Annotated in this window: 61 protein-coding genes and 1 tRNA gene (1 of these 62 running past the window's edge); 11 read left to right on the top strand and 51 right to left on the bottom strand. The window is 34.3% G+C overall.

Features of this window, described 5'->3' with window-relative positions:
• The first annotated feature begins 196 nt into the window (after positions 1-196).
• The 4 genes from ACWG42_RS07215 to purF all read left to right on the top strand — a co-directional run bounded on the left by ACWG42_RS07215 (position 197) and on the right by purF (position 4,997).
• Positions 197-1,135: a tyrosine recombinase gene (locus ACWG42_RS07215; RefSeq protein ID WP_455791198.1), complete on the top strand. Its 939-nt coding sequence runs from the start codon at positions 197-199 to the stop codon at positions 1,133-1,135.
• 4 nt (positions 1,136-1,139) lie between these two features.
• A complete protein-coding gene (locus ACWG42_RS07220) occupies positions 1,140-1,976 on the top strand; it encodes an Mrp/NBP35 family ATP-binding protein (protein WP_455791199.1) in 837 nt (278 codons plus the stop codon).
• Between the two features lie 113 nt (positions 1,977-2,089).
• A complete protein-coding gene (locus ACWG42_RS07225) occupies positions 2,090-3,373 on the top strand; it encodes an adenylosuccinate synthase (protein ID WP_455791201.1) in 1,284 nt (427 codons plus the stop codon).
• 160 nt (positions 3,374-3,533) lie between these two features.
• Positions 3,534-4,997 (top strand): amidophosphoribosyltransferase, encoded by a 1,464-nt coding sequence (purF, locus tag ACWG42_RS07230; protein WP_455791202.1) that lies wholly within the window; start codon positions 3,534-3,536, stop codon positions 4,995-4,997.
• Between the two features lie 37 nt (positions 4,998-5,034).
• On the opposite strand, the gene purB is transcribed toward purF, so the two are convergent.
• The 3 genes from purB to ACWG42_RS07245 all read right to left on the bottom strand — a co-directional run bounded on the left by purB (position 5,035) and on the right by ACWG42_RS07245 (position 7,992).
• Complete coding sequence (gene purB / locus ACWG42_RS07235) at positions 5,035-6,465, bottom strand: adenylosuccinate lyase (protein ID WP_455791203.1); 1,431 nt, start codon at positions 6,463-6,465, stop codon at positions 5,035-5,037.
• A 20-nt stretch (positions 6,466-6,485) separates the two neighbouring features.
• Positions 6,486-7,178 carry a phosphoribosylaminoimidazolesuccinocarboxamide synthase gene (gene purC, locus ACWG42_RS07240; RefSeq protein ID WP_455791318.1) on the bottom strand — a complete coding sequence of 231 codons (693 nt, stop codon included), beginning with the start codon at positions 7,176-7,178 and terminating at the stop codon, positions 6,486-6,488.
• A 130-nt stretch (positions 7,179-7,308) separates the two neighbouring features.
• Entirely contained in the window at positions 7,309-7,992 is a 684-nt protein-coding gene (locus ACWG42_RS07245) for a phosphoribosylaminoimidazolesuccinocarboxamide synthase (RefSeq protein WP_455791205.1), read from the bottom strand.
• Positions 7,993-8,242: 250 nt separating this feature from the next.
• On the opposite strand from ACWG42_RS07245, the gene ACWG42_RS07250 reads away from it, so the two are divergent.
• Positions 8,243-9,556, top strand: coding sequence for a MurT ligase domain-containing protein (locus ACWG42_RS07250; RefSeq protein ID WP_455791207.1), 1,314 nt, complete (start codon positions 8,243-8,245; stop codon positions 9,554-9,556).
• A gap of 15 nt (positions 9,557-9,571) precedes the next feature.
• Complete coding sequence (locus ACWG42_RS07255) at positions 9,572-10,312, top strand: type 1 glutamine amidotransferase (RefSeq protein ID WP_455791209.1); 741 nt, start codon at positions 9,572-9,574, stop codon at positions 10,310-10,312.
• A 255-nt stretch (positions 10,313-10,567) separates the two neighbouring features.
• Here ACWG42_RS07255 and ACWG42_RS07260 read toward each other — a convergent pair whose 3' ends face one another.
• From ACWG42_RS07260 to ACWG42_RS07350, 19 genes are all read right to left on the bottom strand, one after another.
• Positions 10,568-10,852, bottom strand: coding sequence for an HU family DNA-binding protein (locus ACWG42_RS07260; protein WP_455791211.1), 285 nt, complete (start codon positions 10,850-10,852; stop codon positions 10,568-10,570).
• Positions 10,853-10,951: 99 nt separating this feature from the next.
• Positions 10,952-12,430: a stage IV sporulation protein A gene (gene spoIVA, locus ACWG42_RS07265; protein ID WP_455791212.1), complete on the bottom strand. Its 1,479-nt coding sequence runs from the start codon at positions 12,428-12,430 to the stop codon at positions 10,952-10,954.
• A gap of 114 nt (positions 12,431-12,544) precedes the next feature.
• The gene (locus ACWG42_RS07270) at positions 12,545-12,742 is read right to left on the bottom strand and encodes a (2Fe-2S)-binding protein (RefSeq protein ID WP_455791214.1); all 198 of its coding nucleotides are present in this window, start codon (positions 12,740-12,742) and stop codon (positions 12,545-12,547) included.
• A 62-nt stretch (positions 12,743-12,804) separates the two neighbouring features.
• Complete coding sequence (locus tag ACWG42_RS07275; protein WP_455791216.1) at positions 12,805-14,397, bottom strand: peptide chain release factor 3; 1,593 nt, start codon at positions 14,395-14,397, stop codon at positions 12,805-12,807.
• 106 nt (positions 14,398-14,503) lie between these two features.
• Complete coding sequence (der, locus tag ACWG42_RS07280; protein ID WP_455791218.1) at positions 14,504-15,814, bottom strand: ribosome biogenesis GTPase Der; 1,311 nt, start codon at positions 15,812-15,814, stop codon at positions 14,504-14,506.
• A gap of 31 nt (positions 15,815-15,845) precedes the next feature.
• A complete protein-coding gene (cmk, locus tag ACWG42_RS07285) occupies positions 15,846-16,505 on the bottom strand; it encodes a (d)CMP kinase (protein ID WP_455791220.1) in 660 nt (219 codons plus the stop codon).
• A gap of 1 nt (position 16,506) precedes the next feature.
• Complete coding sequence (locus tag ACWG42_RS07290) at positions 16,507-17,367, bottom strand: hypothetical protein (RefSeq protein ID WP_455791222.1); 861 nt, start codon at positions 17,365-17,367, stop codon at positions 16,507-16,509.
• Positions 17,368-17,517: 150 nt separating this feature from the next.
• Positions 17,518-18,081 (bottom strand): elongation factor P, encoded by a 564-nt coding sequence (gene efp, locus ACWG42_RS07295; protein WP_455791223.1) that lies wholly within the window; start codon positions 18,079-18,081, stop codon positions 17,518-17,520.
• A 79-nt stretch (positions 18,082-18,160) separates the two neighbouring features.
• Positions 18,161-18,490: a hypothetical protein gene (locus tag ACWG42_RS07300; RefSeq protein WP_455791225.1), complete on the bottom strand. Its 330-nt coding sequence runs from the start codon at positions 18,488-18,490 to the stop codon at positions 18,161-18,163.
• 28 nt (positions 18,491-18,518) lie between these two features.
• Positions 18,519-18,974 (bottom strand): hypothetical protein, encoded by a 456-nt coding sequence (locus ACWG42_RS07305; RefSeq protein WP_455791226.1) that lies wholly within the window; start codon positions 18,972-18,974, stop codon positions 18,519-18,521.
• The gene (locus ACWG42_RS07310) at positions 18,940-19,350 is read right to left on the bottom strand and encodes a prepilin-type N-terminal cleavage/methylation domain-containing protein (RefSeq protein WP_455791227.1); all 411 of its coding nucleotides are present in this window, start codon (positions 19,348-19,350) and stop codon (positions 18,940-18,942) included. Before ACWG42_RS07310 ends, ACWG42_RS07305 begins: the two co-directional genes overlap by 35 nt.
• The gene (locus ACWG42_RS07315; RefSeq protein WP_455791229.1) at positions 19,319-19,486 is read right to left on the bottom strand and encodes a hypothetical protein; all 168 of its coding nucleotides are present in this window, start codon (positions 19,484-19,486) and stop codon (positions 19,319-19,321) included. The genes ACWG42_RS07310 and ACWG42_RS07315 overlap by 32 nt, the downstream gene beginning before the upstream one ends.
• A complete protein-coding gene (comGD, locus tag ACWG42_RS07320) occupies positions 19,476-19,859 on the bottom strand; it encodes a competence type IV pilus minor pilin ComGD (protein WP_455791231.1) in 384 nt (127 codons plus the stop codon). The genes ACWG42_RS07315 and comGD overlap by 11 nt, the downstream gene beginning before the upstream one ends.
• Entirely contained in the window at positions 19,849-20,151 is a 303-nt protein-coding gene (comGC, locus tag ACWG42_RS07325) for a competence type IV pilus major pilin ComGC (protein ID WP_455791233.1), read from the bottom strand. Before comGC ends, comGD begins: the two co-directional genes overlap by 11 nt.
• A 13-nt stretch (positions 20,152-20,164) precedes the next feature.
• Positions 20,165-21,145, bottom strand: coding sequence for a type II secretion system F family protein (locus ACWG42_RS07330; protein WP_455791235.1), 981 nt, complete (start codon positions 21,143-21,145; stop codon positions 20,165-20,167).
• A complete protein-coding gene (locus ACWG42_RS07335; RefSeq protein ID WP_455791237.1) occupies positions 21,114-22,103 on the bottom strand; it encodes an ATPase, T2SS/T4P/T4SS family in 990 nt (329 codons plus the stop codon). Before ACWG42_RS07335 ends, ACWG42_RS07330 begins: the two co-directional genes overlap by 32 nt.
• 116 nt (positions 22,104-22,219) lie before the next feature.
• On the bottom strand, positions 22,220-22,831 hold the full coding sequence (locus ACWG42_RS07340; RefSeq protein ID WP_455791239.1) for an MBL fold metallo-hydrolase: 612 nt from the start codon (positions 22,829-22,831) through the stop codon (positions 22,220-22,222).
• A gap of 37 nt (positions 22,832-22,868) precedes the next feature.
• Complete coding sequence (gene rpmG / locus ACWG42_RS07345) at positions 22,869-23,018, bottom strand: 50S ribosomal protein L33 (RefSeq protein ID WP_455791241.1); 150 nt, start codon at positions 23,016-23,018, stop codon at positions 22,869-22,871.
• A 53-nt stretch (positions 23,019-23,071) separates the two neighbouring features.
• Positions 23,072-25,144: a peptidoglycan D,D-transpeptidase FtsI family protein gene (locus tag ACWG42_RS07350; protein ID WP_455791243.1), complete on the bottom strand. Its 2,073-nt coding sequence runs from the start codon at positions 25,142-25,144 to the stop codon at positions 23,072-23,074.
• A 101-nt stretch (positions 25,145-25,245) separates the two neighbouring features.
• On the opposite strand from ACWG42_RS07350, the gene ispG reads away from it, so the two are divergent.
• Positions 25,246-26,310, top strand: coding sequence for a flavodoxin-dependent (E)-4-hydroxy-3-methylbut-2-enyl-diphosphate synthase (gene ispG / locus ACWG42_RS07355; RefSeq protein ID WP_455791244.1), 1,065 nt, complete (start codon positions 25,246-25,248; stop codon positions 26,308-26,310).
• 56 nt (positions 26,311-26,366) lie between these two features.
• On the opposite strand, the gene ACWG42_RS07360 is transcribed toward ispG, so the two are convergent.
• The 8 genes from ACWG42_RS07360 to ACWG42_RS07395 all read right to left on the bottom strand — a co-directional run bounded on the left by ACWG42_RS07360 (position 26,367) and on the right by ACWG42_RS07395 (position 34,364).
• The gene (locus tag ACWG42_RS07360; RefSeq protein ID WP_455791246.1) at positions 26,367-26,606 is read right to left on the bottom strand and encodes a hypothetical protein; all 240 of its coding nucleotides are present in this window, start codon (positions 26,604-26,606) and stop codon (positions 26,367-26,369) included.
• A 583-nt stretch (positions 26,607-27,189) separates the two neighbouring features.
• On the bottom strand, positions 27,190-27,654 hold the full coding sequence (locus ACWG42_RS07365) for a hypothetical protein (RefSeq protein ID WP_455791248.1): 465 nt from the start codon (positions 27,652-27,654) through the stop codon (positions 27,190-27,192).
• A gap of 2 nt (positions 27,655-27,656) precedes the next feature.
• Positions 27,657-28,523 carry an AraC family transcriptional regulator gene (locus ACWG42_RS07370; RefSeq protein ID WP_455791249.1) on the bottom strand — a complete coding sequence of 289 codons (867 nt, stop codon included), beginning with the start codon at positions 28,521-28,523 and terminating at the stop codon, positions 27,657-27,659.
• Positions 28,524-28,710: 187 nt separating this feature from the next.
• Entirely contained in the window at positions 28,711-29,589 is an 879-nt protein-coding gene (locus ACWG42_RS07375; RefSeq protein WP_455791251.1) for a deoxyribonuclease IV, read from the bottom strand.
• Positions 29,586-30,950, bottom strand: a complete 1,365-nt coding sequence (locus ACWG42_RS07380; RefSeq protein ID WP_455791253.1) for a DEAD/DEAH box helicase — start codon at positions 30,948-30,950, stop codon at positions 29,586-29,588. The genes ACWG42_RS07375 and ACWG42_RS07380 overlap by 4 nt, the downstream gene beginning before the upstream one ends.
• A gap of 82 nt (positions 30,951-31,032) precedes the next feature.
• Positions 31,033-32,181 (bottom strand): ABC transporter permease, encoded by a 1,149-nt coding sequence (locus tag ACWG42_RS07385; protein ID WP_455791254.1) that lies wholly within the window; start codon positions 32,179-32,181, stop codon positions 31,033-31,035.
• A gap of 17 nt (positions 32,182-32,198) precedes the next feature.
• A complete protein-coding gene (locus tag ACWG42_RS07390) occupies positions 32,199-33,083 on the bottom strand; it encodes an ABC transporter ATP-binding protein (protein WP_455791256.1) in 885 nt (294 codons plus the stop codon).
• Positions 33,084-33,095: 12 nt separating this feature from the next.
• Entirely contained in the window at positions 33,096-34,364 is a 1,269-nt protein-coding gene (locus ACWG42_RS07395) for a hypothetical protein (RefSeq protein WP_455791257.1), read from the bottom strand.
• Positions 34,365-34,645: 281 nt separating this feature from the next.
• Between ACWG42_RS07395 and ispH the strand changes: the two genes are divergently transcribed.
• From ispH to ACWG42_RS07410, 3 genes are read left to right on the top strand one after another with little or no spacing between them, the layout of a single operon-like run.
• The gene (gene ispH / locus ACWG42_RS07400; protein ID WP_455791259.1) at positions 34,646-35,557 is read left to right on the top strand and encodes a 4-hydroxy-3-methylbut-2-enyl diphosphate reductase; all 912 of its coding nucleotides are present in this window, start codon (positions 34,646-34,648) and stop codon (positions 35,555-35,557) included.
• A 13-nt stretch (positions 35,558-35,570) separates the two neighbouring features.
• Positions 35,571-35,915, top strand: coding sequence for a TIGR04076 family protein (locus ACWG42_RS07405; protein ID WP_455791261.1), 345 nt, complete (start codon positions 35,571-35,573; stop codon positions 35,913-35,915).
• 2 nt (positions 35,916-35,917) lie between these two features.
• Positions 35,918-36,478: a GNAT family N-acetyltransferase gene (locus ACWG42_RS07410; protein WP_455791262.1), complete on the top strand. Its 561-nt coding sequence runs from the start codon at positions 35,918-35,920 to the stop codon at positions 36,476-36,478.
• Positions 36,479-36,495: 17 nt separating this feature from the next.
• Here ACWG42_RS07410 and ACWG42_RS07415 read toward each other — a convergent pair whose 3' ends face one another.
• The 15 genes from ACWG42_RS07415 to ACWG42_RS07485 form a co-directional block, all read right to left on the bottom strand.
• Positions 36,496-37,158 (bottom strand): tRNA (adenine(22)-N(1))-methyltransferase, encoded by a 663-nt coding sequence (locus tag ACWG42_RS07415; protein WP_455791264.1) that lies wholly within the window; start codon positions 37,156-37,158, stop codon positions 36,496-36,498.
• Positions 37,158-38,354: an RNA polymerase sigma factor RpoD gene (gene rpoD / locus ACWG42_RS07420; RefSeq protein WP_455791265.1), complete on the bottom strand. Its 1,197-nt coding sequence runs from the start codon at positions 38,352-38,354 to the stop codon at positions 37,158-37,160. The genes ACWG42_RS07415 and rpoD overlap by 1 nt, the downstream gene beginning before the upstream one ends.
• Positions 38,355-38,358: 4 nt before the next feature.
• Entirely contained in the window at positions 38,359-40,128 is a 1,770-nt protein-coding gene (gene dnaG, locus ACWG42_RS07425) for a DNA primase (RefSeq protein WP_455791266.1), read from the bottom strand.
• A gap of 17 nt (positions 40,129-40,145) precedes the next feature.
• Positions 40,146-41,528 (bottom strand): glycine--tRNA ligase, encoded by a 1,383-nt coding sequence (locus tag ACWG42_RS07430; protein ID WP_455791267.1) that lies wholly within the window; start codon positions 41,526-41,528, stop codon positions 40,146-40,148.
• Positions 41,529-41,710: 182 nt separating this feature from the next.
• On the bottom strand, positions 41,711-45,397 hold the full coding sequence (locus ACWG42_RS07435; protein ID WP_455791269.1) for a collagen binding domain-containing protein: 3,687 nt from the start codon (positions 45,395-45,397) through the stop codon (positions 41,711-41,713).
• 102 nt (positions 45,398-45,499) lie between these two features.
• Positions 45,500-46,237, bottom strand: coding sequence for a DNA repair protein RecO (recO, locus tag ACWG42_RS07440; protein WP_455791270.1), 738 nt, complete (start codon positions 46,235-46,237; stop codon positions 45,500-45,502).
• Positions 46,237-47,130: a GTPase Era gene (gene era / locus ACWG42_RS07445; RefSeq protein ID WP_455791271.1), complete on the bottom strand. Its 894-nt coding sequence runs from the start codon at positions 47,128-47,130 to the stop codon at positions 46,237-46,239. The genes recO and era overlap by 1 nt, the downstream gene beginning before the upstream one ends.
• A complete protein-coding gene (gene cdd / locus ACWG42_RS07450; RefSeq protein ID WP_455791273.1) occupies positions 47,127-47,537 on the bottom strand; it encodes a cytidine deaminase in 411 nt (136 codons plus the stop codon). Before cdd ends, era begins: the two co-directional genes overlap by 4 nt.
• Positions 47,531-47,890, bottom strand: coding sequence for a diacylglycerol kinase family protein (locus ACWG42_RS07455; RefSeq protein ID WP_455791274.1), 360 nt, complete (start codon positions 47,888-47,890; stop codon positions 47,531-47,533). The genes cdd and ACWG42_RS07455 overlap by 7 nt, the downstream gene beginning before the upstream one ends.
• Positions 47,859-48,326 carry an rRNA maturation RNase YbeY gene (ybeY, locus tag ACWG42_RS07460; protein WP_455791275.1) on the bottom strand — a complete coding sequence of 156 codons (468 nt, stop codon included), beginning with the start codon at positions 48,324-48,326 and terminating at the stop codon, positions 47,859-47,861. The genes ACWG42_RS07455 and ybeY overlap by 32 nt, the downstream gene beginning before the upstream one ends.
• Before the next feature lie 104 nt (positions 48,327-48,430).
• Complete coding sequence (gene phoU / locus ACWG42_RS07465; protein ID WP_455791276.1) at positions 48,431-49,069, bottom strand: phosphate signaling complex protein PhoU; 639 nt, start codon at positions 49,067-49,069, stop codon at positions 48,431-48,433.
• Between the two features lie 12 nt (positions 49,070-49,081).
• Positions 49,082-49,843, bottom strand: a complete 762-nt coding sequence (gene pstB / locus ACWG42_RS07470; RefSeq protein WP_455791277.1) for a phosphate ABC transporter ATP-binding protein PstB — start codon at positions 49,841-49,843, stop codon at positions 49,082-49,084.
• Between the two features lie 11 nt (positions 49,844-49,854).
• Positions 49,855-51,102: a phosphate ABC transporter permease PstA gene (gene pstA / locus ACWG42_RS07475; protein ID WP_455791278.1), complete on the bottom strand. Its 1,248-nt coding sequence runs from the start codon at positions 51,100-51,102 to the stop codon at positions 49,855-49,857.
• Positions 51,099-52,040 carry a phosphate ABC transporter permease subunit PstC gene (gene pstC / locus ACWG42_RS07480; RefSeq protein ID WP_455791280.1) on the bottom strand — a complete coding sequence of 314 codons (942 nt, stop codon included), beginning with the start codon at positions 52,038-52,040 and terminating at the stop codon, positions 51,099-51,101. The genes pstA and pstC overlap by 4 nt, the downstream gene beginning before the upstream one ends.
• 71 nt (positions 52,041-52,111) lie before the next feature.
• Positions 52,112-53,041 (bottom strand): substrate-binding domain-containing protein, encoded by a 930-nt coding sequence (locus tag ACWG42_RS07485; protein ID WP_455791282.1) that lies wholly within the window; start codon positions 53,039-53,041, stop codon positions 52,112-52,114.
• A gap of 183 nt (positions 53,042-53,224) precedes the next feature.
• Between ACWG42_RS07485 and ACWG42_RS07490 the strand changes: the two genes are divergently transcribed.
• The gene (locus ACWG42_RS07490; RefSeq protein ID WP_455791283.1) at positions 53,225-53,512 is read left to right on the top strand and encodes a hypothetical protein; all 288 of its coding nucleotides are present in this window, start codon (positions 53,225-53,227) and stop codon (positions 53,510-53,512) included.
• A gap of 35 nt (positions 53,513-53,547) precedes the next feature.
• Here ACWG42_RS07490 and ACWG42_RS07495 read toward each other — a convergent pair.
• The 6 genes from ACWG42_RS07495 to ACWG42_RS07520 all read right to left on the bottom strand — a co-directional run.
• Positions 53,548-53,622: transfer RNA gene (locus tag ACWG42_RS07495), tRNA-Glu, on the bottom strand.
• 110 nt (positions 53,623-53,732) lie between these two features.
• Positions 53,733-54,950, bottom strand: coding sequence for a sensor histidine kinase (locus ACWG42_RS07500; RefSeq protein WP_455791284.1), 1,218 nt, complete (start codon positions 54,948-54,950; stop codon positions 53,733-53,735).
• The gene (locus ACWG42_RS07505; protein ID WP_455791286.1) at positions 54,940-55,620 is read right to left on the bottom strand and encodes a response regulator transcription factor; all 681 of its coding nucleotides are present in this window, start codon (positions 55,618-55,620) and stop codon (positions 54,940-54,942) included. The genes ACWG42_RS07500 and ACWG42_RS07505 overlap by 11 nt, the downstream gene beginning before the upstream one ends.
• Complete coding sequence (locus tag ACWG42_RS07510) at positions 55,613-56,584, bottom strand: PhoH family protein (RefSeq protein ID WP_455791287.1); 972 nt, start codon at positions 56,582-56,584, stop codon at positions 55,613-55,615. Before ACWG42_RS07510 ends, ACWG42_RS07505 begins: the two co-directional genes overlap by 8 nt.
• 14 nt (positions 56,585-56,598) lie before the next feature.
• Positions 56,599-57,525 carry a sporulation protein YqfD gene (locus ACWG42_RS07515; RefSeq protein WP_455791289.1) on the bottom strand — a complete coding sequence of 309 codons (927 nt, stop codon included), beginning with the start codon at positions 57,523-57,525 and terminating at the stop codon, positions 56,599-56,601.
• Positions 57,515-57,671, bottom strand: partial view of a YabP/YqfC family sporulation protein gene (locus ACWG42_RS07520; protein ID WP_455791290.1) — the 3' portion only. It continues 44 nt past the right edge of the window; the window shows 157 of its 201 coding nt (coding positions 45-201); the start codon falls outside the window, past its right edge — the gene reads right to left on this strand; its stop codon occupies positions 57,515-57,517. Before ACWG42_RS07520 ends, ACWG42_RS07515 begins: the two co-directional genes overlap by 11 nt.

The raw sequence follows: 57,671 nt of genomic DNA on the forward strand, positions 1-57,671 counted from the left end.
GTTTCCAGTTTTTCATAAGTAAACCTCCTTTAAAGTGTCACAAGGAAACACACCTATATCTTACACCTTTCATACTTATTGCAGTTAATTTATAAAAAACGGACTTCCAAATAAAAATTTAGGTATTAAAAAAGTTTTGGATATTCCTGTTTGCTAGTCGTTAGAATTTGTTCTATAATAAATAAGGTGATCAAACATGAAAATCGAAGAAGCGTTTGAAGATTATATGCACTACATTGTATCTGTTGACCAAAAATCAAATGCAACGATTCAATCATATCGTACAGATTTGAAAGAATATGTGCAATATCTTAAACAAGAAAATATTTCGGATATGAATGATATTGAATATCAACACATTCAAAATTTTTTGGATTTTCTTGGTAAGGATCAATATGATGGAACTAGTCTTATTCGAAGTAAGCGAAAAGGCAGTAGCATCAATCATATGATTACCTCCATACATATGTTTCATCGCTATATTACAATGGCATACCCCCAAATTATGGATCCAGCGATACATATACGAAGTAAAAAGACACCTAAACATTTACCTGTATATTTTAATATTGATGATATGGATCGCTTGTTGAATAGTTTTGGGAATTCCGATCAAGAATTGTTTGAAAAGGCAATTTTGGAGTTGTTGTATGGATGTGGGTTGCGTGTGAGTGAGTGTTGTGGGCTATTGTTGAATCAAACCCATTTGGAACAAGGTTTTTTAAGGGTTATTGGAAAAGGTGATAAGGAACGTATGGTTCCCATGCATGAGCGATGTGTGAAAGCACTTCGTGTGTATTTGGAAGTCGTACGTAAAGGGTGGGAAAGAAGACGTTCTCCCTATGTCTTTATCAATGCTTCAGGAAACCCCTTAACTCGTCAATATGTGCATACGCTGATCAAGAGTAAATTGAAAGAACAAAATTTAAATGAACAACTTTCAGCACATAGTTTCCGTCATAGCTTCGCATCACATCTATTAGATGGTGGTGCAGATTTACGTGTTGTACAAGAATTATTGGGTCATAGTGATATTGCTACTACCCAAATATATACACACATTCAAAATAAGAGATTACAAAGTGTGTACACTTCGTTTCATCCAAGAGCGAAGAAAGATAAAGAAGGAGAATAAGTGAATGAGTAATTGTGGTACATGTCCAAGCAAAGGAAGTTGCGGTAAAAAAGAAGATGCTTGTGGAATATCAAACAATCCGAAAAACAAAATCAAACATGTGATTGGTGTAATGAGTGGTAAAGGTGGCGTAGGGAAGTCAAGTATGACAACGCTACTAGCAAAAGAATTAAATAAACGTGGTTATAAAGTTGGTGTTATGGATGCGGATATCACTGGTCCAAGTATTCCAAGATTATTTGGTTTAGAAAGAGAAAGTGCATATGGAGCGAATGATGCAATTGAACCTGTTGTGGATAAAGATGGCATCAAAGTTATGTCTTTGAACTTTTTAATGGAAGATGAAAACCAACCTGTTATTTGGAGAGGACCCATTGTTGGAAATGCAGTAAAACAATTTTGGAGTGATGTAATCTGGGGTGAACTAGACTATTTGTTCATCGATATGCCTCCAGGAACTGGGGATGTTGCGTTGACTGTTATGCAAAGCATACCGTTAAATGGAGTCGTTATGATATCTACTCCTCAACCAATGGTATCTATGATTGTATCCAAAGCTATCAACATGTGTAAACAGGCCAATGTAAAAGTGTTAGGAATCATTGAAAATATGAGTTATGTGCTTTGCCCAGACTGTGGCAAACGTATTGAAATTTTCGCACATAAAAACGTCGATTCTTTTTTAACACAAAATGAAGTAGAATTATGGGCAGAACTACCAATGATGGATAGTGTGTCACAAATTTACCAAGATGATAACTTTGATGAAGCATATCGTGAACAGATACGTACATCTATATCACCAGCCGTAGATAAACTTTTGGAAATATATGAAAAATAGTGCAAAAACTGCACTATTTTATTTTACTTTTGTTTGAATTGTGCTATATTATTAAAGGCTTTTTTTAAAAGTGCATTACATAGGCTTATAAATAGTCCTAAGGAGGAATTTTTATGCCAGGATATGTAGTAGTAGGAACACAGTGGGGCGATGAAGGAAAAGGTAAGGTAGTAGATTACCTTGGATCTAAAATGGATATGGTAGTACGTTTTCAAGGTGGTAACAATGCTGGTCATACGGTCGTTGTTGGAGATGAAAAGATCGTATTACATTTATTGCCATCTGGAGTATTACAAAAGGCAACTTGTGTGATTGGACCAGGTGTTGTAGTGGATCCCTTTGTTTTCTTAGATGAAATTAAACAATTAGAGGATCGTGGATTATCAACAAATCATGTATTTATTTCGGATTGTGCACATATCATCATGCCTTATCATATTTTGATGGATGAACTGAGTGAAGCACAGTTGAAAGATTATAAAATAGGAACGACAAAGCGAGGAATAGGACCTTGTTATGCGGATAAGTATTCAAGAACAGGAATTCGTATAGGAGATTTACGAAACTTTGAAACCTTTAAGCGTAAATTAAAACTTGCTCTTGATATGAAAAATGAAGTATTTCAAAAAGTATATGAAAACAAAGGGTTTGTATATGAAGATTTAGTTGCACGTTTTGAGGCAATTAAAGAGGTGATACTGCCTAGAATTTTAAATGCTCAAATGGTCGTAAATCAAGCGCTAGATGATCAAAAGCAAGTATTGTTTGAAGGCGCACAAGCTGCGATGTTGGATATTAACTACGGGAATTATCCATATGTTACATCATCATCACCAACATCTGCAGGTGTTTGTACGGGTGCTGGAGTATCACCTCAAAAACTTGATGTAATTATTGGGATTGCGAAAGCATATTCTACAAGGGTTGGTGAAGGACCATTTGCGAGTGAGCTGTTCGATGAAATGGGTTCATGGTTAAGAGAACAGGGACATGAATTTGGAGCGACAACCGGAAGACCTAGACGATGTGGTTGGTTGGATGTGAATGTGGTTAGACATGCAGCTATGATCAATGGACTAACTGACCTTGTGGTTACAAAACTAGATATTTTAAGTGGTTTGGAAGAAATCAAAATGTGTGTAGCATACGATATTGATGGTAAACGCTTTGATTATATTCCAAGTTCGATTGAGGAACTTGCAAAAGCAAAACCAATTTATGAAACATTTGCTGGATGGAAAGAAGATATATCCAATGTAAAGACATATGAAGAACTTCCAGAAGCGTGTAAAGTATATTTGAAAAGAATTGAAGAATTAACAAAGACGAGAATATCTATGGTATCTGTAGGGGCAGAAAGAAACTGCAACATTTATATTCATTCCTTTATGAAATAAGAGAGCGATGCTCTCTTTTCTTATACTCATGGGGATGGAGATGGCGTAAATGTTGTTAACCCTTACAAGTAAAAATATGTAGTAAGATATTGAATGCATACTCTAGTTGTGGTATTGTAATTACGTACTTTTTATAAAAGAAAGATAGAGGTTAGACAACATGATAGAAGATGATTATCGTATCCAACAAGATGAGCTTCATGAAGAGTGTGGGGTGTTTGGAGTATATCACAATGAAGATGCGGCTTCTTTAACATATTATGGATTACATGCATTACAACACCGTGGACAAGAAGGATGTGGTATTGCTAGTAGTGATGCTAGTGCTATTTATACGCATCGTGGACATGGCTTGGTACAAGAAGTGTTTACTACACAAAGCATAGAAAAGCTTATGGGAGAACTTGCGATTGGACATGTAAGATATGCGACTGCAGGAGGAAATGAGTTGGAGAACGTGCAACCACTTCATGCAAATTTAAATCATGGTGAATTTTCTGTATGTCATAATGGACAGATTGTAAATGCGAAAGATTTAAGGATTGAATTAGAAAATAAAGGAAGTATCTTTCAAGGGACGAGTGATAGTGAAATTATTTTACATTTAATACAAAGAGAAAAGGGAACTTTCCTTGAACGTATCAAACGTGCTTTTTCTAAATTAGAAGGAGCATTCGCAGCTTTGGTATTAACGGATGACAGCATCTTTGCAATTCGTGATCATAACGGATTAAGACCATTGTCTTATGCTTCTTTACAAGATGGATATTGTATTAGTTCTGAAAGTTGTGCATTCCTTACAACATCAGCTGAATTTATTGCGGATGTAGAACCAGGAGAAGTGGTTTGTTTCACACCACAAGGAATTGTGAAAGATCATTATCGTGAAATGAAACAATGCGCAATGTGTGCAATGGAATATATTTATTTCTCACGTCCAGATAGTGATATTGATGGAATCAATGTACATGATGCACGTAAAAGAAGTGGTATTTTAATGGCAAAGAAAGATCAAGATACGCTACATGCAGATATTGTTGTAGGGGTACCTGATTCTTCCACTTCAGCAGCGATTGGATATGCACAAGAGAGTGGTCTTCCATATGAAATTGGTTTGATTAAGAATCGTTATGTAGGAAGAACCTTCATTCAGCCAACACAAACACAACGCGAACGTGGTGTACGTATGAAATTATCTGCGATATCCGCCATTGTGGCTGGCAAGGACGTTGTTTTGATAGATGATAGTATTGTTAGAGGGACAACAAGCAAACGTATCGTACAGCTCTTAAAAGAGGCGGGTGCACACAAAGTGCATGTTCGTATTGGGAGTCCTGCATTTCAATACCCATGTTTCTATGGAGTAGACACTTCTACATACGAAGAACTGATATCCGCAAGAATGAGTGAAGAAGAATTGTGTGCTTATTTGCAAGCGGATTCCTTAAAATTCTTAGAAGTTGAAGATTTAAGTGTAGCATTCCAAACGAAGAATTTATGTACTTCTTGTTTTCATGGTGTTTATCCTACTAGCTTATATGAATACCAACAAGTAATCGATCATAAACCTGCTCGTAAAGAGTTGGTTGAATCCTATCATTTAAACTTTGAGGAAGAAAAATAATTTCTTCCTTAAAAAAAACCACATCTTTCGATGTAGTTTACACTTGTATATCTGCATGCATTCCTAATGCATGCTTTTCTTTTTCTAGAATTGGATCTACATAATCTTTAAAGAATTCTTCTGTCTGTTGAGAAGAACGTCCCACAAAGTTTTTAGGGTCCATAATACTTTCTAGTTGTTCCTTATTCATATGGAAGATAGGATCTTTAGCGATACGATCAAGTAAATCGTTTTCTTCACCAAGTTCTTTTACTGTTTTGCCAGCCTCCATGGAATGAATACGAATTTGTTCATGAAGTTCTTGGCGATCTCCACCAGCCTTTACAGCGTCCATTAAAATGGTCTCTGTGGCCATGAATGGAAGTTCTTTCATCAAATGTGAATGAATTACCTTTGGATATACAACCAAACCGTCCATAATATTTAGATATAAGTCAAGAATTCCATCAACTGCCAAGAATCCTTCAGGGATACTGATTCTTTTATTCGCAGAATCGTCCAATGTTCTTTCAAACCATTGTGTAGATGCGGTAATAGCTGGATTTAAGGCATCCACGATTACATAGTTAGCAAGGGAAGCCATACGTTCACTACGCATAGGGTTGCGTTTATATGCCATCGCACTTGAACCGATTTGTCCTTTTTCAAAAGGTTCTTCTACTTCTTTTAAATGCTGAAGTAAGCGAATATCATTAGAGAATTTGTGTGCGCTTTGTGCAATAGAAGAAAGCACATTTAAGATTCTTGCGTCAATTTTACGAGAATATGTTTGTGTTGAAACAGGATAACATTCTTTGTAACCCATTTTATTTGCGATCAACTGATCTAACTTCTTTACTTTTTCAGTATCATTGTCAAAGAGTTCCATAAAACTTGCTTGTGTACCAGTGGTACCTTTACATCCTAATAACTTCTTGTTTTCTAATAAGAAGCATAGCTCTTCATAATCCAACAACAAATCCTGTGCCCATATAGCAGCACGTTTTCCAAGGGTAGTAGGTTGTGCTGGTTGAAAATGAGTGAATGCAAGTACTGGTAAATCTTTGTATTCTAATGCAAAATGCTTTAAAGCAGCCATAACATTCACAATCTTATGTTTTACGAATTCTAGTGCTTCGTGCATGATGATAAGGTCAGTGTTATCTCCAACGTAACATGAAGTTGCGCCTAAATGGATGATTCCTTTTGCGTTTGGACACTGTACGCCATACGCATATACATGGGACATAACATCGTGACGGACTACTTTTTCACGTTCTTTTGCTACTTCATAATTGACATCGTCTTGATGAGCCATCAATTCCTTTATTTGTTCCTCTGAAATAGATAAGCCTAATTCTTTTTCACTTTGTGCTAACGCAATCCAAAGCTTTCTCCACGTGCGAAATTTTTTCTCCTGTGAAAATAACTGCTGCATCTGTTTTCCAGCGTAGCGTAGCCCTAGAGGACTTTCATATGTATCGTACATGTAGTTACATCCTTTCTCTTCTATTGTATGTGTAGACGACGATATACCTCTTGATACGCATCCTCTACATTTCCTAAATCTCTACGAAAGCGATCTTTGTCCAAATGTTCTTGTGTATGAACATCCCAATATCGACAAGTATCTGGTGATATCTCATCAGCCAATACGATTTGATCTTTATATCGACCAAATTCTAATTTAAAATCGATCAAATCAATATCTACTTCTAAAAATATGTGTTTTAACTCTTCGTTGATTTGAAAAGCCATCTTTGTAATGGTATCAATATCTTCTTGTGTTGCGATTCCTAAAGCCAATGCCATATAATCGTTGATCATAGGATCTCCAAGAGCATCATCCTTATAACTGAATTCAAGAATAGGGGAGAGTAATTCTTTTCCTTCTTCTAACCCCATACGTTTTGCGAAACTACCTGCCGCCTTATTTCGAATAATTACTTCCAAAGGAATAATATCTACTTTTTTTACTATGGTGCGACGTTCATTTAGTTCTTCTATAAAATGCGTTGGAATACCTTTACTTTCTAATATTTGAAATAGGTGATTGCTCATTTTGTTGTTGATTGCACCTTTTCCTGTAATGGTACCTTTTTTTAATCCATTGAAAGCAGTAGCATCATCTTTGTAATCTACAATTACTGAAAATTCATCATCTGTTGCATATACTTTTTTTGCTTTACCTTCATATAGCATTTCTTTTTGTTCCACGTGATATCCTCCATTTCCACACAACATTATAGTGCAGTGTATATTCCATGTCAACAATTTAAATTCAAAGAAAAACTGCAGAAAAAGTAGTTCTTTTCTGCAGTTAACATTCTCTTTATTTACCTAAAATGATATTTGTTAAATCAACTGGTTCAACAATTTTACCATCTTTGTATACACGCATATTTCCGGAAGCGATTTCATCAATCAATACAACATCATTGTTGTGGTATCCGAACTCGAATTTAATATCATAAAGATCTAGACCCATAGTTTTTAAATCATCCGCAACAACCTTTGTGATTTTTAAAGTTTGTTCTTTTAAGCTTTCATATTGTTCATCAGACATGATGTTAAGAGCCACTAAAGCATCTTTTGTGATCAATGGATCTCCTTTATCATCATCTTTTAATGTACACTCAACTAATCCACCAGTAAGTGGAGTACCATCTTCTATATAAGCACCATAACGACGAATAAAACTTCCTGTTGCCACTAAACGACAAATAACTTCCAATCCTTGACCGAATACTTTTGCGTTTAAAACTTCCATAGTAGCATTTTCAACATCAGCTCCCACATAGTGAGTTTTAACACCTGCATCGTTTAAAATTTCAAAAAAGTGAATAGAAGTTTCAAGGTTTGCTTTACCAATACCATCGATTGTTAAGCCAACTGTGTTTTCACCTGGATCGAACACTCCATCTTTTCCAGTACAGTCATCCTTGAACTTTAACATGACGTTTCCGTTGTCTAATGCATAAACATCTTTTGTTTTTCCTTCGTAGATCTTTTTCATGATATACCTCCATATCGAATAACGTAAATATTATATCATTATTTTTTTGTATTTCTAGTTACTTTTTATACTTTCTTCAATTTTTTAGAAAAACAATTGCATTTTTTCAATAAATAAAGTAAAACAATACATGGATATTAAAACCTTATCCATAATATTAATAAAAAGTAATAAAATATCAAACTTTTTTATAGATTTTCATGTATAATAAAAAAGGAAGTTTTAGGAACACGACAAAGGGAGGAACTATATGAAGATAATTGCCATTACAATGACGAAAATCTCATCATTTCTATTAAAACTGATAAAACGAGGAGGTTCTCTTCCTGGACAGATAGCTTTAAAAGTATGCCCGACAATATTGGATCAATTGCAAACCAATTGTCCTCTAATCCTAGTGACAGGTACCAATGGTAAGACATCAACTGCGAATATGATTACGGAAACATTCCTACATGCGAATAAGCATGTGATTAGTAATCGAAAAGGGGATAACTTACGTCCTGGTATTGTGACGACTCTATTAACAAATGCAACATTAGGTGGAAAAGTAAAAGCGGAAGCCATTGTGTTGGAAGTAGATGAATTGAATATTCCTTATATTATAAAGAGTTTGAAAGTAGATGCTCTTGTAGTCACAAACTTCTTCCGTGATCAATTGGATCGTGCAAGAGAAATGGAACAACTTATTCAACGTATGGAACAATCTTTAGATACTTTTGAAGGAACACTTGTACTAAATGCGAATGATCCAAACGTTGTACGTTTAAAAGATTCTGCACCACTTGCTAAGGAACTGTATTATGGAATTGAACGTTGTGAAAGCAGCGTACTAGAAAGTAGGGAAGCAAGCGAAGGTAAATTCTGCCCTCGTTGTGGAAGTCGTTTACAATATTCTTTTTATCAATACTCTCACATTGGTGAATTTCAATGTACAAAATGTGATTTTAAAACACCAAACATGGAAGTAAAAGGGGAAGTAAAAAGCATTCCTCAACGCCAATTTATATACGAACAACAAACGTATCGTGCACCACAAGGTGGCTTGTATACAATGTATAATTGTATGGCTGTATTATGTGCTTGTAAACTGTTTTCAATCGATCCACAATATGCAAAAAAAGCCTTTGAAAACATTAAAGTTCCTGCAGGAAGAAACGAGATACTTGAGATAAATGGTCATACATGTACCTTAAACTTAATCAAAAATCCCACAGGCGCCAATGAAGTTATGAAGGTTATTGAAGAAGATGAAAGTGAAAAAACAATCTTACTTGTGTTGAATGATAACGACCAAGATGGTACTGATATCTCTTGGATTTATGATACATTTTTTGAAAAATTATTGAATCAACGTACCAAACATATCATTGTTTCTGGCACTCGTTGTTACGATATGGCATTACGTTTGAAATACAGTGGATATGAAGAAACTATCGAATTACATGAGTCCTTACAAGATGCGGTCACAAGTTTATTGAACGCAAATGGAACGATGTATGCGATTGCTACTTATACAGCTTTACAGCCAGTCAGAAACTTGATTGTTGCGAATGTGAAATAAGAAAGAGGTCTTTCTATGAATATAAAAGTATGTTGGATGTATCATGACATCATGGATTTATATGGTGATAAAGGAAATATGATGGTACTACGTAGACGTTGCGAAATGCGTGGGATCGATATCACAATTGACACCTTATCCATTGGTGATGAATGTGACTTATCACAATATGATTTATTATTTTTAGGCGGAGGCGCTGATAAGGAACAAATGATTCTCATTGATGATTTACTAAAACGTAAAGACAATATTAAGCAAGCTATGGATCAAGGTAGTTTTGCATTGTTGATTTGTGGTGGCTATCAATTGTTTGGTCAATACTATATCAATGCGGATAATGAAAAAATTGAAGGTTTGAAATTCTTTGATTATTATACAGATACAGGATGCAATGGTACACGATGTATCGGCAATATAGCCATTCGTTGCAAATTAGACGGCCATGATATTACTGCAGTTGGCTTTGAAAACCATGGTGGACAGACAATGAACGTAACAACTCCATTAGGAGAAGTGTTGAGTGGTTGTGGGAATAGTTTCGATGCAAAAAGGGAAGGGTTCTATAATGGTCAAGTTCTAGCAACCTATATGCATGGGCCATTACTTCCTAAAAATCCTGAAATTGCAGATTTTGTAATTTATAAGAGCTTAAAGAAAAGAAATCCAGAATTCAACTTTGAAGATTTGACACCACTAGATGATGAATTAGAAAACAAAGCTAAGATTCATATGCTTAAAAGAATGGATATTCAATGATAGATGAGAGAGTGTGAGCCTTAGCGCAATACATACTCTCTTTTTATATTGCTAAATATGGATTTCTTTAAATTACATAATACACATTATGCGAAGTAATTGATATTATGAAGTATACAATGATGAAGGCAAACCAACACTGATAAGCAACGATATTACCTTTTAAGGATAACATAATGTTTATATCAATAAAAAAGATCATAACTGTATAGTTACAATCTTTTTTTGCATTATAATCTCTCTAAATCGACAGTCTTATTTAACTGCGTCTTTCAAGGCTTTAGCAGCTTTGAATTTTGGAGCTTTTGAAGCAGCGATTTGAAGTGGTTCTTTCGTAGCAGGATTGATTCCCATACGAGCTGGACGCTCGCTAATTTCGAATTTACCAAATCCAGAAATATCAGCTTTTCCGCCTTTAGCTAAGATAGCAGCGATTTCTTCGAAGACAGTATCTACAGCAACTGTAGCGTCTTTCTTAGTAATATCCAATTTTTCTGAAACACTTTCAACTAATGCTTTTTTGTTTAAAATTTCACTCATGTTATTTACCTCCAACATACATATATAATACCATTATTAGGCGTATATTTCAATATAAATAAGGTAAAAAACAACAATTTAACAAAAAGTTAAGCGCTTTTATAATACGATTGCAATTACATTTCCTTTTCCTTTATTCACAAGCTTTGTAAGGATATCTTGAAGTTTCATACGCGCTGCTTCAGGAATCATAGAAAGTTTTGCATTTAATCCATCACGAATCAAATCTGAAAGCTTTCTTCCGAAAATTTCACTGTCCCAAATCCCCTGTTCATTGCTTTCTTCATCACGTAACAAATAACGAATTAGTTCTTCACTTTGTTCTTTTGAACCAATAATAGGTTCAAAACAGCTTTCTACATCTACTTTGATCATATGAATGCTTGGCGCGATTGCTTTTAAACGTACACCATAACGATTCCCCTGCTTGATGATTTCTGGTTTACTTAATTCTATATCTTGAAGAGATGCACTTGCAAACCCATAGCCGGTTTGTTTCACCATTTTAAGTGCACTAGATACTGCGTCATATTCCTTTTTAGCTTTGCTATAATCTTGCATTAGGGAAATAAGTTGAGCTTTATCATGGATATCACTACCAATAATTTCTTTAAGAATTTCATTATACAATCCTTGACGTACAGTGATATCAACGTTTACAATTCCCTCTCCAGTATCAATAGAGGCAAGATTACTACTCTCGATATATTCATTTTCATCAAGAACACCGTTGATATTTTCCACTTCACGTAAACGTTCTACACTTGCCATACTGTTTTGGATGGTCTCGTTGAAACTCTTTTTCAACCAGTGTTCATCGTTCAAGACAGCAATCCATTGAGGCATGTTGATGTTGATTTGTGATACTGGAAATTCATAAAGTGCTTCTCTTAATAAATCATGAATGTCCGTTTCATTCATGTGATTGACAGCCATAGCTAGTACAGGTACTTCATATTTTTCTTTCAATTTATCTACTACGGATTTACAGGATAAAGATGAGGTATCTGCACTATTGACAACAACAATAAATGGTTTTCCAATGGCTTTTAGTTCATCGATCACTTCTGCTTCTGCTTCAATATATGCTTCTCTTGATAAATCAGAAATAGATCCATCTGTAGTAACAACAATACCAATCGTAGAATGATCTTGTATTACTTTCTGGGTTCCAGTCTTTGCGGCGTCATTAAATGGTACTGGTTCATCACTCCATGGTGTACGAACCATACGAATGCCATCCTCATCTTTATATCCTTTTGCTTCTGGTATTACATAACCGACACAATCCACTAACCTTACATTTACTTTAAATCCATCATCAAACTCGATTGTTGCGGCATTATTAGGTACGAATTTTGGCTCTGTAGTCATGATGGTTTTACCTACGCCTGCTTGTGGCAATTCATCAATCATACGAGCTTTTTCATATTCATCCTGCACGTATGGAATCACTGCTTTTTCCATGAATGATTTGATGAATGTAGATTTACCTACTCGTACTGGACCAACGATTCCTAAGTATATATCGCCACCGCATCTTTGCGCAATATTTTTCATAATCTCTGTGGTATTCATACGTTACCTCCCTTAGTCATTCTAAACTTATGTTAAGAAAGAATAGATTATGACACTATTTCAAAAAGATTCTTATAGAAAGTAAGAATAAAAACCACAAAAAAAGCAGGTCATCTATTGAACTTGCTCTTTATGTTCACGCAATAATCTAGTTACACATACTTGTGCATCATCATCACAGGCTCCACATACTGTACCAATACCAGTGATTTCTTGTATCTCTGGAAATGATTTTGCTCCTGCTTCGATTGCTTTTTTAATATCCATTACTGATACACTCATACAAGTGCAGATAATATCGTCATCACTCATTATGATTCCCTCCTTATTTGTAGTATTCACAAAAAAAAGAATAACATACGCTTTCGCATATATTATTCTACAGTTCCTACATCTGTTAACGTAAGGTTTTTGTTTTGATCAAGTGCCCACTTAATCCCCCAATTGTTCATGAAGATAATCAAGTTTCTTCCTTTTAAGTCACGAACACGTTTGGAATCGCTCGTTAAGTTCAAGGTATTTGGATCAATGCTTTGATCATCAATCCAACGTACGCACTGGAATGGTAATATTTCTAATTTGATATCTACATTGTATTCTGTTTTCAAACGCTGTTCCAATACATCAAACTGTAATACCCCTACCCCACCAACAATGATTTCTTCCATACCAATGTTGATTTCTTGGAATACTTGGATAGCACCTTCTTGTGCAATTTGGGTAATTCCTTTGGTGAATTGTTTACGTTTCATCGTATCTCTTTGCGTTACACGTGCGAAATGTTCTGGTGCAAATGTTGGAATCTTTTTAAATGTGAATTTGAAGGAAGGGTCACATAACGTATCTCCGATAGAAAAGATTCCTGGATCGAATACACCTATAACATCTCCTGCATATGCTTCATCAATAATCTCACGATCTTGTGCCATGAATTGTTGAGGTTGAGAAAGTTTAATCTTTTTGTTTTGTTGCATCAAAGTAACTTCCATGCCTTTTTCAAACTTACCAGAACAAATACGCATAAAGGCAATACGATCTCTATGTGCCTTGTTCATGTTGGCTTGTATTTTGAATACGAAGGCAGAAAAACGTTCATCAAATGGATTGATTTCACCTTCACTACTTTCTCTTGGTAATGGTGCAGTTGTCATATCTAAGAAATGTTCAAGGAAAGGTTGTACACCAAAGTTAGTCAAAGCACTACCGAAGAAAACAGGAGTTAATATTCCGTTCGATACAGCATCCTGATCAAATTCCGTACTAGCAATATCAAGAAGTTCACTATCTTCGCGCAACTTTTCGAAGAAATGATCTCCTAAAACATCTCGGAAAGTTTCATCTTCAAGATTCCCTGTAGTTACACTCGCTGCTTTTTGTCCATGGTCTCCTCCATGAAACGCAATAATACTATTATGATCACGTTCATAGACACCTTTGAATTCTTTTCCAGAACCAATTGGCCAATTCATAGGATAGGTATGTATCCCTAGTTCTTTTTCAATATGTTCCATCAATTCAAATGGATCCATTGCTTGACGATCCATCTTGTTAATGAATGTAAAGATTGGGATTTTACGCAACAAACATACTTTGAATAATTTCTTTGTCTGTGCCTCTACCCCTTTACTAGCATCAATCACCATAACAGCAGAATCCGCAGCCATAAGTGTACGATAAGTATCTTCAGAGAAGTCTTGATGTCCTGGAGTATCCAAAATGTTAATACAACAATCATTATATTCAAATTGTAGTACAGAACTAGTGACAGAGATTCCACGTTGTTTTTCTATTTCCATCCAGTCACTGACTGCATGTTTGTTCGCTTTTCTACCTTTTACACTTCCCGCTTGATTGATAGCTCCACCATATAGTAATAGCTTTTCCGTTAAGGTTGTCTTACCAGCATCGGGATGGGATATAATTGCGAAGGTTCTTCTTCTATTAATTTCATTGACTATATTGCCCATGATATTACCTCCTATTTCATTCGATTCTAAATGCGTGTTAATTATACATGAATTTACATGTAAAATCTAGGGTCAAAAGAAAATGATACGCATAGGTATCATTTTTCTATCTTGTACGTTCTCTTGCTAGAATACGTAACGTTGTACCATTGAAGTTAAATGCTTCACGAAGTCTATTTTCAAGGAATCGTTTATAACTAAAATGTAGTAACTCAGGATCGTTTACAAACAATACAAATGTAGGCGGAGCTACTGCAACCTGAGATGCATAATAAATTTTTAAACGTTGTCCTTTATGTGTTGGTGGAGGCGTCATAAGTTGAGCATCCATAATGACTTCATTTAACACATTGGTTTGAATACGCATCAATGAATAATCATGTACTTCATCAATCATAGGTAGAAGCGTTTGAATTCTTTGCTTTTTCAATGCAGATACAAATAAAATTGGAGCATAGTTTAAATATAAGAAATGTGCATAAATCTCTTTCTCGATTTTCACCATGGTTAATTCATCTTTTTCAACAGTGTCCCATTTATTATAAACGATAATAACTGCCTTACCTGCTTCATGTGCAAATCCTGCAACATGTTTATCTTGATCACGAATACCACTTTCTCCATCAATAACAACAAGTACAACATCACTTCTTTCAATTGCACTCATGGCACGTAATACAGAGTATTTTTCAATATTTTCGTAGATTTTTCCACGTTTACGGATACCTGCAGTATCAATAACAACGTAGTCTTTTCCTTCTCTTTTGAAAGGTGTATCAATAGCATCTCTTGTAGTACCTTCAATATTGGATACGATAACGCGATCTTGATTTAAAATCGCATTCACTAAAGAGCTCTTTCCAACATTTGGTCTACCAATTACGCAGAATTTAGTCATTCCTTCGTATTCGTTTTTGCCTTGTTGCGGAAGTGAATGTACCACTTCATCTAATACATCCCCAATCCCAATACCATGGGCTCCAGAGACTGCAATTGGTTCACCGACACCCAAACCGTAAAACTCATAAATGCTAGCTTTCATAGATTCATCATCTATTTTATTCACAGCAAGAATAATCTTTTTACCAGATTTCTGTAACATTCTTGCGATATATTCATCATCACTTGTGACACCTTCTCTACCACTAACGATGAATACGATACAATCGGCTTCATCAATAGCAATTTCAACTTGCATTTGAATTTCATTTTGGAAATCTTGATCCTGTATTTGAATTCCACCCGTATCAATGAGGCGAAATTCTTTGGTTAACCAATCGGTTTTCCCATAAATTCGATCACGTGTAACACCAGGTGTATCTTCAACGATACTCTTACGTTCACCGATCATTCGATTAAATATTGTGGACTTCCCAACATTTGGGCGTCCTACAATTGCGACAATTCCATTTATCATATTACTTCAGCAGTGCTGCTGAATCCACCTCCTAACAGTGTTTTTCAGATATTAGATGGCGAATAGCAGTTACGACTTCTTCGATACTCATAGTAGATGTATCAATTTCGTAAGCATCTTCTGCTTTCTTTAAAGGAGAAGTCTCACGATTCATATCCTGATAATCTCTCTTTTCTATATCTTTAAAAATTTCATCATAATTCGCTTCTATATGTTTTCCGATATATTCATCATAACGTCTTTGTGCACGTGCTTCCACACTTGCTATCATATAGATTTTTACTTCTGCATCTGGAAGAACAACCGTCCCTATATCACGACCATCCAAAATATAGCCTTTTTCTTCCGCCATTTTCTGTTGCAAAGCAACTAACTTCTCACGTACTTTGGGAAATGCAGAAACATTACTTGCCATCATAGAAATATCGTTTTCACGAATTTCTTTTGAAACATCTTGTTGATTGATAAAAACATTTCCTACAGAATCAAATTCAATATTCATAGTATCAATCAAAGAAGATAATGCTTCTTCATCACTTTGATCTACACCTTTTATTTTTGAATAATAACCAACGCAGCGATACATTGCTCCTGTATCTAAATGAGCAAAACCAAGTTCTTTCGCTAATATTTTGGCAATGGTACTCTTACCAGCTGCACTTGGACCATCGATTGCAATATTAAAACGCATGTTAGAAACCTCCACCTTTCCATACGTAATATCCTATAAAACCAATAATTACAAGTAAAACAAGAATCAGAAAGCATAAAATAAAGTTTAATAATTTATTGTTTTTTTCTACTCCATCTGATAAATCAGTCAATTCTTCTTCATATTCATCCATTTGTACACGTAACTGTTGTGTTTCTTCCATTAATTTCTTATGTAAATGTTCATCAACTAATGGAGCTGTTTGGATGGGTTCAAATGCATCCGTATTCTCCATATCATATACTGGTTGAATAATCTTCTTTTGAATAACTGGAATTTCTTGTTCCTCTATAACATCACTTTGATGATCAATGATCATCTCCGTAGTTGCATAGATGTCTTCATCCAATGAAGAAGGTTGAATTGGTGCAGTTTCTTCTTGTAATAAACTTTGTACTTCAAGAGCAATATCTTCTCTACTTAATCCAGCAGTATACTCTACAGAGGGATCCTCCTGGATAGGTTTTACATAATGTGTACGTTTTGCACGATTAGCAGCATTCAATTGAGAAAGGATATCTACTTGTGTATCTTCACTTTCACGATTTCCTCTCTGGATATTATATTCACGTACTTCACGAATAAAGTCATCAAGGTATTCGTTGGTAAAAGTATCTTCAATCTTATTCTCGCTATCTTGCACACGAGATTTTTCACGTTCTGGAATATAAGAAGAATCCTCTTTAATTTCCACTTTCTTCAAAATAGAAGAATCAAATTTTTTCAATACCTCTTGCTGTTCAACCTCCATATTATCATGTGCTGAAGAACTCACAGCATTCTCAGTATCAATTGATTTACGCAAATCTTCGAATTTTTTTACCCTAGATAATTTTTCCATTCGAATTACCTCCTAATCTAAGCTTTATTATACCAAAAATAATGAATCATTGGTACTTATTCTAGCTAATAAATGAACTTTTTTCTATTTTTATTAGAAACAAAAAAATAACGATAGGTTTCAAAATGAAATTCCCTATCGTCATTTTATTTAATCTTTGTATCTTCCTGAGTATTTTCCATCAGAAGTATTTACTAAAATCACTTCTCCTTGAGATATAAACAGTGGTACTTTTAATTCTAAACCAGATTCAACAGTTGCATTTTTACTAGCAGAAGTAGCTGTGTCACCTTTTACTGCTGGTTCACATTCTACAACTTCTAAAGCAACTTTATCTGGTAAAATAACACCAAGCACTTCTGTTTCAAACATAGAAATGTTTACATTGTCGTTTGGTTTTAAAAAGTTAATTTCCCATTTCAATCTATCTTTTGGAATTTCAATTTGTTCATAAGTTTCATTATCCATGAAAATCAATGCTTCATCACTATCATATAGATATTGCATTTCTTTCTTTTCGATATGTGCAGGAGTGATTTTATCTCCTCCACCCCATGATAATTCTACGTTTGAACCAGTTCTTAAGTTTCTAACCTTTGCCTTAACAACCATCGCAGAACGTGCGGTTTTGTTTTGACTTTGTTCTAATACAGTGAAAATATCTCCATCCTGTTGAATTGTCATACCAGGTTTTAAATCGTTTGAGCTAATCATAAATACAGTCACCTTTCTTTATTTATCCTATTATATTTTAATGTATTTAGCGCATTTGTCAAATATTTTGTGATAAACCCTACATAAGACTCTTAAATCGTCTCGAATCTGCAAATAGAATCAAAGAAATAAAGGTAATCAAATAGAAATACCAAAATTCATGATAGGTCACTTCTTTGTTTATGAATAGAATGAAAATGGAAAATATTAAGGTTAAAAATGTCGTCAATACAAAATCTTTATATTCAAGTGAACGACAATTGGGTTGTCGATACAAAAACTGTATCATAAGCATACTTATGAAAAAGAACGGGATCAACCAATAGGCACTCTCATCCACAAACATTAAGATATTTCCCAAAAACGTTAAAAAGGCAAATAAAATTGTACTCATTAATATGGCTAACATGAAAACACCTCCATGATTAGTCTACCTTTTATGGTGAACCATATGCATAATCAAGAATGAAAAATTCTTCACTCAATTGCACATTCACCTTTTTAAGCTCATAATCCCACATATAGGTAACAAATACCTGTAGTTTATTCCATTTAAAATAAAACACGGTACTTTCATATTCCCCTTCCCATGTAATTATTTCTTCTTTTTCAATCTCCTTTTCTTCTGATTCTACATCCATTACTTCATGTTCGTTTATCTCTGTACGATCTTCCACATCATTCTCTTTGGTTTTCTGTATTTTATCCTGTATGTTTTCGATGATATATAAATCAATGAGCATCGCACGTTCTTGTTTCCTAATGTAAGTGTACGTAACTATCTTTTGAGTACACATGGTTGCGAATAATAAAAAGATACTTAATATCATGAGTGCATACATACTGATAAATCCATTATTATTCACATGTAAGAAGTGCTTTTTTAGTTTCATGATTTCGACTCCATTCCATATAAACACATGATTGAGAATATTCAAATCGTACTGTATCAAGATCTTTTAGAAAAATTTCATATCCTTCCCTTTTTACAAGACGTTTATTATGCAACTGCAAAGAAAATGATTTGTTATGAAAAAGGAATTGTAACGTATTCCCTTCTATGACTAAATCTTTGCTTTGTGCTAGCATAAAACGTAATTGCATACAAGCAATACGGTCTTCACTTTCATATGAAATACTACTCAATCTAGCCATAATTTGCACACATCCTACCAATAAAACACTCATGAGGGATATACAAAATAAGGAAACGAGAACTTCTATCAACGTGAAGCCTTTATGGTTGTTGAATCGAGCGAACTTCTTCATCTTGAAATCCCCCTTTCTCTATTTGTCCCATATGCACTTGAGAATTTGTATAAGAAACAATAAGTTGTGCTAGTATGATACAAATAAGCAAAAAGAACAATGTTTCTAAAAGGATCATCCCTTTCTTATTCAACATAGATTCTTCCACTTCCCAGCTGTAATACGATTTTCTTTTGATATCCTTGAAGTGAACATGTAATTGTTCCTGCTTTTGATATCGTTCCTAGCGGTGTAAAGTGAAATCGAATACTTGAACAATGCATTGAAGAAGAAAACGTTTCTAAGTCATTATTTATATGATAAGAATCCCCCTGGAAATCGACAGAAATTGTTTTTTTCTTCGCTATACTTTGTGCTTGTGCATATAGTAGTTTGTGATAGATTATCTTCATTTCATATGAAAGTTGCAAAGATGATTGAACCTTTAAAAAAGGCAAACAAATACCCAAAATCGCAATCACGCTTAATACCAACAAAACTTCTATCAGTGTAAACCCTTTACTTGACATGTGCTTCTCCATCACTGATTTCAATCATATCTCCATTGGGACATCGTCTTTGTGTATCCTTTAAATACCCTTTACTTATTAAATCCTGAATACTTGTAGGTGGTACTAAATTTTCTACTTCATACAATAAAATCTGTGCATTCGCAACCTCCACCAAAGCTTCACACCCTTTTGTTCGTATGATTTTTTCCTTTTGCTGAATATTTGGTAATGTCAAAAGAAAAACTAGCGCAATAATTGATAATACAATCATCATTTCAAGAATTGTAAAACCTTTTGTGTTATTTCTCATAAGTATTTCTCCTTCACATTTGTTCTAACATACTAAGTGGTACAAGCATGATTTGGTATACAATCAATACTACAAATCCTACATATGTATACGAGATACATTGAATCGTGGTACTGATCTTTCGTATATATTTATCCCAAACATACTCTTGTTGTTTCATATATGTAATTAACAATTCACATAGATTTGAAGTAGTTGCACCAATACGAAACGTAGTAATAAATGTTTTATTCAAAAGAGTTGTATGTGCAATCACATCTAACAAATCTTCTCCCATCATCAAACACTGATTCAATTCATCGATTAAATATTTAAAAAGTGAATCTGCTTGAATACTTGATAAATATCGCATTGCATTCTTTGTGGATATGCCTCGTTTTTGCATTTCAATAAGATATCCACTAAATACATAAGATTCATAATCTACCAAAAAGGATAATTTCTTATGAAGCTTATATAACACTTGTGTACGAAGTTGCTTATGCATCATAAGGTAACAAGAAAATCCTAGAAACAATATGCATAAGAGCGCAAAACTGATGCAGAACACCTTTATACAAAGCACAAAGAAGGCTAAAAATTGAAAACTATTATCCATAGAAAAACTACTCATCATTTGAGGGATGATCATCGTACTAAAGAACCATAAAAGCATATAAGCAAAAACAAGTATACAAATCGGATAGATCGATTTCTTTAACAATCTTGTCCTAATTCCCTTTTCAAACTCCAGTAATGCAATAGAGCTATCAATCGCATCATATAAAGACATAATATTCACAAAGAATCTTAGGTGATCGTAAAACCTTCCTTTTTGCCCCTTTAACAAAACATCGATAAGCGGTGTACCTTGTTCAACACATTCTTCAATTCCACTCATTGTAATATCCAAAAAGCGCAGTGCATCCATAGCAGGATATCCATGTTTTAATAAATCCGCAAAGAATTTCCAAGATGATAAATCAATCTGGCAAATCGTATTGTGCTTCCTCATAGCTGATTTTTTGTTGTCGGAGAGCTTCCTTGATTTGCGCAAAGATATCTTTGTGTTCCATGGGAAGCTCTTGATTATGGAAATAAAACTGTAAGTCTTCTTTTTCGAGTACTTCATAAATACAAACTCTTCCTTTCTTATCTTTAGAACCATACAGTCGTTGTGAACATACCGCAGTTAACGTATGTTTTAAATCTTCATTAGATAATCCAAATTCATTTAATCGTTTAATTGCTTCACTACAACATTTTGCATGTATGGTTGTAAATATCATGTGTCCACTCAATGCACTTCTAAGTAACATTTTTGCACTGTTAGGGTCACGTATTTCCCCTATCATAATGACATCAGGATCATGACGCATCAATTGGCGTATTCCTTCTTCATATGTAAAGTTGTTTCGTTCGTTGATTTGTAACTGTAAATAAGAATCATCATAGATTTCAATTGGGTCTTCTAAAGAAACAACCTTCAAATGATGTAATGAAGCGATACGTGATAAAATTGCATGTAACGTTGTCGTTTTCCCACTTCCTGTAGGTCCACTTAAAACAACTAGACCACTTCTTGTTTTTGTCCAACTCAAAAAGCTTTGATATTGTGATTGGATGGATGTCAATCTTTCTAATGTAATGTCACCATGATTGTTCAAAATACGTAAAACAGCGGTTTCTTTATCAATCGTTTGAAGCAAAGAAAAACGGAAATAATAGCGTTTTTCTTCATAGTCGTATGTAAAATTTCCACTTTGTGGTAGATTGCTGTTTGCTAAATCCATATCACTGATATACTTTAAGTAATTAAATAGCGCAATATCAAATGCATTTTGATGAATCTCTTGCATGCCATCCACTGTACGGAAGGAAACTTTCAAGCGTGATACTTCTTTTATGAAGTGTACATCACTTGCGTCATGTTTCAAAATCCAATACAACAAATGTTCCATTTTCTCTTTCACCTTCTCACCTCCTCACTATACTTAATACGAGATAAAAACTAAAAATCCTAAATTTTCATAAAAGTTTTCATAAAAAAAGAACATCCACTATGTGATGTCCTCACTTAAACTAAATTTTAAAACTGTAAAAATGGATTATATAAAAGCTCTTCTTTCCAAGTGGTGCTAGGACCATGTCCTGGATATATCGTTACATCTACAGGAAGTGTACTCTTCATCATTTTTAGAGATTGCATCATGCGTGAATTACTACTTGTAGCTAAATCTGTTCTACCGATACTTCCTTGAAACACTACATCTCCACAAAATAAATTATCATCCCATTGAATCATAGAACACCCTTCGCTATGCCCAGGTGCATCTATAATAAAGAAATCAAATACCCCAATCTTCATATTCCCTGGCATCAAAACTGAAGGCTTATTCTTTACCGCAATCTTTTCACCTAAAGAAAAGTTCAAAGTAGGATCGCTTAATAATGGCACATCGTTTTCGTTGATATAAATAGGACATTGATACTTATCTGCCAGTGCATCCACGCCTGCAATATGGTCGAAATGTCCATGCGTTAAAACAATCGCATCTACAATACCACCATTGCTATCAATACGTTCCTGAAGCTTTGCAGACTTACTACCTGGATCTACAATGATGACATGAGAATCTTGCCATAACAAATAAGTGTTTACTTGTACCATTCCTAAAACAAAAGTATCTATTTTTTTCATCGTTCTCACTAATAAAAAAGACCAAACATGGCCCTTCTTATTTTTTCTCCTTATGTAAGGTTTTCTTGTTACAACGTGGGCAATATTTTTGAATTTGCATACGTTCTGGATTTTTACGTTTATTACGTGTTCCAATGTAGTTTTCTTCACCACAATCAGCACATTTGAATGTAATTCTATCTCTCATGTTGACCCTCCTCGTACTTGCTTGAAAATTATATCATATTATATTTAAAAATGCTAATACTTTTTGAAAAACTCTGCTAAAATCTGAGGCATTATTTCTGAACCACAAATATTTGCTTCTACAGCACTGTTATTTGTTGATGATTTTGGTGCTGTACAAGCGAAAGAAACCTTCGCTTCACCACCATATGGCGCAAATCCAATTAAGGATGCATTCGTATAAATTGACTCAACTTCGGCAGTACCTGTTTTAGCCGCAACTGGTTCTTCCAAGCCTCCTAAATTTCCACAATGTCCTGCAGCTACACAAGAACGAAATCCATCTTGAACAGTCGCAAGGTTTTCAGAACTATTATCACCCGTCAAAGTGCTTAATATATTCGTCTTATTTTCCATAACTTTATAATTAGCATTTACTTCCGTTGCATAACTCACCAAATGAGGTTGTAGTTTCTTACCCCCATTTGCTATTGTAGTAACGTATTGTGCTAATTGAATCGGCGTATAGTTATCATACTGACCTATGGAGTAATCCATTAAACGTCCGCCCGCAACAGAATAATCACGGAATCCAATCGCTTCATTAGGAACATCCAACAATGTCTTCGTACCTAAACCAAACATTGAATAGTAATTGCGCATTGTCTGTTGTACTTGTGTCCACTTTTCACTAGAAACATTTAGTGGTTGATCGTATACATAGTTTCCTCCAGCTAGTTTGATAACAGACTTGAACATATATACGTTACTGGAAACCTCCAAAGCTTTTATAGCATTTACTGGACCATAGTTTAAAAAGCTTGATTTCTCACCTGTTCCAGCAATTTTCATAGGGGCATCATCCTCAATGCTTGATCTTGTTTGTACACCCTCCTGTAAAGCCATATAAACGGTTGCGCCTTTTACTACGGAACCAACCTGATAAGACTGTGTATATGCTGCACTAGAATAATTGTATATTTTCCCATCCTGCACATACTTTCCACTCATGGCTAATACATCACCCGTTTGTGGATCCATAATTACTACGATTGCACGATCAAAGGCTTCACGTCCTTTTGTGCCATTGTATTTTTCTAAAACCGAGGTTATTACATCATCCAATTTTTGTTGTAGTTCAATATCAATTGTCAAATGTAAATCATATCCTTTTTTTCCTGAACTAATTTCATTCAATAATGCAGTTCCATCTTCATCGTAGTTGATTTCACTTACACGTGGCGTTCCAGCTAACAATTCTTCATATTGTTGTTCAAGACCAGATTGCCCTACTCTTGAAGTCATAGAATACCCTTTTGCTTCATAATACGTTTTTAATTCAGCAGGCACTCCTTGTTTGGACGTTGTCACACTACCCAATACATCACGCAATGTATCTCCATATGGATATTCGCGTTTCCATGAACCTAAATCCACATTAAAGCCCTGGTACTGATCTTTGTTTTCCGTTAAATAAGCAACATCTTCTTCACTTGCATCTTCGATGACGACTTTATTTTGTTTGCTTGGTAATTTACGCATCGCAAGATAAACAACAAATGATTTTTTTGTTTGTTCATCCGCAAGTTCGTTTACCATTTCTTCTGTTATTCTACTGCGGATTAGCTTTTCTTGCTTTTCCATCTCCAATAGTTCTTCCCCTTTTTTCAAAAGGTTAGTTCCACCATCTTTTTCACCATCTTTTCCTTTATGTAAAAAGATATATAAATCCTGATAATCAGAAGTTGTCATGTTATCAATGCTAACAGTAAATTGTTTCGCGAATTTTTGTGCTAGCTTCCACTGTTCATCCTTAGTTACACCTTTCGGTGGAAAATATATAATGTTATGTGAAGCTACAGTTTTTGCAATTACATTTCCATAACGATCAAAAATTTGCCCACGACTTGCTGCATCAGTTTCTGTATTTGATGAATAGTTCTCTAATTTTACGGTATATGATTCTTTATCATAGATTTGTACGAAAACTAGACGAACAGCAATAAACGAAAACAAAACACATATTACAATCGAAAATATAAAGATACGTCTATTTACAATTTTATAATAATCATTTTGAGATTTTAAAATGTCAGAACTTCTACTTAATTTTTTATGATCCAAATTTCGAAAAGGATTACGTATCATGCGTTCACCTCCTGTCCCATATTATAATACATATAGGTGAAAAAATGCTACCTTATTGTAAAAGAATTCAGATTTGTTATAATATTTTAAGAGGTGATTTCATGAAAAGGACAGAAACAAGAAGTATACGTGTGAAAGATGTACAAATTGGAGCACAAAATCGTGTGGTGATTCAAAGCATGTGCAACACACGCACGAAAGATATAAAAGCAACCGTTGATCAAATTCTAAAGTTAGAAAGTGTCGGCTGTGAAATGGTTCGTTTAGCAATTATTGATATGGAAGATGCAACTGCCATTCAATCCATTAAGGCACAAACACATATTCCATTAGTAGCAGATATTCATTTTGATTATCGTTTAGCCATTGCATGTGTAGAATCTGGTATTGATAAGATTCGCTTAAATCCTGGAAATATTGGATCAAAAGAAAATGTAGAGGCAGTGGTAGCTATTTGTAAAGAACGTAATATTCCTATTCGTATAGGTATAAACTCAGGATCCCTTGAAAAAGATATCCATGAAAAATACGGCAAGCCAACAGCAGAAGGTATGATGGAAAGTGCCAAACGTCATGTTTCCATTTTAGAAGAACTAGACTTTCGTGATATCGTTCTATCTTTTAAATCTAGTGACCCACTATTATGCATTGAAGCCTATCGTTTAGCATCTACTACATTCCCTTACCCATTACACCTTGGTGTAACAGAAGCAGGAACATATATCGGAAGTGCTATTAAAAGTAGTATGGCTTTAGGAACGTTATTAAATGAAGGAATCGGTGATACGATTCGTATCAGTGTAAATGGAGATCCAGTAAACGAAATCACCATCGTTAAACAATTGCTAAAGTGTTGCGGTTTATTACACAACACACCAAATCTAATCGCTTGTCCAACATGTGGAAGAACCGCATGGGACATGCAACCTATCGTAAATGAAATGGAAACCTTCCTCCAAGGGATTAACTGCGATATAAGCGTTGCTATTATGGGATGTGCGGTAAATGGTCCTGGAGAAGCAAAACACGCTGATATTGCGATTGCAGGTGGACATAACGAAGGATTATTAATAAAAAAAGGAGTTGTTATCGAAAAACTCCCACAAGAAAAGATTGTAGAACGCCTTAAACAAGAAATACTAGCGTTTGAAAACGCAACAAAATAAAAGAAAGACATGTTCTCTTCAACAGGAAGGAATATGTCTTTCTTTTTATAAGTAAATTATAATTTACTCTTTTCTTTTTTTAGATATACAACACCATTATGAGAAGGATCAAAATCATAAAGAAGGCGCTCTATCGTAGCTACTACCGATACTGCTAAGATGCATTCCACAATATATGCGATATCTGAATGGTTGAGAGATGGCCAAAGAATTTTTTGTATATTATTGAAAGCCAAATTCAATGTAATAAACATAATACCGGCAATTAAAGCTCTTTTAGATACTGATATTTTCATAAATATATAACCTCCCCTTTTATTAAATTTAAACACACACATATATTGAAGTCAAGCTTGCTTGTAATCTTTGTTACAACTCATCATCATACCTAATGGAAGTACTAAGGATTGAAAAAGTTCATATTTATGATTCCTCCATAAATGTACATAAATAACAATAAAAGAGTTGTAAATAACGCGATATAAATGGTTCTATTTAATTGGAATGTGCTCGTTGTATCCTTTGCTTTTTTTATGTTATCAAGCAAAGGAATTCCATAGGGTATGATAACAGAAAATATTACAAACGTAGAGTTGACAATATGAAGAAAACAAAGAATACTCAAAATCATATTTATGGTAGTGATAATTTTTACTGCCAAAAATTCTATATAAGATGTGTTTTTCCGTCCAATACAAAAATTCAACCAAAGTATGTACAGGTAAACACAACAGTATGTACAAGCATATATTATCTTAATCATATACGTCCCCTACTCTAAACAAATCTTTCTTCAAGTCTTATAAAGCACTACTTTATAAGTCTTCTATTTAGTGTAATTAAAACATACCTTTTATATTTATGTCAATTTCATAAGTTTTAGAATTTTGATGCTGAATAGTTATATGGAATACTAGTCCCCGCTAAAACATCTTCGATTTTTTCAATAATCAACCAATCGTCCATGTTTCCTTGATGATCAAATGACAACTCTTCTATTTGTTTCACTTCTTGAAAAGCCACAAGACATAAGCATTTTTTATGCCACCTTATTTTTTGTTTATCGCTTAGGCATAATTTGTTTTGATTTTTTTCTAACACGTTTGTAATTTCTTCGTCAGTGAGTTTTACATAATTTTCAACATAATCTACAGTTGCACACACTCGAATTCGTCCACTTCCCTTTCCCATAAAATATAAGGTATCCCCTTGGAATACACGACTATGTGGGATTTTTCTTCCAGCGGCTCCTCGTACAACCATAGTTTTCTCTCCTGCTATAATTTTATCGAGAACTTTTTCTTTTGACTTTCCTACATTATCACAATAAACTACATGTACCATTTTTATTTCTCCTCCTCTAAAATTGGTATCCAAATTTGACTTTGATACGTTTCATCAAATGGATTCTTATCGCTATACCATTCCAAACTTGGGCAATTCGCATGTTTGAATGGATATTGAATTAACCACTCTTGTTCCAAATATCGCCAACCTTCTTGAATTGCTTTTGGAACACTTCCAACACAATCAAAGATAGCCCATGTTTCTGCAGGTAGTAAAATTTCTTCATACCCATCAGGTACACTTTGTGTGGAAATCACCATGATTGTATAAGTGACACTTCCTTTTTTGTAATCAAAATTAGAGCACATCCCAAACATTCCAGTTTCTACAGAATTATCAAGACGAACGAGGTGTTGGTACACATCGCTTCTTTGACAGTCATTCCAAAATTTTGGTATTTCACTTTCCATAAGTCTACGTTCATTTTTCATCGAAATACTTTTTCCAATACATCTGATTTCAGGTTTCTGAGCCAACTTCCATGCATAGTGATGTTTTGTTATGATTTGCATTTTAGGGAAAATCTGTAGTGGAACATCTTGTTTTCTTGCTTGTGAAGGTGAACAACCATGAAACTGTTGAAAAGCTTTTGTAAAGGATGTAGGTGAATCATATCCATATCGAAAACTTATTTCAATTATTTTCATATTTGTACTTTTTGTATCATAACCAGCTAAGGTAAGCTTACGTAAACGTATATATTCCGCAAATCCAATACCATTCATGTAGGAAAACATCTTTTGGAAGAAATCAAAGGAACACTCCGCAATTTGTGCAATATGTGTTGGATCAATTGGTTCTTCTTTTCGTTGTAAATGTTCTTCGACATAATCAATGATCAGTTGTAATTTTTCTTCCCAATTCATAAAAGCTCCTCTCTACTATATAAAGTCTATCATGCAACTACTCCTATTTCATCTTCTTTTCAGTACTGGATGGATAGCATGATACAATTTGTTTGCGCAAGTTAATTATATAAGAAATAGGAATAATAACAATTTACAAATATTGTATGATTCAATATTGAACGCGTTATAAAGAAAAGAAGAATTTTCATTCTCCTTTGATCTTACCCATAATAGATTCATCGAATACACCCTTTTTTAGCATCTCTATTTCGTATTTGTAGGGAGGACATTCATCAACCCATGGAGTCTCTAAAATCTTCACTACATGCGTTAAACGAGGATCGTGTACAATCTTGCAAAGGTTATCGAAACCAATTTCTCCAAAACCTATATTCGCATGGCGATCTTTCTTTGCGCCTTGTACATTTTTAGAATCATTGATATGTAAACAAATCAAACGATCAAGACCGATAATTCTATCAAATTCATCTAATATGTAATCAAAATCTGCTAAGTTAAATCCTGCATCATGAATATGACAAGTATCCAGACACACTTTGATATGATCACTATGTTTTACATGATCAATCAAATAGCGTATATGTTCAAAACAATACCCTATTTCACTTCCTTTGCCTGCCATGGTTTCTATTGCGATATTTACATCACCAATATTCTCCATAGCAAGATCTAGTCCTTTCACAATCTGCGCTAACCCTAAATCTTCACCTGCTTGTACATGACTTCCAGGATGTAATACAAGAATAGTAGAGCCAATTGCTTTTACACGTTCAATTTCTTTTGTAAGAAACTCTACGCCAAGTTCAAATGTTTCTTTTTTCTGACAATTTGCTAAATTGATAATATAAGGAGCGTGCACAACTAGCGAAGATAATGAAATATTGTGTTCCTTCATCAACTGTAAAGCTTCCGCTATCTTCAAATCACTCATCGGTTTACGTAACGTGTTTTGTGGAGCACCTGTATATAACATAAGGGCATTCGCACCATAGGATACAGCTTCTTTCACAGAACCAAGAATATAATCAGGAGCACTCATAGAAACATGACTGCCTATGATCATAAATTCTCTCCTCTTTTTTCAATCGTCTTCTGTTTTGCTCGTTCTTTTTTCTGACGTTGAATATCTTCTTTGATCATTTTACGTCTTGCTTGACGTTTTAATTTTTCTACTTCTGCTTTTCTTTTTACTTTATAACCAGGTTTTACCACTTTCTTTTTCTTTGTAACAATCTTAGATATTTCTTTTTCTAAAGGATCATCTTTTTTTGTTTTCTTCTTATGGATTGGTTCTAAATCAGTCCATACACCATTTTTAAGGCTACGGTGATGGAAAGAAATTCCTTTGATTTCAAGAGAGCGAATCATTGCATCGTCTTGTTTCTTATAAAGTGCGTAACAAATCCCGCTATGCCCTGCTCTACCAGTTCTACCACTTCGGTGGATATAATAATCCAATTCTTGTGGGAAACCTAAAGAGATAACGTGAGATATACCATCAATATCAATACCTCTAGCCGCAATATCCGTCGCGACAACAAAAGATTTTTCGATATTCACAAGATCTTTCATAGCTTTCGTACGTTCTCTAGGAGATAAATCACCATGTAGTTCAATAACCCCATAGCTATTTGAACGTAAAGATTCCGCAACACTTGCAGCTAATGTTCTAGTGTTTGCGAAAATCAAACAAACATATGGTTGGAATGTTGGTAACATTTCCAACATTTTTTCTTCATAACTCTTTTCCAAACAAGGAACTAAGATATGTTCAATATTCGGATGAAAGTTACTTCCTTCATCAATTTGAACAGTCACTGGGTTATCAAGATATTTCTTCAAGAAGGGGCGTAATGCTTGTGGTATCGTTGCGCTAAAAACCATCATTTGTAAATCTTTACGCATCTTACCAGCAATTGCATCTACATCTTCTAAGAATCCAAATTCTAATGTCATATCAGCTTCATCGATAACAAGTACATTGGCAGTATCTACACGCAATGTCTGCTCTTGTAAGTACAAGTCTTTGATTCTTCCAGGTGTACCGATTACAACATGTGGTTGAACTTTCAATTGTTCATTCATTCTTGATTTTTCCATACCACCGGTAATCAAACGAATATTTAAATCTGGCATTGCTTCACTCATTTTGGCAGCGCGTTGAAAAATCTGAACTGCAAGTTCTCTAGTTGGTGCAGTAATCACTGCCTGTACACATGCTTTGGATACATCGATTCCTTCTAAAATAGGAATTAAAAACGCATGGGTTTTCCCTGTTCCTGTATCAGATACACCAATGATATCTTTTCCCTTACATGCTAAAGGGATTACTTCCTTCTGGATCGGGGTGGGCTCTATAAAGCCTTCTAGTTGTATAAACTTCTTTGTATGTTCTTTAAAATTATAATCTGTATATTTACTCATATAGGATTACCTCCTTTGACTAGCCATTACATTATACATGAAACAAAGCAATTGTAAAGCAAAGCATGCATTTTACGCGATGTTATTCACTTGATTTCAAGTCACATCGTTTTATATAAAAGTAATCGAATAAAACAAACGATACACATGTGATCACCATGGAAACAAGAATCAAGCTTTGTGAAATAGAGTGTGTATTGGATACAATGTTCTCTACTTGATACACATTGAAAAGATTCACCGATGTATCTAGACTTGAAAAAATACCAAAGATCAGCAACATAAACGCCAACAATAAACTTATCTCTGTTTTCTTAGTACATAAAGATATCGAGTATAGAATGATAATAAATGTAATCATAAAGAGAACTTGATGAAAGAAGAAGTTGATAAGTAAGGAAGACGTTGTTACATAGGAGGAAGTCGCATGTAACAGCAGTAAACTAGGACTTCCTACTCCATGAATGAAAAATGCATTTACACATAATGTTCCTATGATGAAAGCGTAAACTACAAGAGTGATAAAAATCTGGGATACTAGCTTGGAAAAGAGTAAATATCCTCTTGTATATGGTTGTGTAAACAAGAGTTTATAGGTTTGATTTTCATACTCCGTTGTCCAAACTTTAAAGTTAAGAAAACACACAATAATCAAGACAAGCAATATACTAGCATCTGATCCAGATAGCAAGTGATATATCACATAGTGAACATCAGGTACTATATCAATCACTTTTTGTTGCATATTTAATGTATCGTATGCTTCTCTTGCTTGGATTCGATTCTTTAAATCCGATAATGTATCTCTGTATACATAGGCATCTTCTGGTTGTAAATTATGTTCTTCATATCTTAATAAATTGTTATCTCGTCCTTTATCTTCTTTTAAAATATTCGCATCATAGGAGCCATCAGAATTGTTTCCCCACAAATTCTTTAATGAAGAAGCATAATTAAATTCCTCAGCCCATATATCCATTTGTAGTTCATAAAGCTTCTTTGTTTCCTCATCTTTCGCCGCCTTCGAATTATTTTCATAGATTTGACTATAAGAGCGTGCTTTATTAATTTCTTGTTGGAACTGTTGTGTCTTTGTTTGTGCATAGGACACATACGACATTTGATAATAAAATTGATAAAACAATGTACATCCAATACCAATACAAAATAGTAATAAAAATCCTTTTTTATTCAACCACCTGTACAATTCTTGTTTTATGAGTTGTTTCATTTTCTTTTCTCCAAATGTTAGTATAAACGTTTATAATACTCTTCTAAATGATTGTTTTCATATGCAATATGCAAAATAGTAATCTTTTCTTCCATCAATGATTTTAAGAAATCATTGAAATTTGAAGTATCTTCAAATTGCACACATAATTTACTGTCATCCATACGAGTTGGGATATGCATTCTTTCACAAATTGATAAAGCTTTATCCATTGGTTCTAAGGAAAACTTGTAACCGTGTTTTTGTGTTAAATCAGAAGCATGTATTTCTTCTATGATAGTTCCCTCTTTTATAAAGATGATAGTATCGCATATTTTTTCTATTTCTCCTAATTGATGACTAGATAGTAAGATGCCTTTATTCTGTTGTTTTAAAGCTAATAGTTTTTCTCGTAATTCAAATGTTGCCTGTGGGTCTAATCCATTCATTGGTTCATCCAATAGAAGTAGTTTTGGAGATCCTACTAAACATAAGGATAGCATTAGGCGTTGTTTCATTCCCATAGAATACGTTTTGATAGGTTTCTTTAATGCATCATGTAAACCGCTAAATTCATATAGTTCTTGTAAATCTTTTTTGTTTACGTTTCTCCAACGAGCTACCATCAAGAAATGATCATATCCATTTAAATCAGGATAAAGCGCAGGGTTTTCAATACTTACCCCCATTTCTTTCAAACAAGTGCTATATTTTGTTTTGATATCAACATCCATTACACGTATATCGCCTTGTTCAAATTTATACAAGCCAGAGATACATTTCATTGTCGTAGACTTCCCCGAACCATTAGGACCTACGAATCCAACAATTTCATTTTCATGTACGGTGAAACTTATATCATGTAAAACTTCGTGTTTTCCAAAGCTTTTTTTCAAATGTTCAACTTTACATATAGTATTCATAACTTCCCCTCCTCAATCAATTCTGACTTTTTTAGAAAGTGCTAGATTTGTAAAAAACATTAACAATAGTGATACTGCACATAAAACACATGCATGAAAATATGTGATGATACTTCCTCCACCAAGGAGTTTATAACCAGATTCTATTGCAAATACATTTAGTAACGCAGTACTTGGATAGAACACCTGAGAGATAAGAAATATTGCTATAACGCTCGTTCCTACTCCCATGATGACATTGAATTTTTTAAACCAAAACGTACTGCTCATTAGTATGGTGATATAGGTAGTGATTTTCAAAAATAACATTAGCATGCTCAAGGATACATAGGACAGTAAAGAAGTGATGCTAGTATCTTGGGGAATATATAGATACGTACTGTTTTCGCTTAGCATAATCTTAGAAGGTACATAAGAAAAATCGAAATATTCTAAAAGTTTACTGTGTTCAAATGTAGTAAAGGATAAAAGTCCTTTATCATAGATAAATACTGGAAACAATGGATACTGAAATCCATGGAGTATCCCAGAAATAAGAAATGGAATAGCAAGGGATATTGATAAAATACAGATATATTGGATTGTAGCCACAAGAATCTCTCGACAAATGATTTTGCACAAAGATAATGGCTGTAAACAAAGCAAATACATCAAGTTGTTTTTTCGTAGCATAACGACCCAAGTAAGTGCATACATCAACCCCATTACAAGAAATAAAAGTTCCATATAATTATTATCACTAAATTGATAAGCTAGAAATGACCAAGGACCAGGATCATCTAATGTTATTTCCACCATATTATTTTCATATAAATAAAAATAATAGTCAATTCGATTTCGTTGTGAAAAATATTCTTCCTCTCGTTGTATTGAATTCCCACCTATTATGCTAAACTTTTTTACATCAAAGTCTTCGATATCTAGATTGAGAGTATTTTTGTATGTACTAAGTTCACCTTTATAGGCATCTTCAAAATATGGATATTTATCACTTCCATCTGCAAGTGTATTAAGCGTCATTAATTCATATTTGAGCTGAACTATTAATTTAATTTGTTTGTATTCCTGTAATGTATGTTTAGTTTTCATTTCATTCAAAGCATTTTCTTTTAATTGAGATAACCATTCCCAATATTTTAAAATCATTCGATATCTGTCATTATACTCCGCACCATCAAAAGGTTCTATTAAATTAAGGTAGAAACTAGTGGTAATGAGAACATCCTCTTCATAATTCTTTAAATAACTCTCTTTAGTAACATTTGTTTCTTTTTGCTCCATGGTGTATAAACTAAAAAAGCTCATTGATAACATTATAATCAAAAAAACAATATTGATTTTGGATTTAATCAAACATTTTATCTCTGTAAACATCAAGTGACTCCCCCTTTTTTCTTATTTAAACAATAGAAACATACGAATATATCACGATTATATGAAAACAGAATATGTGAGTTTATTTTATACGTTAAGCATACCACAGATACATAAAATTTGTTAAATAAAAAAACAATGTTGCAAAACGTCAAAATCCGTTATAATAAATAAGAGGTGTTGAAACTATGGAAATCATAAAAGTAACTCCTAGAGGATATTGCAAAGGTGTCACAAGAGCAATTTCTCTAGCGAAGAAAACAGCATTAGAAAATCCGAATAGAAATATATATGTATTGGGTATGCTTGTACATAATCGTTATGTTATGCAAGCGTTGAATGAATTACATATTATCGCAGTAGATGATAAGCGTAAAACTCGCCTTGAGTTATTAGATGAAATCCCTATGGGGAGCATTGTGATTTTTACCGCACATGGTATTGCGCCAAATGTTGTAGAGAAAGCAAAAAGTTTGGGTTTAGAATGTGTAGATGCTAGTTGTCTAGATGTTGTAAAAACGCAAGATATTGTCAAAGAAAGACTTGATGAAGGATATGATATCCTTTATATAGGAAAAGAAGCACATCCTGAAGCAGAGGCGATATGTTCGTTAAGTGCTCATGTTCATCTGATTACTGATGAAAACAGCATTCAGGAGTTACCTTTGTTTGATAAGGTGTTTGTGACCAATCAAACAACGATGTCTATATTTGATGTGGAAGCATTGTTTGCAAAAATTAAAGAACGTTTTCCAAACGCTATTTTTAGTGAAGAAATATGCAATGCTACACGGATTCGTCAACAAGCAGTATCAGATTTAAAAGATCAAAATATTGACGTATTATATGTGGTTGGTGATAAACATTCAAACAACTCCAATAGATTAGCACAAATTGCACGTGAAAAAGGAATTATGCACGTGTATTTGATTGATGATGTACAAGATATTAGGGATGAACAATTGCGCAATATGAATCGTGTTGCGATTACATCAGGTGCTAGTACCCCTACCTACTTAACATCACAAGTAATCGAGTACTTACAGAATTATGAACGACAGAAAGAAAAGCCTGTCGTATCTATTAAAGATATATTATGAAAGGATATTCTCTATGAAGAAAGTTAAAATAACAGTATTAAAAAAAACCTTTGATGAGGAACTTGCGAAAGAATATGGTGCACATAATTTAGGCCCATGCCCTATGTTGCAAAATAATCAAGTATTTTATGCGGATTATGCAAAACCAGAAGGATTTTGTGATGAAGCATGGAAAGCCATTTATCAATATGTATTTGCGTTAGCACATGGAGCAAAAGAAACATTGTTTTATTATGGTGATTGGATTCGTAAACCTGGAGTTGCGATTTGTAGTTGTAATGATGGTTTAAGACCAGTAATATTTAAATTGGAGGCAACAGATATAGATGCACAGATCAACTATACTCCAGTAGAATAACGATGGAACATAAAGGGACGAAACAAATAGAGACAAATCGACTCATATTGCGTAAGTTTAAAATGGAAGATGCAGAAAGCGTATTTCGTAATTGGGCAAGTGATCATAAGGTTACTACCTATTTACGTTGGCCACCGCATGCGTCTGTTAAAGTAACAAAAGATATCTTACAAGAATGGATAACATCCTATGAGCGAGATAATTTCTACCAATGGTCCATTGTGTTAAAAGACATAGATGAGTCCATTGGTTCGATTAGTGTTGTGGAACAAAAAGAAACGTTAAATATTGTTCATATCGGTTATTGTATCGGTAGTACATGGTGGAATCAAGGGATTACTACAGAAGCATTTCAAGCGATCATTCCCTTTCTCTTTGATGAAGTAAAAGTGAATCGCATAGAATCACAACATGATCCTAAAAATCCAAATTCAGGAAAGGTTATGAAAGCCTGCGGTTTAACGTATGAAGGTACCTTGCGAGAAGCAGATATTAGTAATCAAGGAATTGTGGATGCCTCTATATATGCACTACTTGCTAAGGATTATCACAAAAAAAAATAAAAGCATTCTGGATTTTATCACAGAATGCTTTTTAATTTGTCTTCGATACGTTTTTTTAATTGGGTATATTCTTGGAATGTAGGTTCCGTAGATGGCATTTTTGACAAGATGTTTACTAACTTATCCAAATGATGTTTCCAGTATAATGGAAATAGTGGGTGTTGTATACAACTGCCGAATAATATTTCATCTTCATTCAAAGAATCATGATAACTACATGTAAATGCAATGACTTCATAGAAATGATCTTCTTCTACGATGTCTTCTTGTACAATGGTGTAATGGTGTTCACTAATCCAACGACGAACATCATCTACATGCTTGTTGCTTTGAATAATGATACGTTTGTAATTTTCAAGTTTATCTAAATTGCGTTCCAAAATTCCTTGGATGGTATCAAACCCCATTCCAGCGATGATAATAGTGTCTACATCTTCTGGTAAATTATCCATCCCATTTGTAAGAATGGTAGTAATTTGATGATCTAAGTGTAAGGAAGAGATAGCCTCTTGTGCTCTTGATAAAGGACCTTTACGCAAATCACAAGCGTATACACGAGAACAGACATCTTCTTGTATAAGTGCAATGGATAACAAACCATGATCACATCCTATATCTGCGACTACACTTCCCTTTTCTACCATAGAAAATATGGAGAAAAGGCGCTTAGAGAGCGCCATTATGGTTTGTCTACAAAATCCTTTAAACGTTTGGATCTTGTAGGATGTTTTAATTTACGTAATGCTTTTGCTTCGATCTGACGAATACGTTCCCGTGTTACGTTGAATTCTTTACCAACTTCTTCAAGTGTACGAGTTCTTCCATCGTACAATCCAAAACGCAAACGTAATACTTTTTCTTCACGTTCTGTTAATCCTTGAAGCACTGTGTTGATTTCATCTTTTAACAATTGATTGTTTGCATATTCATCAGGTGAAAGTGCATCTTTATCTTCGATGAAATCTCCTAAGTGAGAATCGTCTTCTTCTCCGATTGGAGTTTCAAGAGAAACTGGTTCTAAAGCAATCTTTTGAATTTCACGCACTTTTTCAGGAGAGATATTTTCCATTTTAGCAGCAATTTCTTCTGCAGAAGGATCACGTCCTAAATCCTGAACAAGTTGACGTTGAATACGAGTTAACTTGTTGATAGTTTCTACCATATGTACTGGGATACGAATTGTTCTAGCTTGGTCAGCGATTGCACGTGTGATCGCTTGACGAATCCACCATGTTGCATATGTAGAGAACTTAAATCCTTTTGTATAGTCAAATTTTTCAACGGCTTTTACAAGACCCATGTTCCCTTCTTGGATAAGATCAAGGAACAACATTCCACGTCCAACATATTTTTTCGCAATAGATACAACCAGACGAAGGTTAGCAGAAATAAGTTTCTTCTTTGCTTCTTCATCCCCTGCTTGAATACGTTGAGCAATTTCAGGTTCTTCTTTAGGGTCTAATAATTCAACACGACCAATTTCTTTCAAGTACATTTTTACAGGATCATTGATTTTTGTGTGGGCAGAATTTGCGAAAGATTGTTCCAAATTCTCAATGTCTGTAGCTAATGTGTCCTCTTCTTCTTCATCTTCCTCGATAAAGTCAATATCATCATCATCTTCAGCTGCCAATACATCATCGTCCAATAAATCAACATCTTCTTCATCGGCATCTTTTACATCAATTCCGTTTTCTGAAAACCATTCCAACAAATCATCAAAGTCACTATCAGACATATCTAAATGTTCGATTGCCTCCATGATTTCACTTTGTTGAACTTCATTGTTATCTGTTAAACGATCTAGAAATCCTTGTTTGATATCATCGAGAGTTTTATATTCTTTTAATACTGCTTTTTTCTTGGTAGCTTTCATATCGTTACTTCCTTCCCGCGCTGCGCCAATCATCACGCTCTATAATCAATTGATTCTTTTCATTCGCAAGCTTTGCTTTTTCTAAAGGATCGTGGATCTGCTTAATCTTTTCGTTGATCATCGCAATCTTATCATCCATGAAACAAGCTTTCACTTTATGAATGGCTTCATGTAATACTTCCATATTCACATCGTCTTGAGCAAGTTCCCAATTCGCAATTTCTAACAGTAGTTTCTTAACAGGTTCTTCTTTAATAACATCCAATAAATCTGCGATTTCAATATGTTGATGTGTTCGATAATAATCGATGATATAAATCGCCAGTTTGTTGCTCATGTCATCTTTTAGAAACCCTAGTTCTTCTTTGTAGTAATTGCTGGCAGCCACACCACTTAGCATCTGTGATAAAATCTGATACTCAGCATGCATTCTACCGCTTTTAGGAAATGTCAAATACGTTCGTTTTTGATATATATCTTTCTTTTTCGTTTCTGTCTTTGTTTCCTTTGTTGGTTCAGGGCGCATATCGAATTCTGTTAATTCTCGTAGGCGAACAAAGTAGCTTTCTTTTTCAAAATCATCTTTTAATGCATTTATTTCCTCTGCCATTTCAATGGCGAGTTCCTTTTTTTGTGTATAATTTTCTAAATTGTATTTTGTTACCAAATATCCAAATAGAAAATCAATCCACGATATGGTTCTCTCTACCATGTGTTTTAGTTCTTCTTTACCAAACTCTTCAATAACTTCATCTGGATCTAATCCAAATTTGTTATCGACAACTTCAAATTCCATTTGATATTGTCGAGCAAGTTTACCAAACTTATAAGTTGCATTTCTACCAGCACCATCCCCGTCGTAACAAAGGATAATCGGTACGTGTAATTTCTTCAACAACAACATTTGCTCTTTTGTACAAGCTGTCCCAAGTGTTGCTAATGCGTTTGATAATCCAATCTTTTCAAACGACAAAACATCCATCGCACCTTCCACAAGATATACTTTCTTTTGTTTGCGTGCTTCTTCTTTTGCCCTATGATAGTTAAAGATTAAATTCCCTTTGATATAAATATCCGTTTCATTCGTATTGATGTATTTCGCATCATCGTTATCCAAAATTCTGCGTGCAGAGAAACCAACAGGTTCTCCAAACTCATTGTGAATAGGAATGGTAATACGATTCGCAAATACATCTTTCATACCAATGGAACTTAGTCGACACACCCCTGCCCCAATGATATCTTCATCTGCATGTTTCTTCGCATGAAGAAACTTGTACAAAGCATCATCCGGTGGGTTATATCCAAGTTCAAATTTCTTGATAATTGATTCATCAATCAAACGGGAACTTAAATACTCTTTTACGTTATGTGCATCTAAGGTATCCATATGGTAGTGTGTAAACTCAATGGTGTCTTTACACGTCTTGTAGAGTGCCTCTTTATGCGGGTCTACGACACGTTGGGGAATATCTAAAGTATGCTCAATTGGAACACCTACATACTCCGCAACTTTGTATACAGCCTCAATAAATGAAATTTTTTCGTAATTTGATACAAATGTAAAGACATTTCCACCCGCATTACAAACAAAACATTTATAAATCTGTTTATCTGAGGCAATTGACATCGATGGTGAATGGTCATCATGAAAAGGACAAGTACACCAGTAGTTCTTGCCTTTGCGAGTAAGTGGTACATAGCGTCCAATAATATCTACTATGTCCGCTTTTGCACGAATCTGATTGATTTCCTCTTCACGTAAACGCGCCAAACACAAACACCCCTATACTATAGTTTAATTCTCTCTTCGATATAAGCTGCTAAATCATTGATAGCTACACGTTCTTGTTCCATAGAATCACGATGACGTACAGTTACACATTGATCATTTTCTGTTTCAAAATCTACTGTGATACAAAATGGTGTACCAATTGCATCTTGACGACGATAACGTTTCCCAATACTTCCGGATTCATCATAGTCGCAATTTCCTACTGCCGCAATCTTCGCGTAAATCTCCATTGCTTTATCACCTAGTTTTTTGCTTAATGGCATTACACAAGCTTTGATAGGTGCTAAGTATGGATGGAAATGCATCACGATACGTGTTTCATTTTCCAATTCTTCTTCATCGTACGCATCGCATAAGAATGCTAGCATCAAACGTTCTACACCAACCGCTGGCTCTACACAGTAAGGTAAATATTTTTCATTGGTATTTGGATCCAAGTACTCCAATGATTTCTTACTAGCTTCTTGGTGTTGTTTTAAGTCATAATCCGTACGATCTGCGATACCCCATAATTCTCCCCATCCAATTTGAGAATGGAAGTTATACTCGATATCACAAGTTCCTTTAGAATAGAATGCCAATTCTTCAGGAGTATGGTCACGGAATCGCAAATGATCTTCTTGTATGCCTAAATCAGTCAAAAATTTCATGCAATACTCTTTATAATAATGGTACCACTCCATATCTGTACCTGGTTCACAGAAGAATTCTAATTCCATCTGTTCAAATTCTCTTGTACGGAAGATGAAGTTTCCTGGAGTGATTTCATTACGGAAGCTTTTACCAACCTGTCCAATACCGAATGGTAACTTCTTACGCATAGAACGTTGTACATTCTTGAAATTCACAAACATTCCTTGTGCTGTTTCAGGACGAAGATAAATCGCATTCTTAGCATCTTCTAAAACTCCTTGGAACGTTTTAAACATTAAGTTAAATTGACGAATATCAGTGAAGTCATGTTTCCCACATTTTGGACAAGCTAAATTGTGCTCGTTAATGTAGTCCATCATCGCTTCATTGCTCCATCCTTCAACACTTACTTCGTTATTTGTTGCATTTTCAATCAACTGGTCAGCTCTAAAACGTGTTTTACAGTCTTTACAGTCCATTAAAGGATCACTGAATCCTCCAACATGACCACTCGCAACCCAAACGGCAGGATTCATCAATATTGCAGATTGAATACCTGTGTTGTATGGTGACTCCTGAATGAATTTACGCCACCAAGCTCGTTTGATATTATCTTTTAATTCAATACCTAATGGACCAAAGTCCCAAGTATTGGATAAACCACCATAAATCTCAGAGCCTTGAAAAACAAATCCACTGTTTTTCGCATGCGCTGTTACTGTATCAAATAGTTTTTCGATTTCCATATAATATAGCCCCTTTCAAAAAAAATCTCATCACATCGTGATGCAGGTGAAACGAAAAAATAGTTACAAGAATACACTTTAATATAACACTTTTTGCACTTTGTTGTCAATGAAATATAGACGAACAGAAAGGAAAAAAGAGAATTTTATTTTCAATTCTCTTTTCTACTCATATAAATGAATTACGTATTCTTACGGAAACGCATTTTTAAGCATGTGATTATCAGTAACATCATGCCACTAATCAGCAAACTATTTATAAATAAAGTTGCATTTGTTGTATCAGAAGTTCCTACTATATTTGATGATTCTTTATCAATTGGCTTTGGTAATGGCTTTGGTTTATCCTCAGGAACCACAGGTTCTTGTGGTTTTATTTTTTTATTCACAATAACAACATTCCCTTTTGAAGAAGACAGTGTGAAACTTGCTGTTTCAAAAATTTCATACCCATCACTAGTTGTATTTTGAACAATAGTATAAATACCAAATTTTAATGGACCAACAATTATTTTACCATCCTGATCACTTTGGCATTGTACTTGTTTTCCTGTTTCATCTTTTATAGTGATATTTGCTCCTTGTATTGGATGTTTGTTATCATCTTCAACTGTAATATGAAGATACCCATAATCATTTTTCAAAGTGTTTGTCACATGTTCTATCTTATTTCCATCTACATCCTTCACTGTTACAATACCAATTTTATCTACTTCTGCATATACATTATCACTTATGATATATCCATCGACACTACTTACTTGGCGAATCACATATTTATTCATACGTTTATTCGTAAAGATAATCCGTCCATTTTGATCGCTTGTGACGCGTTCTAATGGAGTTGTGAAGCCGGTATCAGATATGTCGAATATCTCAAACACTCCACCTTGTATAGGCGCATTGTTATCATTCTTTACTTGAATTGTGATATCTGTAGTAATTGGTGTATTGTATATTGTTTTCTCAACCAAATCAACAGATGGAACACGCACTTCTATTTTTTTATCTTCTTTATGATATCCATCATTCGTAGATGTTTGGACAATTTCATAATCCTTACGTAATCCTAGTAATTCAAATGTAAGTTTTCCATTCTCATCCGTTTTTGCTTGTTGCATTACATTTCCATTGTACATTAAGTCGAAGGAAACATTAGATAATGGCATGGTAGTTCCTTCTTCGTATAAAGTAATACTATACTTTCCTTTACGTGCTTTCGCAAGAGCACTGGCACTTCCACTAACAGAAATCTCCGCATTACTTGATTGTGTTCCATCTTCTCCTTTGAAAGCAATTTTGTTATCTAATAATCCACTCCCAGAAACATCTGCATCATACTCCAAAATATAAGCATCATCGATCACATTCTTAAACGTAATAGCTAAGATACGTTCATTTCCTTTTGTTGTAAAATGATAAGAATAAATACTAGAGTCTACAATACTTCCTTTTGACATCTTTCCATCAGATTTCACTTCCGCTTTATATAGCTTAACGCTATCATAGTCGAGTTGTAATCCTAATGACATGGTATCTATAATTTCATTATGTGTGAGTGTAGCTTTGTTTGGGTTAATTCCAATAGAATAATGTACAACTCCAGAGGTATTTACATCTGAGGTGTTCGCACTCTTCTGCAACAAAGCGTTATCAATAGCTTTGCTGGCGTCTACTTTCACATCTGGATATGTAGTATTATCAAAATGCATAATTGCACTATTTTTTACATCTACTTTTTTCTCTGTCTTAAAGTCCTCATATGATTGTGTATTCACGAGTGTTTTATAGGAGATGACATGTTTCTTATTGATTTCACGACTTCCAAGCGAGATAGTATCACCAATATAAATACGTAAAATAGCACCATCTACTTCATAATAACTTGCTTTTGTACGATCTGTATCTAATATAGTAGTTCCATCCAACACAATACTGCTCGTATCCAGTGTCTGATACATCGGTATCGTATCTTCAAGTATTGCATCATTTATAGACATTGCATTTTCATTTACTGTTAATTCCCAAGTCTGTTGATGGTTACTATAATCATAATTACCACCTTTTTTAGATAACATTTTACTGAAAATATCTTTTGCAGCATTGCTTGTAGCAGTGTGTGTCCCACTGCTATCAGCTCTTAGTTTATAATCTAGTATCGCACTATTTTTTAAGTTTAATTTTTGATTCGAAGCAATAAAATTTTTATCTATCACTTTTGTAGTTATACTGAACGTATATTCACTAACTCCAATATCACCAAAATCATATGAAATCGTTTTTTTATCTGATGTAATTGTTGGTTTGATAGTGAAAGTATCAAAACCAGTATATCCGATAATTTCTTGATTTTCTGGAACTGTATCTTTAAATACCGCAGACATCAAATCTACTTTATTCGTATTTATAGAGACATTCCAAACGATTTCTTGCGTTGTGGGATTATACTCCCCTGCTGTTTTTTTAATTAAGCTTGTAGGCACTGAAACTTTGCCTTCTTTGATACTTCCACTTGCAAGTGTGAAAGTGCTATAACCGTCTCCATTAGGATCCCACTCTGTCGTCATCCATGCCTTATTTTTAAAATCTAAAGACGTATTGTTAAATTCAAAATAAGAACTCTTGATAGGAGTTTTATAAGTAATTACCATTTCTTCACTTAAAGTAGCTAGTTGAAACGTTAGTGCCTTATTAGTATCATATGTTATTTCATCGTGTGTAAACCCTTTTGTAAAAGACACTTCCGAGTTATCTGCCATATTTATCAATTTATCTGGCATTTCCAAATAACTATCTCCATTTGTCAAAACATCATATACAGTAATATTTTTAAGGTTTTCCTTAGGAGCATTGATGGTAAGTGTCCATAAAATTGCATTTTCACCTTCGATTTTTTGTCCAGTCTTTGACATCCATGAACCCTTCGCTTCTATTGAAGCTTGTTTGCTACTGATTTCATTACCATTGTGAAATAGTTTTGCAGTATTCGCAAAAGTACCTTTCATATCTTTGATGGTACTTCCATCATACCAAAGAGACTTCTTCGGTTTGGTGTTATAAGTAATTACAATATCATCCGTAGTGATTGTAGGTATCGTGTAAGTTAATGTATTGTTATTTATTTGAGCTGCTTGTGAAGTGGCATCTACAGAAAAAGAATTCGTGATAAATGTTTGATTATCGCTTATGACATCTTTGAATTCAATATTTTGATAATATGGTTTTCCAGGGGCAATGGTTACTGTCCATTTCAAGACACCGTCTTGATAAGTAACCTGTTTATCTTTCACACTAGGTAATACATCTTGGTTCTCTTTCACTCGAAATGAAAGTTTATCACTGTCTGATAGAACGATCTCTACATTTTTAGCATCCTGAATAGCATCCTTATCTAATTTACAATATAGATTGATGTCTCTTACATCAAGTTCTACATCAGATAAACCATCATCCATCAACTTTTGACGAATACCAGAAGAATATTGCAAAACTAAGTTATCATCTTTAAAAGTAAGATTTCCAAGGTTTGCTTCCTTTGCTTCATCATTAGAAGCTGTATATTTCAATTGAATCGGAATTGCAGAATTCCCTATCTTATCTTTTGCCCATACCAAATTAGCAGGCAATGGGATGGTATATTCAATGTTTTCGTCGATATCGGCTACATTTTCTAAAGTATAAACAAAACCAATGCGAAAGCTATCATTTATAGATACTTCGCTATCATTTGGTATTGGTTGTTTGCTTTCATCTAATAATTCAAAATAGTCAACAGCCAATGTTGTATTCGTAGCGTATAGAAGAGATGGGGTTACAGTCGTTAACATTAGTACCAGCACAAATGTTACTTGAAAAATTTTCTTTAGCATATAAAAACTCCCTTTCCAGCATACGCATTATACACTAGGTAGGGAGTCAAAAGAATTTTTTGCAAAAATTTATGACAAAATGATTTTAAATTATGTATTTCTTTACGAAATGTCATAAAGTTTACGTAAAAATCGCACACTTTTTATAGAAATAGCACCATATTCCTGAAAGAATGCATACAAATCTTCGAAATTAGCAAACGTAAAATCAAAACCTTCTCTCAACACTTCATAATGTTCTAATTCAGCTTTACACAACAAACGAAATACCTTCAAATCTACTATGGATTTTGGTTTGTTATCTTTGCTGTGGTAGCACTGTTTACAGACAAATCCTCCATCAACAATGGAAATCGCATATATGTTATGATTACTTCCACATCGTACACAAGATTCAACATAAGGCTCAATCCCATGCATACGATTCATAATGGATTGAAACAAGCATAAGATGCGAATTGGTTGTGATGTATCTTTTAAGATGTTTAAGGATGTCTTAAGCAAAGGGAATACATCTTCTTCAAATGCACTCGCATCCAAACATTCACACATATAAGATGCGATGGTTTGTTTATATAAGTCTTCTCTTATCTTACGATAGCTTTCTATAATCTCTGCACTTTTTAGGGAATGTAAATCCCCTACTTCATTTACATTTAATAAAAAGCGACTCATTGTAAACACTTGACAAGCAGGCGCATTCTTACTTTTCATTTTTTGAATACCCCTAGCTACCACATGAAACAATTGGCCATTTTCACATAAAATATGTAACATGGCATCATGTTCACGATATTCCTGATAACGTACGACAATACCTACATATTCTTGTTCTCTCATTATTCGCTCTTCTCGTTATATCCAAGTTGTGCTAACTTACTTGCACGATTTCGCCAATTCTTTTCAACTCTTACAAAAAGCTCCAATTCTACTTTTTTATGTAATTTTTCTTTTAGTTCTTTTTGCGCCGCTAGTCGAATAGAGCGAATCATACTTGCTTGTTTACCAATGAGAATTGCTTTTTGTGAAGTGCGTTCTACTACAATCATCGCTTGTAGGTCTATTCTTGTATCCGATTCTTTTCTGTTCTCAATAACAACCGCAACCGAATGAGGAACTTCTTCGTTTGTTTTGTTTAAAACTTTCTCGCGAATAATCTCAGCAATTTGAAATTGTTCTCCATGATCACAAATCATATCTTCAGGAAAAAACATTGGTCCTTCTTGTAAATATTCACGTGTCACCTTTAAAAGTTCTTCAAGATTTTCTTTCTCTAGTGCGGAAATTGGGAAGATTTCTTTAAAAGACATACGATCTTGCCATTGTTTCAACACCTTGATTAAATCTTCTTTTTCTAATAAATCAATTTTATTTAATATTAGGAATACTGGTATATGAGATTGTTTCATCTTTTCTAAAATAAACTCGTCTCCACTTCCAAAAGGTTGCGTAGCATCTACCATCCAAAAATTGATATCCGCTTCTGCAATTGCGGTATATGCATTTTTGTTGAGTGTTCTTCCTAGTTCGTGTTTCGGTTTATGAATTCCTGGAGTATCAATAAATACAAATTGTGTTTCTTTTGTTGTAAGTATTCCAGAAATGTTATTTCTGGTGGTTTGTGGTTTGGATGTAGTGATAGCTATTTTTTCTTTCATCACTGCATTTAATAAGGTGCTTTTTCCTGCGTTGGGTCTACCAACGATTGCTATAAAACCTGAACGATAACTCATAGTAAATCCTCTTGTGTAAATGACATTGGCAATAACTCTTCAATGTTGGTTACTTTTCCATTTTTTTTATTGCTTAGAACAATCGGAGTATCTCTTTGTAATAATTCTACTAAAACTTGACGACATGCTCCACAAGGTGCAGCCAATATATCTCCATCACTTACAATCGCAATAGATTCAATATCTTCTTTACGATACCCTAAAGAATACGTCGCAAAAATAGCACTACGCTCTGCACAATTCGTTAATCCAAAAGAAGCATTTTCTATATTTGCTCCTGGGATGTATTTTCCATCTTTTGTTTTTACACATGCTCCTACATGATACTTAGAATACGGTGCATATGCATGTTCCATCGCGTTAAATGCACAATCTAATATATCTGAATACTTATTAAGTTCTACCATAATTTACCTCCTATAATGATAACTCCAACGATTGCGGCTACGATTGACATCAACAATACGGCCGTTGCTGCATAATCTTTAATCTTTTTTGCGCTTTCATGATAGTGTGGACAAACCATATCCACAACTTCTTCAATTGCACTATTTACAAATTCTAAAGCAATAACGGATGCAATTACAATGAGAATAAGTGCCCATTCCATACCGCTCAAGGATAAGAATGCACACGCTACAATGACAACACATCCAATGAAAACTTGAAGCATAATACTATGATCATGGCGTACTCCATGAAACAAGCCGGCAAAAGCAAAGTAGAATTTACGAACGTACTTTCTTAGGAATGATATCATTCAATATGTCATCCTGTAATGTAAACATTACACGTTCATCTTCTTGATTCATATGGTCATACCCCAACAAATGAAGGATACCATGTGTAAATAGAAAACACACTTCCCTTCTTATAGAATGCCCATACTCTTTTGCCTGTTGCTTGATTGCTTCGATATTAATAAAGATATCACCAAGTTCTTCTTCTCCATCCATGATTTCATAATCTTCCTCACTATCTTTTAGTGCGAAGCTAATAACATCGGTTGGACGATCAATCCCTCGATATGTACGATTTATTTCATGTATTTGTTCAGGTGTCACAAAGATAACAGAAGCACATTGTCCTTCTTTTAACTTCAATACCTGTGATGTTTTTTCTGAAATGGTAACAAAATCTTTTTTATAGCGTGTCCATTTCGCCTCCATACTTTGATTGATGATGTTGATTTCCATGTATTCACCTCATTACTTTCGTGATTATTATACCACAAAGAAAGAAAAAGGTCTTATGATTCTAACAGAAAGAAAAACAGTAGTGCATTAGCACCACTGTGGGTTTATCCAAAATCGTAATGTTGTCCTTTTACCATATAAATGATATGTTCACAGATATTCTTTGTATGATCTCCTGCGCGTTCCATATTACGAACCATCGCACTGATTTCAAAGATATTCTTCATGAAGTCAACATCTTCTTTTGAAGTTACTTTTTCTTTTAACTTATAGTACAAGTCTTTGATTCCTTTATCTCTTTCTGGGATTTCAAACGCTAATTCAATATCACGTTCTTCGTATGCTTTCATTGTATCTTGTAGCATTTCAATGAATTGTTGTTCCATCGCCATACCATACTTACGAATGCTAGATTCGATTTCATCGTGTTTGATTAAGAAAATCGCAATATTTTTTGCATAGTCACCAATGCGTTCTAATTCACTTGCAATTTTGATGTCTGCCACAACTTTACGAAGATCACTAGCAACTGGAGACAATAACGCAAGTGAACGTACTGCCATATCATTAACCTCTTCTTCTAGGTGATTGATGATATCATCTGCTTGTACGATTGCTAATTCTTTCTCTCTGTCTGGTTGATTTAAAACATCTACGATCTTTTCATGCATTTGTAATACTTTACGTCCCATTTTCAGGATGTTTTGTTCCATTGCGCTTAATTCAGCATCTATTTTTACCATGTAAGATTCCTCCTATCCAAATCTTCCTGTAATATAATCTTCCGTACGTTTATCTTTTGGTTGTTGGAAGATATTACTTGTCTTATCAAATTCTACCACTTCTCCCAACAAGAAGAAAGCAGTATAGTCAGAAACACGAGAAGCTTGTTGCATAGAGTGTGTTACGATAATGATTGTATACTCCTCTTTCAACTCTTCCATTAAATCTTCAATCTTGTTTGTCGCAATTGGATCTAGTGCACTTGTTGGTTCATCCATTAAGATTACTTCTGGTTCCATTGCAATCGCACGTGCAATACACAAACGTTGTTGTTGTCCACCTGATAATCCAAATGCACTATCATTTAAACGATCTTTTACTTCTTCCCATAAGGCAGCTTTTTCAAGAGATTGTTGTACAATCTCATCAAGGATTTTCTTATCCTTGATCCCCTGACATTTAGGACCATACGTAATATTATCATAAATGGACATTGGGAATGGATTTGGTTTTTGAAATACCATACCCACACGTGTACGTAAATCAACGACGTTCATTGCTCCTTTATGAACATCAACACCATCCAATTCGATATTTCCTTCAATACTACAACCATCAATCAAATCGTTCATTCTGTTTAGGCAACGAAGGAAGGTAGATTTACCACAACCACTTGGTCCAATCAATGCAGTTACTTTATTTTTCGCGATATCCATATGGATGTTCATTAATGCTTGTTTTTCTCCATAGAATAAGTTTAAATCTGATACTTGAAATATTGTTTCTTCATTCATAATACTTCCTCCTAATACCACGCTTTATTAAAACGTTTGCTTAATAGTTTGATGCTAATATTTAATACTAATACAAAGATAAGGATTACGATAGAAATCGCACTTGCTAGTTCAAAGTTTGGTTGTTCACTACTCATGATATTGTAAATATGAACAGCTAAACTTGTTCCTTGAGATAATAACTCAGGAGTATCATTGACATAAGTACCCATTGCATAAATCAAGGCAGCACTTTCTCCAATGATACGACCAATACTCAAAAGTACACCTGTTAAGATGCCTGGTACGGCACATGGCAAGATTACTTTGAATATGGTTTGAGATTGGTTTGCCCCTAGAGATAACGATGCATCACGAAGTGATTTTGGCACAACGATCAACGCTTCTTCTGTAGAACGTATAATGGTTGGTAATAAAATAACAGACATCGTCAAGGAACCTAGCAAAATATTGGCAGTCGTTGCACCAAACATCTGTGTAATTGGAAATAAAACCGCAACTCCCATCAAACCGAAGATGATACTAGGTACACCAGTTAACATTTCAATTGCACTACGGATAAATCCGGTTGTACGTGTTGGTTTTGCATATTCATGTAAGTAGATTGCGGCCGCAATACCTAATGGTAGTGCAATCAACAAGGATACTATAATAAGGTACAAAGTTGTAATAATAGAACCACGTATTCCTCCACCAGGAGTTTTAAAATACATAGTTTTGATAGAAGCAGCATTTTCATCCAACATAGTCACTACTTCTTTGGCACTTTGAGACATGATGTTTCCACTTACTTGCGTCTTCCCTTGTGTATTTACAAAATTAATTCTCTCGGCTTGGAAACCGACTTCCGCCCCCATAGTTACTTCACGATCTTTGATACTATCGTCAATTAAGTAATTGAATGGTGAATCTTTATCGATGTATTCGATCAATACGACATTGTCTTTGTGTTGATCAATTGTATCGATGAATGCAACCCCCCATTTACTACTAAATACAGCTCCTTCACTTAAATCTGATGGCTTTGTAAAATTAGCTGGAGCATTATGTTGTTCTTGAATAGATGTCAAATAATTATTAGACCAGTAATTACCAGTCAAGATATCAAAACCTAAAGAGGAAAAACCTTTTGAGAAAATAAAGATAAAGATAGCAATCAAAACAACTACGCTTACTCCACTGGAAACGTAAGTAATTCCGTTTAAGATACCATCGTTGCGTTTACGTTTCTTTTTTTGCGCAAGATTAATTTGTTTCATTTCAAATTCCCCACTTTCTTTTTCATGAAGTTCAAAAGAAGGTTTGATAACAGAATAACTGCCATCAAAATCAAACCAACAGAGAATCGAATATCATAATCTAATCCAGTGGTTTCTTTCAACCCTGCCAACATAGTGGTTGTTAGGGTTCTTGTGGTATCAAATAAATTCACAGTAGGACCAAACATTTTGTTACCAGCTACCATTGCAACTGCAGTTGCCTCTCCAAAAGCACGACCTATTCCTAGGATTGCACCAGCAAAGATTCCTGATTTAGCACTTGTTAAGATAACTTTAAAATTTGTTTGTGTCTTTGTAGCACCCAACGCTAAAGAACCTAGTTCAATTTCTTTATCTACACTACGAATGGCAGTAATTGACAAAGAAGTAATGGTTGGAAATATCATAATCGCAAGCAATAAGATAACCGCTAATAAAGAACTACCTCCTGCAGTGACAAATCCAAAGGAAGATGCTAATCCACTTACAAGTACTGTAATCGTTCCTGAAGCAAATACCCCATATACCACAGAAGGAATGGATGCCAATAATTCAACAACTGTAGTCATAATTTCTGCAATACGTTTTGGCGCAATCTTCGCAATGAAGAGAGCTGTCAATACGGATAATGGGAAAGATATTAACAATGCCCCAAAACTCGCAACCAATGTATTGATAATGATAAATCCTACCCCATAAATACCTTGATCTTTTCGCCATAAGCTACCGAAAAGAAAATCAAAGAAATTTACTGGTTCATAAGTAGATGTCCCAACAAATGGAGTTACTCCCTTAATACTAATAAAAATTACGATTACAGCTAACATAGAGCTCGCAATCAATGCGGCCAACATAAATACAAAACGCATACGTTTGTCATGTTGGAGTTTCTTATTATTTTTTTCAAAGCTCGTAAACTGTCTAACAAAATATTTCATATTTTCACCAATCCTTATAACATGAGAACAGTCTGAACTAAGTCAGACCATTCTCTATTCGTGCTACTGTACTACTTGATGTCTTCCCATTTCGCAAATTCACCAGTAAAGATTTTCATTAATTGATCCTTTGTCATATTATCGAAGCTGTTGTTGTCTTTGTTTACAACTGCCACAACTGCATCCAAACAATATTGACCACTCATCATAGCTCCTGTAACATCTTCTTCTGCTTTGAATTCTCTTGATGCAAATCCAATATCTGCTTTATTAGGTCCATCTTTTTCTTTTCCTAATACACGAGGTACTGCATCTCCACTACCTGAATGATTCATTGTGAATTTTACATTCCCTGCTAATGGTGAGAATGATTCAAGTGCAGCTTTTACTGTTTTATCTACAGATGTAGATCCTCCAGTTGTAATTGTAATTCCTGAATTGTCTTTTTCTAATACTGGATATTTACTTGCTAATTCTTCCCAAGCAACGGCTTTTGTTAAATCAACTTCACCACCAGCTTTTTTTACAACCGCCATACCTTCACTAGAGTTTTCTAAGTAATCTAAGAATGCTTTTACAAGCTGTTCTTTATCATCACTTCCAAAGTCCCCTGCAGCTCTTGTTGCGTATTTGAACGGACGTTGTAACTTATAAGTACCATCTAATACAGTTTCTGCACTTGCTTCTACTCCTTCGAATTTCAATGGTTTTACACCGTTCTTTTCAAAGTCTGTAGATAAAGATGTATAACCGATTCCATTTTTTACGGAACCAACTTTTGCGGCCATATCATCATTACTTGTTACTTCGTTTGCAGTCTTTGTAAGTTTCCCTTCAAATCCTACACCTTTTTCAAAAGCTTCTCTTGTTCCACTAGATGAATCACGTGTGTATACTTTAATTTCTCCAGTGACTCCCTGCGCGCTATCATCATTTGATCCACATGCCATTAATGAAACACTCATCAAACATGCTAATCCTAACATCAATGTTTTCTTCATTCTTATATTCCTCCTTGAATACGTCTATATCATAACGTTTGTTTATGAATTCTAAATTAACGTATTGTTAATTTACTGTTAACTTATTCATCTATCTATATTCTTCCTCAAAACTTCTTTAATAATACACAATGAACAAAAAAGATATGCTATAATATTTCCAAGCTAGAAAGGAACTTACTTATGGACACTTCTGAAATCATTTCTATTGATGAACACGCATATGATGACATACGCCCATATATAAAAGATAAAGACGGCTATCAACACTTCATTGTGCTACATGCGACCACAACACTTTCTGTCAATCCATTCCAATGTGAAACAAGATTCACTATGCAAATGGATGATTTCCTTTTGCGCATGCAAAAAGATGGATATGAAGTGTTGAATATACGTATATCCCCGATGGGCAATCCCAACATATTAGGTGCTGTATCAGGATTCTCTATCGTTATTAATTACAAATAAAAACCAGCAGAACTTCTGCTGGTTTGTTTGTTTTATGGCATCGCGTACGGGATTTGAACCCGTGGTACAGCCTTGAGAGGGCTGTGGCTTAACCGCTTGCCGAACGCGACATCTTTGAATGCGGAGTTATTATATCATCAAACCTTATTACTTTGCAAGCACATAAAACATAAAAAAAGCCATAAGATACACCCATGACTTCTGTATTTGTCAAACCACTTTAAATTAAAATTTTAACAATAAAGGAAGTTCCTTCATCCACTTGACTACGCACAAGGATTTTACCACCATGCGCTTCCACCGCTGATTTCACAATGGATAAACCTAAACCAGAACCACCATTCATACGCGAACGATCATCGTCTACCCGATAGAATCTCTCAAATATTTTTTCTTGATCTTCTAAAGATATACCATGACCTTCATCTTTTACTTCAATCGTATAAAAACTATTTTCTTTTGATGTTTTGATAGTGATTGCACCTGTATCGCTGTACTTAATCGCATTGGATAATAAATTGATCATAACTTGGAACATTTTTGATTCATCACAAGTTAAAATACCACGATACTGATAATCTTTTACGATTGTTAAACCTTTTTTATCAGCTGTCTTTGATAAGGATTGACATGCCTTATCGATCACCTTAGTCATATCTACTTTTTCTTTTTTCAATATGACGTTTGATAAGGACAAACGTGATAACTGTAACAAATCTTTTACAAGGTTATCTAAGCGATTGATTTCAGACTCAATTTGATCAAGAAATTCTTTTCTTGTTTCATCATCATCAAAATCATCACGGTTTAATATTTCTACCATCCCTTTGATAACCGCAATAGGTGTCTTTAATTCATGGGAAGCGTCCGCAATAAAACGTTTCTGCATCTTTTCCCCTTCCAATGTTTTAGAAACATCTTGAAACAGGAATAAACAACCACGATAATGTTGTTTTGCGGTCACTGGAATACTAATGGATTGATATTCAATATCATTGATACGTAAGATTTTATCAACTTGTTTTTCCATAATAAAGCTATCTTTAATAAATTCTTTTACTGGATCCACAAAATTATTTTTCATATAATTCATATCTTCAAATGTTTCACCATCTGAAATCTCATCAATACTACTACTCATAACAACATTGCCAAATTGATCCAACAACAACAATGGATACGGCATACTACCTACGATGGTTAATAGCTGTTTATTCTTTAAGTGCACATCTTTTGAAGTACTCTTAATCTTTTCTTGCATTTCTTTGTACTCTTTACGTGCCATTACTTGATCTTTATGATCATAAAATAACCATATAGCTACAAAAGAAGCGGACAACAATAGAATGAGAAAAATCTCATTTACTTGTGTGGTCAATTGTAACACAATGGCAATGAAGACTAGAATTACCAAAGCTATGTAACGATTATTTTTCATTGTTTTCCTCTATGGCATATCCAATCCCTCGCATAGACTTAATGTTTACAGAGCTTTTGGAAAGTTTACTTCTAAGTTTGAATACATGAACATCTACAATTCTTGTATCTCCATCATAATCGAATCCCCATATCTCATTTAAAATATTATCTCTTGATAATACAATCTCTTTGTTAGAAATGAAATATTCTAATAAATCAAACTCTTTCTTCGTAAGCACCAATTGTTCATTCGCAATATAAGCAATTCTTCGCTTCATATCCATAGAGACATCTCCCATAGATAGGATTTTGTCTTGTTGGATTCCGCCATTTCGTTTTAGGTGAGCATTTACTCTAGCAAGTAACTCTCTTGGTGAGAAAGGTTTGGTTACATAATCATCTACACCCTTTTCAAAAGCATATAAAACATCGGTTTCATCATCTCTAGCGGTTAACATAATCAAAATGCTATTGATACGTTTTTCTCTTAATTTCTCGACGATTTCAATTCCACTTACATGAGGCAACATCCAATCGATAATTAAGACATCAAATTCTTCTTTTAATGCTAAATCAATCGCTGTTTTTCCATCCCCACATTCAACGATATCAAAACCTGCTTTTCTTAAATCATAAGCAATAATTTTTCTAATATTTTCCTCATCTTCGATTAATAATATTTTAGCCATGCGTTTGTTCCTCTCTTTCATATCGTTCAATGATTTTTTGAACTAATGGATGACGGACAACATCTAAACTTGTAAGTTCTACAAAGGATATTCCATTGATTCCATCCAATAATTGTTTTGCGTTCATTAAACCACTGTCACTTTTTTTAATTAAATCTATTTGCGTAACATCTCCTGTAATTACAATTTTTGAATGGAACCCCATTCTTGTTAGAAACATCTTCATTTGTGCACGTGTAGTATTTTGTGCTTCATCTAAAATGATGAAGGCGTTATCTAAAGTACGTCCACGCATATACGCAAGTGGTGCTATTTCAATTACTTCTTTCTCAAGTAATTTCTCTACTTGTTCATTTCCTAGTGTATCATATAATGCATCATATAGAGGACGTAAATATGGATCTACTTTCTCTTTTAAATCTCCTGGAAGAAACCCAAGGCTTTCTCCTGCTTCTACCGCAGGTCGAGTAAGTATAATCTTACGTATATCACCCTTTTTAAGCAATGTGGCAGCATAAACAACTGCGAGGTATGTCTTACCAGTCCCAGCTACTCCCGTTGAAAAAACAATATCAGAATTGCACATACACTGAAACATATAACGCTGTCCAATGGTTTTAGGATAAATCAATTTCCCATGAATGCTTTTACCAACTGGTTTTTGATACATACTAGAAACATTTTGTAGTTTTTTCTCTTTCGCTAATTTCATCAAATAGATCACATCACGTTCCTGTACATCAATGTGATTCTCTAACATATCCATCATTGCTTTTAAAATCTTTTGAATCGTTTCAAAAGTCTCTTCATGTTCACACAATACACTTAATGTATCATCACGAAGTGTTATATCACTATGAAATGCCTCTCTTAATAAATGCAAATGCTTATCCTGTGGACCGCATAGTTTTACAATGGAATCCATAGAACTTCCTGTTAAATCGATTTGATATTGTCTACTCATATATTCTCCTTCACTTAAGGTGTGGTGATATCTTTATACAATGTGTAATGTATTACCATCTTTATTTTACCCATATCATTAGAGAATTGCAAAATATTTTCTTTATAAATGGAATCTCCTTCGCGAAAGTCTTTTGAAACAAGTGCTCTAGCATCCAATAATAAATCAAAATATTGTAGACTTTTGGGCAAACCATTTTGATCCATCGTTACCGTAACATCTTTCCAAGTATAAGCATACACGCGTCCCGCTACATAAAGTTCTTCTTTTTTACCTAAACTATCATCCATCACATTGGATACCAGAACATCTCCCGCATGTACAAAGTCATTTACCTTATGCACCTTATTACCATGAGATATTTCAAACCTAGCAATAACACCATCTTCTCTTGCGATTAACTCATCTTTTTTAAGTTGAGAAATAGAGGCGAATTCTTTTGGAGTATAATGAATTAAGTATCGACTTCCCTGTTTGGATACTTCCAACCAAGCAATTTCGTTTTCTAATCGCTTCTTTAATTCTTGTTTCATCTTTGTTCCATCCACATGATAGATCGGAGTTGTATATCCCATATCTTTGAGTGTCTTTTGAATCAATGTACGACTTTCCTCTTGTTCACCTTTGATATCAATAGCAAAAATCGTATTGCTTAAGAAAAACCATATTCCAAGCGCTACTATAATAGATAACACACGAGCAGGTTTTCGCAAAGAGCGCATTGCATATCCCAACATACCAGTTGTCCTAACTCGCTCTATCTTTGAAAAAGAATGCTGAATTCGATATCGAAGCCATACTTCACTATAAAATTCTATATACTCATGATGTACATGTAAATCATATACTTCCAATTCGTTTCGTTTCACAATTTGTAAAAATTCTTGTATAGATATGTCCGCTCTCCATTCATCCAAACCTATCTTTTGTTTATTTCTCATAAACGAACTCCATCACTTTAAAGGTACCTTCTATAAGAATTTCATCTTTCCCTAAAGCAATTACTTGCATAGCATCTCCCTGTATGGTAATCACCACTTCTTTTAACGCAATGCAAATTCGTTCTTTTGAAACATATCGAATATGT

The organism is Amedibacillus sp. YH-ame10 (assembly GCF_053848885.1).

Excerpts from the sequence above, each read along its gene's own strand:
- ACWG42_RS07255 (WP_455791209.1), top strand. The coding sequence starts at position 9,572 with ATGAATATAAAAGTATGTTGGATGTATCATGACATCATGGATTTATAT.
- ACWG42_RS07270 (WP_455791214.1), bottom strand. The coding sequence starts at position 12,742 with ATGAGTGATGACGATATTATCTGCACTTGTATGAGTGTATCAGTAATG.
- ispG (WP_455791244.1), top strand. The coding sequence starts at position 25,246 with ATGAAAAGGACAGAAACAAGAAGTATACGTGTGAAAGATGTACAAATT.
- ACWG42_RS07415 (WP_455791264.1), bottom strand. The coding sequence starts at position 37,158 with ATGGCGCTCTCTAAGCGCCTTTTCTCCATATTTTCTATGGTAGAAAAG.
- ACWG42_RS07375 (WP_455791251.1), bottom strand. The coding sequence starts at position 29,589 with ATGATCATAGGCAGTCATGTTTCTATGAGTGCTCCTGATTATATTCTT.
- ACWG42_RS07215 (WP_455791198.1), top strand. The coding sequence starts at position 197 with ATGAAAATCGAAGAAGCGTTTGAAGATTATATGCACTACATTGTATCT.
- ACWG42_RS07370 (WP_455791249.1), bottom strand. The coding sequence starts at position 28,523 with ATGAATTGGGAAGAAAAATTACAACTGATCATTGATTATGTCGAAGAA.
- comGC (WP_455791233.1), bottom strand. The coding sequence starts at position 20,151 with ATGAGAAATAACACAAAAGGTTTTACAATTCTTGAAATGATGATTGTA.
- der (WP_455791218.1), bottom strand. The coding sequence starts at position 15,814 with ATGATAAATGGAATTGTCGCAATTGTAGGACGCCCAAATGTTGGGAAG.
- ACWG42_RS07225 (WP_455791201.1), top strand. The coding sequence starts at position 2,090 with ATGCCAGGATATGTAGTAGTAGGAACACAGTGGGGCGATGAAGGAAAA.
- ispH (WP_455791259.1), top strand. The coding sequence starts at position 34,646 with ATGGAAATCATAAAAGTAACTCCTAGAGGATATTGCAAAGGTGTCACA.
- ACWG42_RS07350 (WP_455791243.1), bottom strand. The coding sequence starts at position 25,144 with ATGATACGTAATCCTTTTCGAAATTTGGATCATAAAAAATTAAGTAGA.
- ACWG42_RS07365 (WP_455791248.1), bottom strand. The coding sequence starts at position 27,654 with ATGGTACATGTAGTTTATTGTGATAATGTAGGAAAGTCAAAAGAAAAA.
- cmk (WP_455791220.1), bottom strand. The coding sequence starts at position 16,505 with ATGCGTTTTAATATTGCAATCGATGGTCCAAGTGCAGCTGGTAAGAGT.
- ACWG42_RS07290 (WP_455791222.1), bottom strand. The coding sequence starts at position 17,367 with ATGGAAAAATTATCTAGGGTAAAAAAATTCGAAGATTTGCGTAAATCA.
- ACWG42_RS07485 (WP_455791282.1), bottom strand. The coding sequence starts at position 53,041 with ATGAAGAAAACATTGATGTTAGGATTAGCATGTTTGATGAGTGTTTCA.
- rpoD (WP_455791265.1), bottom strand. The coding sequence starts at position 38,354 with ATGAAAGCTACCAAGAAAAAAGCAGTATTAAAAGAATATAAAACTCTC.
- ACWG42_RS07490 (WP_455791283.1), top strand. The coding sequence starts at position 53,225 with ATGGACACTTCTGAAATCATTTCTATTGATGAACACGCATATGATGAC.
- pstC (WP_455791280.1), bottom strand. The coding sequence starts at position 52,040 with ATGAAATATTTTGTTAGACAGTTTACGAGCTTTGAAAAAAATAATAAG.
- phoU (WP_455791276.1), bottom strand. The coding sequence starts at position 49,069 with ATGGTAAAAATAGATGCTGAATTAAGCGCAATGGAACAAAACATCCTG.
- ACWG42_RS07455 (WP_455791274.1), bottom strand. The coding sequence starts at position 47,890 with ATGATATCATTCCTAAGAAAGTACGTTCGTAAATTCTACTTTGCTTTT.
- ACWG42_RS07395 (WP_455791257.1), bottom strand. The coding sequence starts at position 34,364 with ATGGAGCAAAAAGAAACAAATGTTACTAAAGAGAGTTATTTAAAGAAT.
- ACWG42_RS07220 (WP_455791199.1), top strand. The coding sequence starts at position 1,140 with ATGAGTAATTGTGGTACATGTCCAAGCAAAGGAAGTTGCGGTAAAAAA.
- ACWG42_RS07515 (WP_455791289.1), bottom strand. The coding sequence starts at position 57,525 with ATGAGAAATAAACAAAAGATAGGTTTGGATGAATGGAGAGCGGACATA.
- ACWG42_RS07510 (WP_455791287.1), bottom strand. The coding sequence starts at position 56,584 with ATGAGTAGACAATATCAAATCGATTTAACAGGAAGTTCTATGGATTCC.
- ACWG42_RS07315 (WP_455791229.1), bottom strand. The coding sequence starts at position 19,486 with ATGTTGAATAAGAAAGGGATGATCCTTTTAGAAACATTGTTCTTTTTG.
- cdd (WP_455791273.1), bottom strand. The coding sequence starts at position 47,537 with ATGGTAGAACTTAATAAGTATTCAGATATATTAGATTGTGCATTTAAC.
- ACWG42_RS07300 (WP_455791225.1), bottom strand. The coding sequence starts at position 18,490 with ATGTTAGCCATATTAATGAGTACAATTTTATTTGCCTTTTTAACGTTT.
- pstA (WP_455791278.1), bottom strand. The coding sequence starts at position 51,102 with ATGAAACAAATTAATCTTGCGCAAAAAAAGAAACGTAAACGCAACGAT.
- efp (WP_455791223.1), bottom strand. The coding sequence starts at position 18,081 with ATGATTAGCTCAAACGATTTAAAACCTGGTATGACAATTCAACAGGAT.
- pstB (WP_455791277.1), bottom strand. The coding sequence starts at position 49,843 with ATGAATGAAGAAACAATATTTCAAGTATCAGATTTAAACTTATTCTAT.
- era (WP_455791271.1), bottom strand. The coding sequence starts at position 47,130 with ATGAGTTATCGTTCAGGTTTTATAGCAATCGTTGGTAGACCCAACGCA.
- ACWG42_RS07330 (WP_455791235.1), bottom strand. The coding sequence starts at position 21,145 with ATGAGGAAGCACAATACGATTTGCCAGATTGATTTATCATCTTGGAAA.
- ybeY (WP_455791275.1), bottom strand. The coding sequence starts at position 48,326 with ATGGAAATCAACATCATCAATCAAAGTATGGAGGCGAAATGGACACGC.
- ACWG42_RS07500 (WP_455791284.1), bottom strand. The coding sequence starts at position 54,950 with ATGAAAAATAATCGTTACATAGCTTTGGTAATTCTAGTCTTCATTGCC.
- purB (WP_455791203.1), bottom strand. The coding sequence starts at position 6,465 with ATGTACGATACATATGAAAGTCCTCTAGGGCTACGCTACGCTGGAAAA.
- ACWG42_RS07245 (WP_455791205.1), bottom strand. The coding sequence starts at position 7,992 with ATGAAAAAGATCTACGAAGGAAAAACAAAAGATGTTTATGCATTAGAC.
- ACWG42_RS07430 (WP_455791267.1), bottom strand. The coding sequence starts at position 41,528 with ATGGAAATCGAAAAACTATTTGATACAGTAACAGCGCATGCGAAAAAC.
- recO (WP_455791270.1), bottom strand. The coding sequence starts at position 46,237 with ATGAGAGAACAAGAATATGTAGGTATTGTCGTACGTTATCAGGAATAT.
- ACWG42_RS07380 (WP_455791253.1), bottom strand. The coding sequence starts at position 30,950 with ATGAGTAAATATACAGATTATAATTTTAAAGAACATACAAAGAAGTTT.
- rpmG (WP_455791241.1), bottom strand. The coding sequence starts at position 23,018 with ATGAGAGATAGAATTACATTCAAATGTGCTGATTGTGGTGAAGAAAAC.
- ACWG42_RS07505 (WP_455791286.1), bottom strand. The coding sequence starts at position 55,620 with ATGGCTAAAATATTATTAATCGAAGATGAGGAAAATATTAGAAAAATT.
- ACWG42_RS07435 (WP_455791269.1), bottom strand. The coding sequence starts at position 45,397 with ATGCTAAAGAAAATTTTTCAAGTAACATTTGTGCTGGTACTAATGTTA.
- ACWG42_RS07310 (WP_455791227.1), bottom strand. The coding sequence starts at position 19,350 with ATGAAGAAGTTCGCTCGATTCAACAACCATAAAGGCTTCACGTTGATA.
- ACWG42_RS07305 (WP_455791226.1), bottom strand. The coding sequence starts at position 18,974 with ATGAAACTAAAAAAGCACTTCTTACATGTGAATAATAATGGATTTATC.
- ACWG42_RS07385 (WP_455791254.1), bottom strand. The coding sequence starts at position 32,181 with ATGAAACAACTCATAAAACAAGAATTGTACAGGTGGTTGAATAAAAAA.
- ACWG42_RS07250 (WP_455791207.1), top strand. The coding sequence starts at position 8,243 with ATGAAGATAATTGCCATTACAATGACGAAAATCTCATCATTTCTATTA.
- spoIVA (WP_455791212.1), bottom strand. The coding sequence starts at position 12,430 with ATGAATACCACAGAGATTATGAAAAATATTGCGCAAAGATGCGGTGGC.
- ACWG42_RS07360 (WP_455791246.1), bottom strand. The coding sequence starts at position 26,606 with ATGAAAATATCAGTATCTAAAAGAGCTTTAATTGCCGGTATTATGTTT.
- purC (WP_455791318.1), bottom strand. The coding sequence starts at position 7,178 with ATGCTATATGAAGGTAAAGCAAAAAAAGTATATGCAACAGATGATGAA.
- ACWG42_RS07410 (WP_455791262.1), top strand. The coding sequence starts at position 35,918 with ATGGAACATAAAGGGACGAAACAAATAGAGACAAATCGACTCATATTG.
- ACWG42_RS07405 (WP_455791261.1), top strand. The coding sequence starts at position 35,571 with ATGAAGAAAGTTAAAATAACAGTATTAAAAAAAACCTTTGATGAGGAA.
- ACWG42_RS07275 (WP_455791216.1), bottom strand. The coding sequence starts at position 14,397 with ATGGGCAATATAGTCAATGAAATTAATAGAAGAAGAACCTTCGCAATT.
- ACWG42_RS07340 (WP_455791239.1), bottom strand. The coding sequence starts at position 22,831 with ATGAAAAAAATAGATACTTTTGTTTTAGGAATGGTACAAGTAAACACT.
- comGD (WP_455791231.1), bottom strand. The coding sequence starts at position 19,859 with ATGTCAAGTAAAGGGTTTACACTGATAGAAGTTTTGTTGGTATTAAGC.
- ACWG42_RS07390 (WP_455791256.1), bottom strand. The coding sequence starts at position 33,083 with ATGAATACTATATGTAAAGTTGAACATTTGAAAAAAAGCTTTGGAAAA.
- ACWG42_RS07260 (WP_455791211.1), bottom strand. The coding sequence starts at position 10,852 with ATGAGTGAAATTTTAAACAAAAAAGCATTAGTTGAAAGTGTTTCAGAA.
- purF (WP_455791202.1), top strand. The coding sequence starts at position 3,534 with ATGATAGAAGATGATTATCGTATCCAACAAGATGAGCTTCATGAAGAG.